This is a genomic window from Paenibacillus jamilae (genome assembly GCF_050482105.1).
In the GTDB taxonomy this organism is placed as follows: Bacteria; Bacillota; Bacilli; order Paenibacillales; family Paenibacillaceae; genus Paenibacillus; species Paenibacillus jamilae_B.
The window spans coordinates 173,014-230,684 of record NZ_JBCNHI010000016.1 but is presented as its reverse complement, the minus strand read 5'-3'; the positions used below and the strand labels follow the sequence as shown (position 1 = coordinate 230,684).

The window sequence follows — 57,671 nt, the reverse complement described above, 5'->3', positions numbered from 1 at the left end:
CAAAGATAATGAGGAGTTGCGTCTGGAGGTCAGCGACTTGATTTATCACCTGCTGGTGCTGTTGCAGGAGCGCAAGCTTCCATTCGATGACGTGCTGGCTGAGCTGAATCGCCGGCATGAACGTCCTCGTCGTGATTAGGACGGATGTGCAGGGTTTGAAAGGAGGGAGGCCGTATGAAAATTGACTATCATACGCATCATTCCCGCTGCGGGCATGCGATAGGAAGCCTGGAGGAGTATGTGCAGCAGGGGATTCGGCTGGGACTGGATCAGCTCGGCTTGTCCGACCATATGCCGTTGCTGCATGTAGAACCGGCCAACTATTATCCAGAAATGGCGATGCCTATGGAGGAACTACCCCGATACGTGGAAGAATGCTTGGAGCTGAAGGAGCGCTACAAAGGGCAAATTGATATTCGTATTGGTTTGGAAGGCGACTATATCGAGGGCTGGGAACGCGAAATTGAAAATATCGTCCGTGCATACCCATGGGATTATGTAATTGGCTCCGTCCACTTTCTCGGTGAATGGGATGTCACCGATTTTCGCCAGGTACACCATTGGGAGGGTAAACATGTGCTGGAGGTGTACCGCACGTATTATGATGCGGTTTCCAAGGCGGCCGCAACGGGTTTGTATGACATCATGGGTCATTTGGATGTCATTAAGCGTTTCGGCTATCATCCGAAGTCGGAGGAAGAGGGGGAGCTGCGTGAATTGGAGCGCTCCACACTTTCAGCCGTAGCCCGCAGCGGTCGGGCCATGGAGCTGAATGCATCGGGGCTTTCCAAGCCATGTGCCGAAATGTTTCCGAGCCGACGCATGCTGGAAGAAGCTTTCACGCTAGGTATCCCATTGACCATCGGCTCGGATGCCCATGATCCGGCAAAGCTAGCTGAGCACTTGGAGAAGGCGCGTGCGCTTTTATATGAGGTGGGCTATCGCGAGCTTGCCGTATTTCAGGATCGCGAACGTTCACGGGTTCCGTTGACGCTATAATTCTATATTTGTTGGGTCCAAATGTTATATCCAGTGACTAGCCGAACGCGCCTTTCATACAGGGAAAATGCGCTCGGCTATTTTGCGTATTTTTGCATATGTATCTATCGGGGGACGAGCACGGATCCGTTTTTTGGAATCAGGTAGGATCGACTGTCAAGTCGTTTTGAAGTTGTGGTATACTGAAGGGTATGAACATGTCAGCTACTTTTAAAGGAGGTGCCTTGGTTATTTATGAAAGGGAAACATCTGCGAGTCTCGAAACCTAGCCCTAAGATTATTGCTTTGCGTTTCGACGCATCTTTCTTCTTTGAGAAAGCTGTGCGCTCGCTTGATCGCAATCATTATGACAAGGCATTGAAATATTTTCGCAAAGCCGTTGAATATGAACCGGATAATCCGGTGAATCATTGCAATATGGCGGGTATATTATCAGAGATGGGGGATTATGCAGGTTCAAATGAGATCCTGTCCTCTGTTTTGAGTGACGTAGACTCGTCGATGACAGAATGTTATTTCTATATGGCGAATAATTACGCTAATATGGAGCAGTTTGAAGAAGCGGAGAAAGCATTGGTCACGTACCTGGAGGAGGACGAAGAAGGCCAGTTTCTTGATGAAGCCGAGGAAATGATGGAGCTGCTCTATTATGAGCTGGACCGCCCGACGAAGCTGAGCCGCATTAAGGCCCGGCAGGGAGTGGTTGAGCATGATCAGGCCCGTGTTCTGCTGGAGGAAGGAAAATTTGCTCAGGCCGCCCAACTGCTTAAGCAAATTTCAGAGGAGCAACCAGACATGTTCGCTGCGCGGAATAATCTGGCGCTAGCGTATTACTACATGGGATTGTTCCAAAATGCTAAGGCTACCATTATTCAAGTGTTGGAGGATGAGCCGGGTAATTTACACGCATTGTGCAATTTGGCGATCTTTTACCAGCATGAAGGCGGCGGTCCGGAGTTGGATCGTCTGGTTCAAACCTTGGCGGTTACTATACCGTTTCAGGAGGAGCAGGTATTTAAGCTGGCGACCACTATGGGCATTCTCGGACGCCATGAGGAGGCCTACAGACATTTCCGCAGGTTGCTTCATGGCAATGGAGAGAACAATGCGGACGCATCTTTGTACCATTACACGGCGGTAGCTGCCAGCAATACAGGGAGATATGCGGAAGCTCGGCGGTTATGGAGTCATTTGCAAAAGCAGGATGCTTCCTCGGAGGTTCCAAGATTTTTCCTGTCCAGATTGGAAGAGCTTCAGCAGGAAGGCACACCGCTGCAAGTGCTCAGCTATCACTATCACCTCCCATTTGAGGAGCAATTCCGCATGTGGGAGAAGTTTGGCGCTGAGCAGGTGCCTGACAGTATGAAGAAGGACCCGCTAATCCGATCATCTTTCTTCTGGGCCTTGCGCCACGGAGACCGAGCGACTCAGCTTCAGGTCATTCAGGCGTTAAGCTTGATCGGTGACGATGAGGTGCGCCAGGCGCTGGAGTCCTTCGTAGAAGATCCGAATCAGGAGAGTGAACTCAAACGCCGTGCTTTGCAAGTATTGCAAGAGCTGGCAGAGCGGGATCTACAGAATACACGCGCGGAAACAGAACATCCTGAGCGGTTGGAGGCTGAGCAAGACCCGCATACAACTGAAGGTGATAGCTCTGCTTCGCCAGTTGATCCACAATGGCAGGCCGTGCTAGACAAGGTACTGACTGTTATGAGCAAATCATCCGATCCGGCCATGCAGCATGATTTGAAATCACTTTGGCAGGAGTATTTGGATCGGCTCGCTCCAGAAGTCCCGATGGTTCAGCATACTGAGGGATGGGCAGCTGCGCTGGAGTATTTGACAGCCAAGATGCATCATCACTCGGTCACTTATCAGGAAGTAGCTGACCGCTATGGTATTTCCGTATCGACCGTAAGCCGCTACGCACGTCAAATTGACAGCGTGTGTGGTATCAAACAGAAGCTGAAGCAGCCGCTCTCCACGTTTAAAAAACAGGTCTAAGATCTGCTCCAAACATCACTTAAAGGAGGCAACAAACGTATGTATAAATCCATAATTATTGGTACAGGTCCTGCAGGGTACACAGCCGCTATTTATTTGGCGCGCGCCAACATGAATCCACTGATCATTGAAGGAATGCAGCCCGGTGGGCAGCTGACCACAACGACTGAAATTGAAAATTTCCCGGGTTTTGAGCAAGGTATCCTTGGACCTGAGCTGATGGATAACATGCGCAAGCAGGCCGAACGTTTTGGCGCTGAGTTCACTTCCGGTTGGGTAGAGGAAGTGGATTTGAGCAAGCGCCCTTTTAAAGTGAAGGTAGAGGGTAAAGGCATCATTGAAGCGGAGTCGGTTATTATTGCTACAGGCGCGTCCGCCAAATACCTCGGCATTCCGGGTGAGCAGGACAATGTAGGTCGCGGAGTTAGCACATGCGCAACTTGCGATGGCTTCTTTTTCCGTGGGAAAAAGATTATCGTGGTTGGCGGTGGCGATTCGGCCATGGAGGAAGCGAGCTTCTTGACCCGCTTTGCTTCTAGCGTAACCTTGGTCCATCGTCGTGACGAGTTGCGGGCATCCAAAATCATGCAAGATCGTGCACGCGAGAATGAAAAGGTACATTGGGCATTAAACCGGACTCCTCTCGAAGTTGTGACGGGAGAAACGGGCTTAAAGGGCTTGAAAGTACACAATAATGAGACCAACCAGGATGAGCTGATTGAGGCAGATGGCGTGTTTGTGGCGATTGGTCACACACCAAACACAGGCTTCCTAAATGGACAAATTCATACCGATGAACACGGCTATATTGAAGTGAAGCCAGGTACGACGGAAACAAATATCCCAGGCGTTTTTGCCTGTGGGGACGTGCAGGATAACCGTTATCGGCAAGCCATTACGGCAGCGGGAACAGGTTGTATGGCGGCTATGGATTGCGAGAAGTATCTCGAAGGCAGCGCTGTCCACGACTGGAGCGAAACACTGGATCAATAAAAAGTGTCTATAGCATACACAAAGTGGCTAGTGTGAGGGGGCGCCGCTCCCTTGTTAAGCCCATTGTTAGTTCAGGAAGAGAAAGCCTGGTGCATTTGCACGGGCTTTCTCCTTTTTTCTGGGGGCATGAGATTAAAAGTTCAGCTAATCGTACTTTTTTCAACAAGTAAGTGTCCTTGACCGTAACGGGGGCTTCAATTATAGTTGGAACGTAGGATGACTATGATGAGGCAGCAATTTTAAGCTATATTTCATACCAGATTTTTAAGTAAACATAAAAGGTGGCTTGGAACATGTCTGAAAGTATCTATGTAGGTGTCGATTTGGGCGGTACCGCGATTAAAGTCGGCATTTGTAATGAAAACGGACAGCTTTTGCACACATATGAGGGACCAACCGAAACCGATAAAGGTGTAGACGTTGTCATTGGTAATATCGAAAAATATGTGCGGCACATTGTTGAGGAATCTCCTTATGAGTGGGATCAACTAAAGGGTGTCGGTGCAGGCGTTGCAGGTTTTACGAATGTTCGTGATGGTATTATTGTCCTCGCTCCTAATATTGGCTTTCGTGACGTACCGATTCGTGCGCTCCTAGAGAACCGGATCGGCAAGCCTGTGAAAATAGACAACGATGCGAATGTTGCTGCGCTGGGTGAAGCTTGGGCTGGTGCAGGCAAAGGCATAGAAAACTGTGTATGCTATACCCTGGGAACAGGTGTAGGTGGCGGCATTATTATAAATGGTAGAATATACCAAGGTTCTTCGGGTATGGCTGGGGAAATTGGACATATCAGCGTTGTGCCTGATCTGGAGGCTATTCAGTGTGGATGCGGCAAAATGGGTTGCCTGGAAACCGTATCCTCCGCAACAGGCATCATTCGTATGGCCAAGGACGCTGTGGAACGTGGCGACCGTACTTCTCTGGCACTGGAAGATCACATTGCCGCCAAAGAAGTATTTGATGCTGCCAAGGCTGGAGATGAAGTCGCACTGCGTATCGTGAACCGGGCTGCCTTTTATTTGGGGAAATCGATGGCAGCGGTTGCCGCTGTGCTTAATCCAGAGTTGTTTATTATAGGCGGTGGTGTCTCTAAAGCAGGCGACTTTTTGTTTGAAGAGATGCGTCGCGTATACGCCAAGCTGGCACCTGAGCCGCTTCAAAATGGGGTATATATCGTACCAGCCGTTTTAGGCAATGACGCGGGTATTGTAGGGGCTGCAGGATTGCTGCTGCGCTCTTAATCTGGGGTTGACGATAGGGGTACTGACATAGAGCAAAGAAGCAAAAGGAGAGGGAAGTCCATATGACAGACAATTTAAAAAATGCTGCACCGTGGGCAACGCTCATTATTATTACAGGGATGTCAGGCGCAGGGAAGACCATTGCGGTGCAAAGCCTTGAAGACTTGGGCTTCTTCTGCGTTGATAATCTGCCCCCTGTGTTGATTCCCAAATTTGCCGAGTTGATTGAGCAATCTAACGGTAAAATAGGCAAGGTGGCTCTCGTTATTGATCTACGCGGACGAGAATTTTTCACCGCCTTGTCGGAATCGCTGAATTATATTAAAGATCATTTTACGATTCATTGTGAAATTTTATTCTTGAATGCGAATGACGGTGTCCTCGTACAGCGGTACAAGGAAAGCCGTCGACGGCATCCGCTTGCTCCAGATGGTATGCCTTTGGATGGGATTCGTTTGGAGCGTAAGATGCTGGAGGAACTCAAAAGCTCCGCTACACAGGTTATTGATACAAGTACGATGAAGCCCGCCACCTTAAAGGCGAGGATTATTTCGAGATTTTCCCATCTGGAGAGCAGTATGCTGTCCGTGAACATTACATCTTTTGGCTTCAAATATGGTATTCCCATTGATGCCGATCTTGTATTCGATGTGCGCTTCTTGCCTAACCCCCACTATGTGGATCAGCTACGTCCGCACACGGGACAGGACAGCGATGTATATGATTATGTTATGAAATGGCCTGAGACTCAGGCGTTCCTGACCAAGTTGCTGGATATGTTACACTTTCTAATTCCGCAGTATCGCAAAGAGGGTAAAAGCCAAGTCATTATCGGTATTGGCTGTACTGGGGGTAAGCATCGTTCAGTTGCAATATCGGAGTATTTAGGAAAAATGCTGGGTGCCAGCGAGACAGAATCCGTTTCTGTTTCGCATAGGGATGCTGATCGGGACCGGCATTAATGAGGTGAAATCATGAAAGAGACCGGATCACAACGGGAGCGCCCACGTATTGTTGTTATGGGCGGCGGAACCGGCTTGTCCGTCATGCTGCGGGGCTTGAAGCAAAAGCCGCTGGATATTACGGCTATTGTTACAGTCGCTGACGATGGCGGAAGCTCCGGGATATTGCGCAGTGAGCTGCAGATGCCCCCTCCAGGGGATATCCGTAATGTGCTGACTGCCTTGGCTGACGTGGAACCAGTAATGTCAGATATGCTAAAATATCGTTTCGGTGCCGGATCAGGACTGTCAGGTCATAGTCTGGGAAATTTGATTTTAGCAGCGATGACTGATATATCAGGGGATTTTGTAACGGCGGTGCGTGAGCTTAGCCGTGTATTTGCTGTCCGGGGGCGTGTGCTACCGGCGGCTGAAGAAGGCGTTGTGCTCAGCGCCGAGATGGAGGACGGCACGGTGATCACCGGGGAGTCCAAAATCCCGGAAGCGGGCGGACGAATCAAACGTGTTTTTCTTGAACCGACTCACGTGGAGCCGTTGCCTGAGGCAGTGGAAGCCATTAATGAAGCCGATGCGATTCTGATTGGTCCCGGCAGTCTATATACTAGCATTTTACCGAATCTGCTTGTGCCAAAGCTTGCTGAGGCTGTGGTGAAATCAGATGCGATCAAAATATTTGTCTGCAACGTGATGACCCAGCCAGGGGAAACCGACGGCTATACAGTGGGAGATCACCTGCAAGCGATCTATGAGCATGTTGGGCATCACCTCTTTGACTATGTCATTGTGAATAACGGGGAAATTCCACCCCAAGTACAGGAGATGTATGCCGAGCAGGGAGCTAAGCCTGTTCAGGTAGACATGGGCGAGCTGGCTGATCGAGGATATAAAGTAGTGGCAGATACGTTAGTTCTGTTCCGTACGTATTTACGGCATGATGCCGACAAACTGAGCCAGCATATTTACCAATTGGTACAAAACTGGATGTTAAGAAGGAGGTGAGTCCCTTGTCCTTTGCGGCACAAACGAAAAAAGAGCTTACGATGATTGAAAGCCAGCCCTGCTGTGAGAAAGCGGAGCTGTCTGCGCTCATACGTATGCTCGGATCCGTACAACTGTCGAATAAAAGGGTGATATTGGACGTGTCCACAGAAAATGCCGCGATTGCAAGGCGGATTTACTCCTTGATCAAAAAGCATTTTCAACTTCACATCGAACTGCTTGTACGGAAAAAAATGCGCTTGAAAAAAAATAATGTGTATATTGTCCGTATCCCCAATGGTGTACAAGAGCTGCTAAAGGAGCTTTATATTGTCTCAGAAGGTTTCTTGTTCACTGACGGGATTAATCGTGATATCATTCGGAAAAACTGTTGTAAGCGGGCTTATCTGCGGGGAGCCTTTATGGCAGGTGGATCTGTAAATAATCCAGAGGGATCGTCTTACCACCTTGAAATTTCCTCGATGTATGAGGAACATTGTCAGGCGCTAGTTGATCTTGCTAATGAGTTTCATCTCAATGCCCGCTGTATTGAGCGAAAAAAAGGCTTTATCCTTTACATTAAGGAAGGCGAGAAAATTATTGAGCTGCTCAGTATCATTGGGGCGCACCAAGCCTTGTTCAAATTTGAAGATGTACGCATTATGCGCGATATGCGCAATTCCGTAAATCGGATCGTTAATTGCGAAACAGCTAATTTGAACAAGACGATCGGAGCTGCTGTCCGGCAAATTGAGAATATTAAGCTGCTGGAGAGGGAAGTGGGTTTGGAGACCTTGCCGGATAAACTACGTGAAGTGGCGGAAATTCGGCTCGCTCATCCTGATTTGAATTTGAAAGAAGTCGGGGAAATGCTCAAAGGGGTCGTGAGTAAATCGGGTGTAAATCACCGACTTCGCAAAATTGATGAGATGGCTGACAAAATCAGAGGGGAAAACGGCCTGATTCCGTAAAAAAGGATCTGTGGGGCTATGAGTCCCGGTTTTTTTAGTTTTTTTTCTAGTGTCTGTCCCGGGTTAATGTTATAATGTGATAAATAAAATGGAGTAAATAGCGTCCAGATTTATTTGATGAGGGGGTAAGCTGACATGTCAAAACATCCAGTAGTCGTACGTTTGAAAACAGGACTGCACGCCAGACCTGCTGCATTGTTCGTACAGGAAGCTAATAAATATTCATCTGAAATTTTTGTGGAAAAAGAAGACAAAAAGGTTAATGCCAAGAGCATCATGGGTATTATGAGCCTCGCCATCAGTACAGGTACTGAAATTAATATTAGTGCCGAAGGTGCGGACGCCGAACAGGCTGTAAACGCTTTAGTGAGTTTGGTTAGTAAGGTAGAGCTGGAAAATCAATAAACGAACATCTGCTTTGTGATATGATGTATGCTCTTAGTGAAAAGCCCCCTTTGGGGCTTTTTTTGTCCAGAAAAGCATTCCAGTCCCTCACACTCAAGCCGCTTATGCATATTTGTTTGAATATAGCGATTGCGTTAAGTCCAAGCTACAATTAATTAAAACCATTGAGATATTTGCTCTGGCTCAGAAAATTTGAATGCTCGCTTGCAACCTTTTCCCGTTTTTTCCGTCTGGAGGGTACAAACATTTTCAAGAAAGAGGTTGAATACGATGAGAGTTTGGACAAAAACAGTAAGCACAGCAATTCTTGCAGGAGCATTATTAGCTGGAGGAGTAGCGGGAGGATTGTGGACAGGGGCTGATCGCGCTTATGCTGCAACGGCGACGACGGCGAATGGTGTAATTAACGTGAGTGGAACTGGTGAAATAATGGCTAAGCCAGATATCGCGTATCTCTCGATCGGTGTGCAATCGGAAGGAAACACGGCTGCTGCTGCTCAAAAAGCCAACGCTGCGAAAATAAACAAGGTCACACAACTGTTGAAGGAAAAATGGAGCATTAGTGCAGATGATATTCAGACAAGCCAGTTCTCTGTACAACCTAACTATACCTATAACGAAAAAGAAGGACAGAAACTTAAAGGCTACATGGCCAACCATACACTTTCAGTGAAATACCGCAATTTAGATAAAATTGGTCAATTACTGGATGAGGCTACAAACTCCGGAGCAAACAACGTAGATAATATACAGTTTTCCGTAGAGAATCCTTCCACCTATGAGGAAGCAGCCATTGCGAAGGCATTAGATAACGCTCAATCCAAAGCCAGTGCCGTAGCAAAATCAGCTAAACGCGGCTTAGGAGCTCTGGTGAATGTGACAGTGGATGGCGGGGAAGCTCAGGTTTATACCCAACGTGAGAATGCTATGTCCAAAGCGCTTATGGATGCGAGTGGTGGAACAGAGATACAGTCGGGGCAGGTAACGGTGAAAGTCCAAGTGTCGGCCCAATATGAGATGAACTAGATAGATCGTTAGACGGAGCCGCGAGCGACTGCAAACATTGCAGGATGACTTGTTGGCTTCTTTTGTCTATTGAAACCGTTTTGTAATGAGTCTGTCATAGCTAATGGCTGTTAGGTGTACAGATTGATATCAGTGAGTGTACAGATTGTAAACTACATATCATAGGGTATAGATATAATAAGAAAAGTGATCAACACACATAGATAATACAGATTTACAATAGGAGGAATACTTACGATGAACAAGCATACGAAAAAATGGGGCTCAGCACTGCTGGTAGCGGGAATTTTAGCAGGGGTTGCGGTCGTTCCCGTTTCCTATATTGAGGCAGCATCGACCAAACAGCAGCAAGCGACAACACAGCAACCAGGGGTCACCATCCAATGGAATGGTAAAACGTTGGCCACTAAAGGTGTTCAAGTGAACGGAAACACGCTCATTCCAGTGGCAGCCCTGCGTGACAGCTTGGGAATTCCAGTGAGCTATGATACCAAAGAAACGACATATACAGTGGGGAGTGGGTACAACAAGCTCTATATCGTAGTTTCCTCTTCGGATGCCTATGTCAATGTGAACGGAATCAGCACGCGCAGCATGGACGCCAAACTGATTGCTGGGAAGCTATATATTCCTATGAGTCTGCTGAAAGACTATCTGGGTATCGATGCTCAATGGAATGCAGCTCAGAAAACAGTAACATTGAATAAAAGCCAGCTAAATCCGATCACAATTGCATCTCAGACGCTTCCAGCTTCGAGTAATGCAAAGGTATCTTATAAGATTAAGTATCCGCAAATCAGTGGCAGCCAGCTGAATCCAGAGGCTCAACAGGCCATTAATAATGTGCTTAAAAAGCATGCAGAGACAGTATTGGTAGCAGGCAAAAAGATGGTGGCAGAGGGAGAGGTTACAGCAGAAAGACCATATGATTTCGAAAATGATTTTGCAATTGCCTATAACAAGGACGGTATTCTAAGTGTGATTATGCAGGACTACTCGTATACAGGTGGCGCACATGGCATGACGGCACGTAAAGGATACACATTCTCGCTTGCTGATGGCAAACTGCTGCAATTATCTGATGTATTGAAGGCGAATCCGAACTACAAAAAGTTCCTTAATGCTGATTTGAAGAAAAAAGTTGATGCGCTCCAAGGTGGCGATGGTTTTGAAAAATTTAAAGAGCTGGCCGCCGATCAGAATTTTTATGTGACCAACAGTGGCGTAACCATCGTGTTTGATTTGTACGAGTATGCACCATACGCGTATGGAATTCCGGAGTTTACCTACTCGTTTGCTCAACTGCTGCCTCAGGGCGGTAAACCTTTTGCAGGACAAAATCAATAATTAGGATTAGCTATACATCGAAAAATATAGTATATAAAAAAGGCTACCTACTGGATACAAAAATCCAAGGCAGCCTTTTTCATATTACCCGCTAATCAGAGATATAGCTTTTCTTATACACCTTCTGGAGAGGAGCTAGTTAACACTTTATCAATAATACCGTATTCTTTGGCATCATCAGCGGACATGAAATAGTCACGGTCTGTGTCTTTTTCGATGCGTTCCAGTGGTTGACCTGTGCGATCTGCGAGAATGCGGTTCAACTTGTCACGCATTTTCAGAATGCGACGGGCGCGAATTTCGATATCTGTTGCTTGTCCTTGTGCGCCGCCCAGTGGTTGGTGAATCATAATTTCGCTGTTTGGAAGGGCAAAACGTTTACCCTTGGCACCTGCATTCAGCAAGAAAGCGCCCATGGAAGCGGCCATACCTACACAAATTGTAGAAACGTCAGGTTTAATGTATTGCATCGTATCAAAAATGGCCATACCAGCTGTGATGGAACCGCCAGGACTGTTAATATACAAGTGAATGTCTTTTTCAGGATCTTCAGCAGCCAAAAACAGCATTTGTGCAATAATTGAGTTGGCTACAACGTCATTGACGTCCGAGCCCAACAAAATAATGCGATCCTTCAACAATCTGGAATAAATGTCATAGGCGCGTTCGCCGCGGTTACTTTGTTCTACTACCATAGGAACATAGCTCACGTCAAAAAACCTCCCTTAAATATCATTAGTGGATTTGGTGGGTATGCCAATTACATACCCCTTTTATAAACTGTTACCGTAATAATCACATGATAAACAATTTCAAACAAAAAGTCAAAGAAAGTCAAACTATTGATTAAAAAAAAGAGCACTTAGCGCTCTTATTGGTTAAAAACATTATATGGAACAATTAGTCAATTGTATAAAATGGCGCGCCCGCGAGGAATCGAACCTCGATCTCAGGCTCCGGAGGCCTACGTCATATCCGTTGGACCACGGGCGCATAGTTAAATCAATACAGGCAACTAACTAATTAATTGGAAACAAAGATGATTATATGATATACAGCATTGAATTGCAAGCTTTTATTACGTGCGCATATTCACATAAAAAGTTGAGAAATATAGGTTCAGATAGACTTGCATGTGAAGCAAATATTGGGTAAGATATACGTGGGACTTAAAAAGTTATCCCGGGACATTTTAAGACCAGTTAGAGATATAGCATAGAGACAGAACTTAGAAGTGTGCGGGAGTGGAAAGCATGCGAAAGATATTAGAAATACAGAAGCAGCTTCTGCCCGACCTCATGGATGTTTTGAAAAAAAGGTACACGATCCTGCATCAGATTATGCTGTCCGAAGTTATTGGACGCAGAACACTGGCAGCTTCACTGGATATGACCGAGCGCGTATTACGCGCTGAGACCGATCTCCTTAAAGCGCAAGGATTAATTGAGATTGAGAGTGTGGGCATGAAGGTGAGCAAAGCAGGACTGGATCTGCTGGAACAGCTGGAGCCGATTGCGAACAACTTGTTCGGCCTGTCCCAATTGGAGGACCAGATTCGTCAAGCCTACGGCTTGAGGAAGGTGGTTGTCGTTCCAGGGGATTCGGATGCTTCACCGTTAGCGAAGCAGGAATTGGGCCGTGCTGGCGCAAAGGCGCTGCTGAGTGTTATGGATGACGAGGACGTGGTCGCTGTAACAGGCGGCACGACGATTGCCGATGTGGCGGAACAACTGACATTACCTGCTAACGGCCCGCTTAAAGGCGGATGGTTTGTACCGGCACGCGGGGGTTTGGGAGAGAGCATGGAAATGCAGGCCAACACAATTGCTTCCACGATGGCTCGCAAAGTCGGCGCTCAATACCGTCTGCTCCATGTACCGGATTTGCTCAGCAATCATGCTTACAACTCCTTGCTTGAGGATACGAACATTCAGGATATATTGAGCCTGATTCGAGAGAGTCGTATTATCATTCACGGGATAGGCAACGCCATAGCAATGGCCCACAGACGCAAGCTTGACCCTGAAACCTTTGCCCAGATCAGCAATGAGGGCGCGGTTGCCGAATCGTTTGGCTATTATTTTAACGAAGACGGCGTCGTTGTTCATAGAATGCTGACGCTTGGACTCCGTTTGGAGGACATCAGGCGTACGGAGACGGTGCTGGGTGTGGCTGGAGGCAAGAGCAAGGCGGCTGCTATTCATGCGGTATTGCGTTTCGGTCAGGAAGACATTCTTGTCACCGACGAAGGCGCTGCTGCCGAGATTGTAAGCCGTTATTTAGAAGATTGATATGATTTTTTAATAGTGTTGTCTTGACGGGCTTTCGGGTCTGTCTTGAATATATAAATTAAACTAAACGAACTTTGGGAGGAACTCACTCATGACAGTTAAAGTTGGTATTAACGGTTTCGGACGTATTGGACGCCTTGCTTTCCGCCGTATTCAAGACGTGGAAGGTATTGAAGTAGTAGCAATCAACGACTTGACAGATTCCAAAATGCTGGCACATCTGCTGAAATATGATACAACACAAGGTACTTTCCAAGGGGAAGTAGAAGTACATGATGGCTTCTTCAAAGTAAACGGTAAAGAAGTTAAAGTTTTGGCTAACCGCAATCCTGAAGAACTGCCTTGGGGAGACCTGGGTGTAGACATCGTTCTGGAGTGCACAGGTTTCTTCACAACTAAAGAAGCTGCTGAGAAACATTTGAAAGGCGGCGCTAAAAAAGTTGTTATCTCCGCTCCAGCTACTGGCGACATGAAAACTGTCGTTTACAATGTAAACCATGAAATTCTGGACGGATCTGAAACTGTAATTTCCGGTGCTTCTTGCACAACTAACTGCTTGGCTCCTATGGCTAAAACACTGCAAGACAAATTCGGTATCGTTGAAGGCTTGATGACTACAATTCACGCTTACACTGGCGACCAAAACACTTTGGATGCTCCACATGCTAAAGGTGACTTCCGTCGTGCTCGCGCAGCAGCTGAAAACATCATCCCTAACACTACTGGTGCTGCTAAAGCAATCGGTCTGGTTATCCCTGAGCTGAAAGGTAAATTGGATGGCGCAGCTCAACGCGTTCCAGTACCAACTGGTTCCCTGACTGAGCTGGTAACAGTTCTGGAGAAAAACGTAACTGCTGAAGAAATCAACGCAGCGATGAAAGAAGCTTCCGATCCTGAAACTTACGGATACACTGAAGATCAAATCGTTTCTTCTGACATCAAAGGTTTGACTTTCGGTTCCCTGTTTGATGCAACTCAAACTAAAGTTCTGACTGTTGGCGACAAACAACTGGTTAAAACTGTAGCTTGGTACGACAATGAAATGTCTTACACTGCACAATTGATCCGTACGTTGGAATACTTCGCTAAATTGGCTAAATAAGAAATTTCTTATCGAGCAACATCATAGAGCGGAAACAGGTGTTATTGTTTCCGCTCTTTATATATCAAAATGTGCCTTAAATTCCTGTTTCGTAAAATTATAAGGGTGCGGAGGAATATGGAGATGAACAAAAAGAGCGTACGTGATATAGAACTGAATGGAAAACGGGTGTTTGTTCGTGTAGATTTTAACGTTCCGGTTGAGGATGGTAAAATTACAGATGACAAGCGTATTCGCGAAACCTTGCCAACCATTAACTACCTGATCGAAAAAGGTGCAAAAGTTATTTTGGCGAGTCACTTTGGACGTCCAAAAGGTCAGGTCGTTGAATCCATGCGTCTGACTGCTGCTGGTGTGCGTTTGTCAGAACTGCTCAATAAGCCTGTTACTAAGGTGGACGAAGCAGTTGGTGAAGCTGTTAAAGCGAAAGTGGCTGAACTGAAAAACGGCGATGTGCTATTGCTTGAAAATGTACGCTTCTACCCAGGAGAAGAGAAAAATGATCCTGAACTGGCGAAGCAATTTGCTGAACTGGCTGACATTTTCGTGAATGATGCATTTGGTGCAGCACACCGTGCTCATGCTTCTACAGAAGGTATCGCGCATTTCCTTCCGGCTGTTTCCGGCTTGCTGATGGAAAAAGAGTTGTCTGTCATTGGTAAAGCTCTGTCCAATCCAGATCGTCCTTTTACAGCCATTATTGGCGGTTCCAAAGTAAAAGACAAAATCGACGTCATCGACAACCTGCTGAACATTGCAGATAACGTAATTATTGGCGGCGGCTTGACTTATACATTCTTCAAAGCTCAAGGTTATGAAGTGGGTCAATCTTTGCTGGATGAATCCAAACTGGACGTAGCTCTTGGATTTATTGAAAAAGCGAAGAAGCTTGGCAAAAACTTCTACCTTCCTGTGGATATCGTTATCTCTGACGATTTCAGTGCTACAGCGAACACAAACATCGTGGATATCGATGGCATTCCTGCGGATTGGGAAGGCGTGGATATCGGACCGAAAACTCGTAAAATCTATGCAGATGTAATCAAAAACTCCAAATTGGTTGTTTGGAATGGACCAATGGGTGTATTTGAAATCGAGCCTTTCGCTGGCGGTACTCGTGAAGTAGCAGAAGCTTGCGCAACAACAGAAGCATACACCATCATTGGTGGCGGTGACTCTGCAGCTGCAGCTGAAAAATTCCACTTGGCTGACAAAATGGATCATATTTCCACTGGCGGCGGCGCATCCCTGGAATTCATGGAAGGCAAAGCACTTCCAGGTGTCGTTGCACTTAACGATAAATAATCAAACGCATTGCGCGTAATAAAGGCTTTAGGGCACCTAATAGTTAGGAGTTGAAACCATTGAGAACACCGATTATCGCGGGTAACTGGAAGATGTTCAAAACCGTACCAGAAGCTAAAACCTTCATCGAAGAGATCAAAGGTAAAGCAGAGGTTGCAGGAGTGGAGAGCGTTATCTGTGCTCCATTTACAAATCTTCCTGCTCTGGTTGAAGCAGTAAAAGGTACATCTATTAAAATTGGCGCACAAAATCTGCATTTTGCAGAAGATGGTGCGTTTACAGGTGAAATCAGCGGCAGAATGTTGCAAGACCTGGGCGTAGATTACGTTGTAATCGGACACTCTGAGCGCCGTGAGTATTTCAATGAAACAGACGAAACAGTGAACAAAAAGGTTCATGCAGCATTCCGTCACAGCCTGACTCCAATCGTATGTGTAGGCGAAAAGCTGGAAGAACGTGAAGCAGGTCAAACCAAAGAAGTTGTAAAAGTGCAAACTGTAGCAGCTTTTGCTGGTCTGGCTAAGGATCAAGCGGCACAAGTCGTGGTTGCTTATGAGCCAATCTGGGCCATCGGAACAGGCAAATCCTCCACTTCGCAGGATGCGAATGAAGTGATTTCCTACATCCGTAGTCTGATTAAAGATCTGTATGATGAAAATACAGCCAATGCTGTACGTATTCAGTACGGTGGTAGTGTAAAACCTGAAAATGTTACTGAGTACCTGGGTCAAAGCGATATCGACGGCGCGCTTGTGGGCGGTGCCAGTCTTCAACCGGCGTCGTACATCGCGCTTGTTGAGGGGGCGAAGTAAGATGACAGCACCAAAACCGGTAGCTTTAATTATTATGGACGGATTCGGACTGCGTGACACTGTGGAAGGCAATGCGGTTGCACAGGCCAACAAACCGAATTACGACCGGTATTTAAAACAGTATCCACATACCACGTTGACGGCTTCTGGTGAAGCGGTGGGTCTGCCGGAAGGACAAATGGGTAACTCCGAAGTAGGTCACTTGAATATCGGCGCAGGTCGAATTGTATATCAAGATTTGACTCGTATTTCGAAGTCCATTCGTGAAGGCGAGTTCTTCGACAATGAGACATTGGTTAAAGCCGTGCAGCATGCGAAGAAGAACAACACTAAACTCCATCTGTACGGACTTCTGTCCGACGGGGGTGTGCATAGTCATATCAGCCATCTGTTTGCTATGCTAGACTTGGCTAAAAAAGAAGGATTAACTGAAGTGTACATTCATGCTTTCATGGATGGACGCGATGTTATGCCTGACAGCGGCGTAGGCTTTATGCAACAACTGGTCGCTAAAATTCAAGAAGTGGGCGTAGGCAAAATTGCGACTGTACAAGGCCGCTATTATGCTATGGACCGCGACAAACGTTGGGAACGTGTAGAGAAATCCTACCGTGCAATCGTATACGGAGAAGGCCCTCAATACACAGATCCAATGGAAGCATTGAAAGAATCGTATGAAAAATCAGTGTTCGATGAATTTGTGGAGCCAACTGTTATTGTGAAGGCTGACGGAAGTCCTGTAGGGCTGGTTGAAAGCAATGACTCTGTTATCTTCCTCAATTTCCGTCCTGACCGTGCGATTCAACTGTCTCAAGTATTTACAAATGCGGACTTCCGTGGTTTTGACCGTGGCCCGAAATGGCCTAAAAATCTGCACTTTGTTTGCCTGACCTTGTTCAGCGAAACGGTTGAAGGCTTTGTTGCCTATGAACCGAAAAACCTGGACAACACGTTTGGTGAAGTGCTGGTACAAAACAACAAAAAGCAATTGCGTATTGCTGAGACAGAAAAGTATCCGCACGTTACTTTCTTTTTCAGTGGCGGACGCGATGTGGAGCTTCCTGGCGAAACTCGTATTTTGATCAACTCGCCTAAAGTGGCTACATATGATCTGCAGCCTGAAATGAGTGCGTATGAAGTAGCGGATGCTGCTGTTAAAGAAATCGAAGCCGACAAGCATGATGCGATTATCCTGAACTTTGCCAATCCAGATATGGTTGGACACTCCGGTATGCTGGAACCAACAATTAAGGCAGTAGAGACGACGGATGAATGTGTTGGACGTGTTGTAGATGCAGTTAAAGCCAAAGGCGGTGTGGTAATTATCATCGCTGACCATGGTAACGCGGATATGGAAATTGATGAGCAGGGACGTCCGTTCACAGCTCATACAACAAATCCGGTTCCGTTCATTTTGACTGACGAGAATATTGTTCTACGGGAGCATGGAATTCTGGCTGACGTAGCTCCAACGCTTCTGGATTTGATGCAACTTCCGCAACCTGCGGAAATGACAGGAAAATCTATGATTGCATCCCGCAAGTAAGCTTGATTTAATAAGTATAGGCTTGACCAATAAATTATGAATTACAAAGGAGATTAAGTACAAATGACTATTATTTCTGACGTGTACGCTCGCGAAGTCCTCGACTCCCGTGGTAACCCTACGGTTGAAGTTGAAGTATATCTGGAATCCGGTGCAATTGGTCGCGCTATCGTTCCTTCTGGTGCCTCCACAGGTGCTCACGAAGCTGTAGAACTTCGCGATAACGACAAATCCCGTTACCTGGGTAAAGGCGTTCTGCAAGCTGTTAAAAACGTGAACGAAATTATTGCTCCTGAAGTAATCGGCTTGGATGCTGTCAACCAAGTAGAAATCGATACACTGATGATCAAATTGGATGGTACTCCAAACAAAGGTAAACTGGGTGCCAATGCAATTCTGGCTGTATCCATGGCTGTAGCTCGCGCTGCTGCTGAAGCTCTGGGCTTGCCACTGTACACTTACCTGGGCGGATTCAACGCTAAACAATTGCCAGTACCAATGATGAACATCGTTAACGGTGGCGCTCATGCCGACAACAACGTTGACGTACAAGAATTCATGGTTCTGCCTGTAGGCGCTCCTACATTCAAAGAAGCTCTGCGTGTTGGTGCAGAAATCTTCCACAACCTGAAATCCGTACTGAATTCCAAAGGCTTGAACACAGCTGTTGGTGATGAAGGTGGTTTTGCTCCTAACTTCAAATCTAACGAAGAAGCTCTGTCCACTATTATCGAAGCAATCGAAAAAGCTGGTTACAAACCAGGCGTTGACGTATTCCTCGGTATGGACGTTGCTTCCACTGAGTTCTTCAAAGATGGAAAATACACATTGGAAGGCGAAGGCAAATCCTTCACTTCTGCTGAATTCGTTGACCTGCTTGCTTCTTGGGTTGATAAATACCCAATCATCACCATCGAAGATGGTTGCTCCGAAGATGACTGGGAAGGTTGGAAATTGCTCACTGAAAAATTGGGTAACAAAATCCAATTGGTTGGTGACGACCTGTTCGTAACTAACACAGAGCGTCTGGCTAAAGGTATCGAAGAAAACATCGGTAACTCTATCCTGATCAAAGTAAACCAAATCGGTACGCTGACTGAAACATTCGATGCTATCGAAATGGCTAAACGTGCAGGATACACAGCTGTAATCTCTCACCGTTCCGGTGAATCCGAAGACAGCACAATCGCTGATATCGCTGTTGCAACAAATGCAGGCCAAATCAAAACTGGTGCTCCTTCCCGTACTGACCGTATTGCGAAGTACAACCAATTGCTCCGCATTGAGGATCAACTGGGCGAACTGGCTCAATACCACGGCCTGAAATCCTTCTACAACCTGAAAAAATAATATTGCGGAAAATTGCTGACAGCGTCTTAGACCTATGGTTTATGATCATGAAGTCTGACGCCCGAAGCCTTTACGCATGAATAAAACAGACCTGCTGGCTTTATGCAAGCAGGTCTGTTTTTTGTTATGAATAATACATCTATTATCTACAAAGGCTTAATAGCTAAGTGTCTTGTTGTAGCTGTTGTTATCTACTGGAAGCTGTGGTAGAATGAAAATAGTGTTTTGCGTTAATTTCCGGCTATTTATAACATGATATGTGCATGTTTTCATAAAAGAGGCTGTGTTGTTTTGCAAAACAGATGTATAAGCTCAGGAGGTGGGATTTTTCATGGAAATCTTTTTGAAAGTGCTGCTCGTTGTGTTCTCGATTGCTGTTATTGCGGTTGTTTTACTGCAAAAGGGGAAAAGTGCAGGTTTGTCCGGTGCCATCTCTGGCGGTGCTGAGCATCTGTTCGGCAAGACAAAAGCTCGCGGTATGGATTTGATTTTACAACGTGTAACTGCTGTTTTGGGTGGATGTTTTATGATCATTGCCGTTTTGGTTGCATTTTTCGCAAAATAAGATAAATATAAACCTTAAGCCTTCGTTTCACGGGAAACGGGGGCTTTTTTGGATTTTGGACAGGCAGGGATGCCGTCGATTAAATTCGTGTATACTAGGGTATGAGTATATGAAGAGCCTTGTATCAGGAACAAGGAACACGCGGATTTATTACTGAAAATTAAAGGTCACCCGAGGTGGACAAAATTATGATAACAGAGCAACAACTACTTGATTTCATGCGCGAGACCGCATACAAGCCTATGACATACCAGGAGCTGGAGCAACATTTTGACATTAAGGATGCAGAGGAGTTTCGTGAATTCCTTAAGCTCTTGAACGCATTGGAGGAAGACGGGAAAATTCTGCTGACCCGCACAAACCGTTATGGTGTTCCAGAGCGGATGGATTTGCAACGCGGGCGTTTGCAGGCCCATGCCAAGGGCTTTGCTTTTTTGATTCCAGAGGACCGGGAGCACCCGGATGTATACATTCATGCCAACGACTTAAAGAGTGCAATGAATGGTGATACGGTTCTGGTAAGAGTGACGTCAAAGGGACCTGCGGGTGGCCGATTAGAAGGCGAAGTTGTGCGGATCGTGAAGCGCGCAGTGCTTCAGGTAGTCGGTGTGTTTCAGAGCCACGAAGCATACGGATTTGTTTTGCCGGATGATAAACGTATTAACCGGGACATTTTCATTCCTAAGGACAGCTTCAACGGAGCTGTGAACGGGCAAAAGGTCGTCGTGCGTATTGTGAGCTACCCGGAAGGACGTGCAGCGGCGGAAGGCGAAGTGCTGGAGGTGCTGGGTCATAAGGATGATCCGGGCGTCGACATCTTGTCCGTTATTCGCAAGCATCAGCTTCCAGAAGCTTTTCCGGATGAAGTGATGGCGGAAGCGGATCAGGCTCCTGATGCGATTACGGAAGAAGAGATTATACGCCAGGGACGGCGTGATTTGCGCGATAAAATCATTGTTACCATTGACGGCGAGGATGCCAAAGACCTCGATGATGCGGTCAATGTAGAGCGCTTGCCGAACGGGAACTATCGTCTGGGCGTTCATATTGCCGATGTAGGGTATTATGTGCGTGAAAACTCCAAACTGGATCAGGAGGCATATAACCGCGGTTGTAGTGTGTATTTGGTTGACCGCGTTATTCCGATGCTCCCACATCGACTTTCGAACGGAATTTGTTCGTTGAATCCTCAGGTGGATCGACTGACTTTGTCCTGTGAGATGGAATTCAATGAGCATATGAAGGTCGTAAAGCATGATATTTTCACCAGCGTGATTAAAACTAAGGAACGAATGACCTATACGAACGTTCGCAAAATCCTCGAAGAGGAAGATGCAGAACTGATGGAACGGTACAAGGACCTGGTTGATGTATTCCGTACGATGAAGGATTTGGCACTGAAACTGCGTGCGAATCGGATGCGCCGCGGTGCGGTTGATTTTGATTTTGATGAGGCCAAAGTGATTGTAGATGAGGAAGGCAAAGCTGTCGATATTGTGAAAAGGGATCGTACGATAGCCGAACAAATTATCGAAGAGTTTATGCTCGCGGCCAATGAAACGGTAGCCGAACATTTCCACTGGCTTAAGGTACCGTTCTTGTACCGGATTCATGAGGACCCCGATCCAGAGAAGCTGCAAAACTTTATGGCTTTCGCAGCTAATTTTGGGCATCACATTAAAGGTCGAGGAAATTCTATTCATCCGCGTGCACTCCAAACGTTACTAGAAGACATCCAAGGTACGAAGGAGCAAACGGTGCTTAGCACGATGATGCTGCGTTCGATGAAGCAGGCCAAATATGATGCGGAGTCTACAGGACATTTTGGACTGGCTGCGGAGTATTACTCTCATTTTACATCGCCAATTCGTCGTTACCCAGACTTGGTGATTCATCGTGTTATTCGTGAGGTATTGGAGAATGGCGGGGCTTTAACTGCTGAGAGACAGGAATATTTGACTGCACGTATGCCTGATATTGCACAGCAGTCTTCCGAGCGTGAACGTGTTGCTGTGGATGCAGAACGTGATACGGAGCAAATGAAAAAGGCTGAATATATGCTGGATAAGGTCGGCGAGGAATTCGAAGGAATTATCAGCAGTGTAACCAGCTTTGGGATGTTCATTGAGTTGGACAACACAGTCGAGGGCCTGACCCGTCTAAGTGCGCTTACGGACGACTTTTATCACTTTGATGAGCAGCATATGGCCTTAATTGGCGAACGCACCTCCAAGGTATTCCGCATTGGGGATGAGGTTAAGGTTCGTGTTGGGCGCGTAAATATGGAGGACTATACGATTGACTTTGAGCTCGTCGATATGAAGCAACGGCAACGCCGTGAACGGACGGGGGGGCCGGGACAGCGCGGAGATTTTGCACGTGGCGAAGGTCATGGTAAAGGCAGAGGCCGAGAAGGACGTGACCGCAAGGGCGGTAAGGACAAGGCTGGAAGAGAGCGTAAAAGCGGCCGTGAGGCGGCTGGGAAGCCCAAAGAGGGCGGCAGCAACGGAGGTATCAGCATAGCAGGCCGTGCAGGCCGTGGTGGTGGAAACGGTGCCGGAACGGACTCGACTGGCAACTTCAGCTTTGGTAGTGGCAAGGGCGGATACAATTCGCCAGCAGCCGGTACAAGTAAGCGACGGAAAAAGACGTCTGCCAGCGGGATATTCATTGGAGATGCAGCTACCCCAGGTAGTGAGGCCAGACCAGCCAATGAAGGTGCAGCACGTCGTAAGCGGAAAAAAAAGGGCGGTAACGGCGGGAATAGCACCGCTGCATTTGTACGGAAAAAGAAGAAATAGGCTGAGATAACTTTCTTTTTAGGAGACTGGAGCTTCTCAAGAGCAGTGGATGATGCTTATGGAGGCTTAGGTATATGAGCGGTTTCTGTCTGCAGTAATGGATAGAAGCCGCTTGATTTTAGTGTGCTGTTTGTGTGAGTAAAAATGTAGAAGGCTTGGCCTTTCTTGCTTTTACCATCTGAAATTTGTTACAATATATTTCTAGGATAGCTCTTTGTAGCTGGGTTTCTAGATTGAATTAAGTTATTTAGAAGGAGTGGTATTCATGGGTAAGAAGGCAGACGGGAAAGTGCTCGCCCAGAACAAAAAAGCTTCCCATGACTATTTTATTGAGGACACCTACGAGGCGGGCATGGTGTTAACGGGAACGGAAATTAAGTCTCTGCGGAATGGTCGCTCTAATATAAGCGATGCTTTTGCTACGATCCGTAATGGTGAAATTCATATTCACAATATGCATATTAGCCCTTTTGAACAAGGTAATCGTAACAATCCGACCGATCCGACACGCACGCGTAAGTTGCTGCTGCATAAAGAGCAGATCCGCAAGCTTATTGGTCTGTCCAAACAGGAAGGCTACACCATCGTGCCGCTCAAGATTTATGTTCGCAACGGCTATGCCAAGCTGCTGCTTGGACTGGGTAGAGGTAAAAAGCAGTATGACAAGCGAGAGACAGCTGCCAAACGTGATGCACAGCGTGATATCCAACGTGCTCTGCGAGAGAAGCAAAAAATTGCGAGATAAACTGTCTGCTGATTAGAATGGTACAAATTACGTGGATAAGTTACTTGTTCCTGTAATGGTGCTATTTTATCGAGCTATAATGGCTTCAATCCGTTTCGTTATGACATGTAATATGTTATACTAACGAAGTAGTAAGTTTTCAATGCATCTTGATTTAACTTGGTTTGAATGTTGAATCTTAGGATTCAGCTTTTGATATTATGCACTTATGCTCCGGTATTTCCGGATTTATCCGTGGAGCCCTTTTATAATAAGGGGGCGTTTATGGATTCGACGGGGATAGTTCGAGCATGGGTAGCGGGTAGTGGGGACGCGTCCACTTCATCAACGCTAAAGCCTATTAAACGGCAAACAACAAAACAACTACGCTTTCGCAGCTTAATAACCTGTGAGCGTGCTCCTCTCCAGCATCGCCCATGTGCCGGATGTAGGGGCTAACCTATAGTGGGATACGCTGCCACATCTCCGCCTGGGGTGTGCTGAAGAAGACAATCAGGCTGACCCAACGTATAGCCGGTTACGGGGCGATACTCGGGTGACATCAAAACTGTGACTACACCCGTAGAAGCTTATGTGTCGTTATCTTCGGACAGGGGTTCGACTCCCCTCGCCTCCATACTGAAAACCCGCTCAATGAGCGGGTTTTTTGCTTATCTCGTCTAAAATTGTAGCCATTTAGTATCCACTGTAATATCTATATTGAATTTTTAAAAACCCAGTAGCCAGATGGCTACTGGGTTTTTATTGTTACAATATCTTTCTTTATGTTAATTTGTAATTGGATTCAGGACTCCTGTACGGTCAAGTGTTTACCGTGGTTCTAACGTGGTTCGACACTTTTACTATTTACGAACGCACGTTTTTGTTCTAAATTGTTTATCAATAAGACAAAAAGGGTGGGTTAAAAAATGATGAAAGGTATTATTAAAACGGAAAAAGGCAATTATAGAGCAACATTTGATCATGGAACTATTAATGGTCATAGGAATAGACACTACAAAACTTACAAGACACTTGAGGAGGCTGAAAAAGCTCTAACAGAGTTTAATTATAACAAGCAGCGAAATTTGTTAGTTACTCCGAATAGGATGACCTTGGTTGAGTTTATTAAACATTGGATGGAAAACTATGTGAAATACAACTGTGAAGAAACTACGAAGTACGGATATACAAACATCATTAATAAGCACATTGTTCCTTACTTCAAAGAGCTTGAATTGCAGAAACTTCAATCATTTCATATACAGCAGTATTATAAATTCTTGATGGATGTAAAAGGATTATCCCCGAACACAGTTATCAAGCACCATGCTTGTTTGCGAAAATGCCTCAAATTCGGTTCTGTACATCAATTTGTGCATCGAAATGTTGCTGACGCGGTTGAGCTTCCTAAGAAGAAAAACTTTGAGGCGAAATATTATACTATAAAACAACTGAAAGTATTGTTTGAAAAAGTGCGTGATCAAAAGTTAGAAGTTGCGGTATATTTGGCGGGCTACTTAGGACTTAGGAGAGAAGAGGTTATCGGGCTGAAATGGAAAAATATTGATTTAGATGATCGAATCATAAGTATTGTTGAAGTACGGACATCCGCAGGTAAGCAGGAAATTATTAAGCAACCTAAGACTGAAGAAAGTAAAAGAAGATTGTTTATTCCTGATGAGTTGCTTGAAGTGCTAATCAGACATAAAGAAAAACAAAAATATTATAAAAGCATTTTGAAAAATGAATACGTAGATTTAGATTATGTTTACACGAAAGACAATGGTGAGCTCTATAGAGTTAATACTGTTACTGAACAATTCAAGATGTTTTTGGAAAAGAATGATTTACCTCCCCTAAGGTTTCATGATTTGAGACATTCTGTGGCAAGTATATTGTACGATCAAAAAGTTGATATTAAGGCGATTTCAGAACTCCTTGGCCATTCCGATATAGCGACTACGGAAAAAATATATACACATCGGTTCGATAAAACGCACAAGAAAACTGTCAATGCTATGAGTATTGCATTAAATGCATAAAAATAAGCTCTCCATTCTTCTGAAGGGCTTTTGTTCGATCAATACTTCTTGTTAATAGCCTGATAGTTTATTCTATTTAGTGTTGATGATACAAGAAGGTTTCATTCCTAATATTGATCTGCAAAAATTCTTTTTTTATAAGTCTTTATTTATAAAGTTATCTGAATTGTCAAAGAACTTTTCAGCTCTTTCTTTTGAGATTCGAGCACTGCTTTTTCCAAACAAAATATTCTTCAAACTGGGGATTAGTAATTCGTATCCCCGCTTATCATACTTTTTAGCATATCGAATCAAAGCCATATCAATTCTATCCAAACGCTGGGTTATGCTTGATCCGACATGTTTTGGTCTATCTTCCGGCACCAAATTCAGGTCTGCAAATACACCTCGAATGCCATCATAGACAAACTCGGCATGGTAATTTTTTTGAGGTATCTTGATATTACGGGATTTTTCGTACACATCCTGTATTTCACTTTCTGGTATTTTCCCCTTCAATACATCTTTTTCGTAAGCCCAGAAAAACCAATCCGGATCAATAAATAACACTTGCGGCAAGGTTTTTCCTTTATGTCTTCCGAACCCTAACACAGACCAATTCACCTGCATCACTCTCTTCCCTAATTAATGGGCTTTGTATATTTTAATCACCATAATAACATATTCTTTGTTGTTTAAGTGTCTTACCAGGAGGTAATACTCCTACGGCTACAATTCCGGTAGTACCCCGTCTTAATAATTTCTCTTTTAATATCCGTCCGTTACTACAGTAAAAATCATTGTCACCGTCTAACAGAGCCGGATAAAAAAGAAATAAGAATTTTTGTATAGCAAAACATAATTTTCACATATCATTCCAAAGTCGTGAAGGTTAGTATTAGACAGTCTGTCATGTGGTAAAATAACATGTAAGTAAATAGCCATTTTGTGAAACGAAAGGGGTAACATTTTGCTTGAATTGATAGACAAAAAACGGAGTGGGTCTTATTATACAAAGCCTGAAATCGTATCCCTCATTCTTGATTTAGTGGGCTACACAATTGATAAGCCTTTATTTAACCAATCCTTGCTTGAACCTTCAACTGGAGCGGGTGCGTTTTTAGTAGAGGCTGTTGATCGTCTATTAGATTCTACAGAACATCATCATGGGAAAGAAGTATTCAGTAATGATAAAAAGATCTTTAGTATACTTTCTAAAGCAATAACATCGATCGAAATCGATTCCAATAAATATTCTACATTATGTGATAATTTCAAAAAACTTTTATGTAATAGAGGCTTGTCGGATAATGTTAGCGAGAAATTAGTAAAAGAGTGGGTTATTAATGAAAATTTTTTGCTTTGGAACAAGCCAGTAGTTCAAAGATATAACTACATTGTTGGAAATCCACCATATATAAGAATTGAAAACGTAGAAGATGGATTAGAGAAGAAGTATCGAAATCTGTACAAGACACTCTTTGATCGAGCAGACATATATGTAGCCTTCATAGAGCATAGCCTTGAGTTGTTAGATAGCGGTGGTAAATTAAATTTTATATGCACTGATCGATTTACGAAAAACCAATATGGTAAAAAGATTCGTAATTTCATAAATGATAATTTTCGGGTATTACATTTCATGGATATTCATAATTCGCAACCATTCGTGGAGGAAGTATCAGCCTACCCATGTATTTTTACAATAGAAAATGCCCAACGAGGGGCAGGTAGAACATTAAGGATGGATTGTGTAACGAACTCTTATTTAGATACAGCAAAAAATTATTTGCTATATGGAAAACAACCAACCACTGGAGATGTGGAGACACATAAAATAGATGAATGGTTTAAAGGAACAGATCCATGGATTGTTAATGGGAAAAATGCACAGTTAATTTTAAATAAATTGGAAAAAGAGCACCCAGTAATAACGGATGCACCACATTTTATCCACGTAGGTATTGGAGTAGCTACTGGTGCTAAAGATGTCTACGTTATTAATCCAAATAAAATTGATATCGAGCCAGATATCCTTCTTCCAGTAGTTACAAAAGATGACATTGCCAAGGGGATTATTGAATGGCGAGGGTATTATGTGATAAACCCATATCTTGAGGATGGCTCGTTGGTTAGTCTTGATGATTATCCCAAATTAAAAAAACATCTTATTAAGCATGAGGAACTTCTAAAATCAAGAAGTACAGCTAAAAGTAATCCTACCAAATGGTACAAGACAATTGATCGAATCTTTCCTGAAAGGTTAGAACAACAAAAGTTACTTATACCAGACATTAAATCCAAGAATTTGATTGTTAAAGATAAAGGCGAATATTATCCAGAACATAGTCTTTACTATGTTACAGCGGGTTCGTGGGATATCGATGCATTACAAGCAATTTTGGTCAGTTCGGTAGTGAAGTTTTTTATTTGGTCCTATGCCACAAAAATGCGTGGAGATTATTTGAGATATCAAGCACAGTATCTAAAAAAAATTCGACTTCCTTCCGATGTATCTGAAAATGATGTGTATAATCTAAAGAGACTTCATCAAGAAAAAGATTTTGTAGGGATTGATCATATTGCACAACGCTTGTTTAATTTGAGTGACGAGGAATTGCTAATCATACAAGATCTCGTCCAATAAAATGAGGTGGCTTTGATTTGTGGATGCCAGAAGCAAATGAGATTCAAATTATGACTCAGGAAGCCTTAAAAGCATTTTGGGGCGTAAGAACTAATGGAGTTCTTAATGGTCAGACAATGGATGGATTTTCAGATATGTTAAGGTATATTTTAGATTTGAACGGCATTACAGAGAGTGAGATTGTAATGGGGAGATCAGCTAAACTTCCTGGTTACTTTAGAATGTCAAAAGATTGGGATATGGTTGTCCTTAAAAGGTACTCAGACGGATCTCAAAAACTCCTCGCAGTTATTGAATTCAAGTCAATGCATGGTTCAGTAGGAAATAATCTTAATAACAGAACAGAGGAAGCTGTTGGTAGCAGTTATGATTTATTAAAAGCATTTGAGCATGGTGCTTTTGGTGTATCTCGTCCATTTTTGGGATATATATATGTGATGAGTGACCATGTTAAAAATAAAGGTGGATTAGATCGAAAAGGAATGCTATTTAAGCCACTTGAGGAGTATATGGAGTTTCCAAGGACTAAGAAACCTGCTAATTACGAAGAACGGGCTGAGCTTTTTATGGTAAAGATGGTTCAAGAACAATTATATGATAAATGTGCTCTTATAATTTCAGATATTGATAATCATGGGGAATATCGCACGCCTAATCAAGATTTATCAATAGAACTACTTGTCCGATCATTGGTAGGTCATATTGTTGCAAATCAGTAAAATGAGCACAGCGGATCGACAAATGCATATGAGAACTGTCAATGCAATCAGAGTGGCATTGACATGTGAAAAAAACCCACGTATGGAGGGTTTTTTTTATGAAGTGATAATTTGTTGTTCGATCCATAGTTCGAGTTCAGCTCTCGGTATCCTGTTTTGTTTACCTATCTTAACGTGTGGTACGCCACCGTTATTGATCAGATCATACATAACATTTCTCCCGACCCGTAGGATGCTTCTCGCCTCGTCAACTGTCAGCAATTCATAATTTTTCTCCACTTTATATCACTCCCGTTTATTATTCCTTGGTGGTAAGCCTTATGTCATTACTATAAATGATAAGCAAGTTGTTTTGGCCAAAAAGTGGTTCGATAGTGTTCGACTGTTTTGATTGTTACAGATAACTCAGATTGAAACTTATGAGTTATCTTTTTTTGTTGAACAGCATTAGTCACCGTTAATTGATTAATATTGGCATCGGACTGACTATTATATAATTTGACCTCAAAATGGTCTGTCTGAGGGACAAAAAATGATGTTCGGATCGCTAAAAAAATAGCAATTGAAATGCTGAAAATTCCTTGCGGCAATTGGCTTTAAGCTGTTTTTGAAATTGAATTTAATTATTATAAAGAAGGAGTTGGTATCCACATGATTCATACGGCAAGACTTTTTGTGCAGTTATCTGATGAAGAGGTAGTTGGTGTAAAGCGAAGATTTAAAGAGGACATAGCGTTGGTGCATGAAATTATTGATGGTCAATTTGAAGAAGTATTCGATACTGATATTACAAATAAGTTCGGTACATGGTACTTATTTACGACAATTGATGTAGTTCAATTGTTAAGGAGAGGCATCGTCTTGGAGAACGATTTGTCTACTATTCAAAAAGCACTGGATGCATATCTTTATTTTGTTCTTGGTGAAAACGATAAGGAATTTACGCTTTGCCGAATTGACTATCGATTCGATGCCGTAATTGCTGATGCTGCGGAGCGGCAGGTTGTGTTAGATCTTTTGAAGAAGTCGATTGATCGATTTGGATATAAGGTGAAGAGAAATATATACGGCACGACTTTGTATTACAATTCAAAATCGATTGTTATCTGTGTCTATGATAAAGAAGCCGAGCGTCAGGATAAATGTAAAGTCATAAAGAAATATGAAAAAGATGTCTTACGGGTAGAAGTACGTCTATTAAATCGGCATATGAATTACATGAAAAGACATTATAGGTTAGACAAAAAAATGGGCAATTACTTCAATCACGATTTTTGGATTAAGTACATGGCGAATAATATTATGCCGATATTTCATTCTGGTAATTTTTATACGAAGGCTGAAGCTTTCAAAATAATAAAACGAAGCGGATTGAAAGAGCAGGAAAAAACAAAGGTAAGAAAATTCCTTACAGATGTAATGAAGCTTGGTTTCGATGGGATCAAGTCATTAAAGAGGAAAAAACCAGGATGCAAATTGAAACCTGCCTACAGCTCATATGTAATCAAAGAGAATATAAAAAGATTAGAAGCATTGGGAATCAATCCGCTTCTCGTGGAGAAAAACGATGAGGTAATTTTAAGTCGAGATATGTGTATTCGGAATCCATTTTATTTTGGTTAACGTAGTGGACTCTAATGAATAATTCAATGATTCGTATCTATAATGCAATATGCAAAAAGAGGGACGTGGTACAGTATCGTAAACATGGAGCGATCGTCAAAATCAATAAGATTTTCCTACATCTCATAGAATTGTAGCAATGGGACGAGGGAATAGCGGGAAGAGGGACTTCGTTCACGGGGAGTCTTCCGTCTCACCTTCACCCGTTGGGTTTGGTTCAACTGGAAGCTCCATTCACTCCGTTACAATCGCCTGTGGCGACCGTTCGGGCTTTGCCGCTCACTTTGGAACGGAGTGCCGTTCACTTCGTCCCTAAAGGCATTTGGACAGCTCTCCGCTGTCCAATGTCTCTTGCAGAGACAGAGGCATGTTGTCCAGTCCTTGACTGTCCAAGTATCAGGTAATATGCATGTCCTGTTACCAGCCCATCCAAATTACCTGATACCAAAATAAAGTGAAAAAGAGGAGGTGCATCAAATGGCAAGACGTTCAAAACCGTATATCACACAATTCTTCAATCGTGACAGATTAGCATTTACAGCATTGTCCAGAGTGGGGCATGCGAATAGAGAACAGCTAAACGGCGTTGGAATTGCGGACTCAAGACTTAAAAACTATGTTCGTGATGGCTTAGTTGAAAAGGTGTGTTATAAGCAGGGGAATCAAGTAGAAGAGTGTTATAAGCTTGCCAAAGGCGGAAGAGAACTTGCAAAACAGCAATGGGCTTTGAATAACCATTATCACGCTCAAAGTCCGAGGCATGATTTAGCATTAGCCAGAAAGTATTTTAGCTTACCTGAAGAACAGCAACGTACATGGAAGACGGAATCCGAATTGAGGGAACAATTCATAAGCAAGATAGAGCAATTAAAAATAAACAGAGTAGAAGAGGCTAATCGATATGAACAGATGCTTGATAGGGGTTTACTGTCGTTTCCTGATGGTTCTTATATTAACGACCAGAATGCAGAGGTTGTTTATGAATCGATTACGAACAACTACGGAGTAACAGAGTTGCTGTCGAAAGAAGTATATGTAGAGATTATGAAATGTGAATATGAAACAATACGGGTTTAGAAGGAGGCGGGAGAATGACTAATAACGAAAAAGAAGCGATATGTCAGCAACATAGGATTTACTTGAGTATCATTTATAGTTTAGGAAATAAGGTCATTGTAATGAAACAGCTCTTTGCATATGCGAAGGCTTTAGGAATAACAAATACGTACTCAGTCTTCTTAGACCATATTCATGAGCTGGTTTCAGCGGAAATAATAAGACAAGAGGCTTTTACAGCATATAACAAAACTACTTCACTACACATGCTTACGCTTAGAAAATTTGGTATTCGCTATATTAGTGGAATCGGATGGTAGGATTTTGAATAGAGAGAAAGAAGAAGTAGGGAAGCAGGAAAATCCAAGTGCATTTAAGACGGGACTTGATAAAGTTTACTACACGCCCTTTTATGAGATTCTTTCTCGTTTTAGTCATTGCAATTTTGGGACAATTGACTGTTATATTGAGGACAACACTTTCACCATCGATAAGAACAACAATCCATTGTTAATTCGCTTATTTGTTGTCTTTGTTTTCAGTAAGTTATTTGAGCTTGTCGTGACGGTGGAAGGTGAGGATTTCCTTGATGCAAGAACAGAAAAAAGATGCTATAAGTTAGTTATTGAGTCATGTGAGATCCAATTGAAAATCATGGATTACCTAATTTCTATCTATCAATCTGATATGCATGACACATTTATGTATAGAAATAAGAGAATGAAAAAACTTCTTAAAGGTATGAAGCGTTCGCTACAAGAGGAATTAGGGAGCGTACGGAAAAATATAAAGTAGTATGTTTTAATATTAAATGCAAGGAAGGGTAAGGAGAACAAGATGAGGACTGGATTTTACGAGTACAAAGAAATCATCACCCAAAATTTGATTGTGTTTATACGTTTAAGGGGATACTCGAAACTGTCATTATCTAAACAAACAGGTTTATCTCGCCTCACTATTGACCATATTTTGAATGGAGAAATAACTAATCCATCTGTTTACAATTCAAATATCGAAAAAATCATTCAGACCTTTGATTTGCCTAATGACTACTTCCTAATAAATCAAAATGATCAAATATCTTTTGCCCCTAAAACTTATTCTCAGCAAAGTTTAACTGTTCAGGAGTTATTTGATGGTTTAGACAATGTGATGGATATTTTTTCGATGTATTTAAAGTGAAGAAATTAAGATACAGATTAGACTCAAATAATTTTTAACGTGCTTTGCTTTGGAATCCCCTCGATTTTATGTAGCCAAGGTGTAGCCAAGAGGGGTAAATCACTTTGATTCCAAATAAAATTAATAAACACCAACTAACAAATCAACACCGTTAAAACCTTTCTGAAAAAGGCTTCTTGGTACCATTTAGTACAAGTTAAAACCAATTAATAAGTTAAGGACAACAGTTCGACTCCCCTCGCCTCCATTTGAGTAAGACAAGAAAGCCATCAGCCAGTGTTTCTGGTTGGTGGCTTTTTATTATCATTTATTGTTTAGAAATCAGTCATTAATCAAGCGATTCCACGCTACAATATCCACTCTTTTTACATGCGGATACGCCTCATATTTTCTAAGAAATCTTATTGAAAATTTCCCATGCACAAAGCACTTCTTGATAGTCCAACGTCCTCTTTAGCGATATGCTTTGAAGCAAAGGAAATAATAGTTGGCTTCAATAAGTTCACTCTTTTGGGACTAGGTAGAACCAATGTGAATGTGATTCGCTATTTTAATATTTCTTTTCTTTTAGGGGCAAGACGGTTTTGGGGAGCTTCATGCATTCATTTGTTAGCCATGTTAATTCAAAATAACAGAATGGATGGGGCTTTCTGTAAACAAAATCTTTATTCTATCCGATACATACATAAGAATGGTTTGCTGTTAAAAATAACCTATTAACCTCATGTTTGAATGGTGTGATAGCTACGAACACATGTAAACACAAGGTGGCCCGCGAACGTGCCTTGTGCCGCAGGAAAGGAGATATGAAAGCATTTGGACGTACTGCAAAACGGAATAGGGTATGAAAGTCTACGCTTATACGGTCCTTTTCAACCTCAGCATATGGAACAATTGCGAATTACCAGGGCCGTTAACGATCATGCATACCTGTATGTGAGCGGGATGCTGTCGGAAGAACAGGGGGCCGCGTGTGTTGGACAGGACATGGAGCAGGAACCGATTGTTATACGTCAGTTAGATGAGCAAGGGCAGTCGCTTAGATGTTTATTTCATGGGTTAATTACACGCATGTCTGTGCACTGCATACGGGGAGTATACACTTTTGAACTGGAGGCGGCCTCGCATTCCTATCAAATGGATATCAAGAAGAAAAGGCGCTCCTATCAGGATATTCACCGTACTTATGATGATCTGGTCACTACAATGGTTCGGAAGTATATGTATGGGGATGCCATTGATACGGTGACTAATTATGCTAAATTAGGTACTTTTGTTTTACAATATGAAGAAACCGATTGGACCTTTTTAAAGCGTCTTGTCTCTCGCTTTGGTTCGGTACTTGTACCGGAGATCACGGCTGCATCACCTAAGATTTTCTTTGGGATGCCAGAAGGCAAGCAGTATAAGGTGGAGCGAGATGTATTTTATAGGGTACGGAAAACATTTCATGAGTTAGATACAGGAAAATCAGGGGAACGTGCTGGCGCGTATGTCACCTACACGATTGAAAGTCTGCAATACTATGCACTGGGTGACTTGATCACGTTACCGATCGGACAAGATAAAGAACTGGTTGTTGTTCGGGCAGTGACAGAGTTAAAGGACGGTTTACTCCAAACTCGTTATGATCTCCAAGCCGAACAGAATATTCATTATGCTCGGTATGAAAACGATCAAGCTATCGGGATTTCACTCACGGGAACGGTGCTGAAGGTACAACAGGATTTCGTACAACTTCAACTGGAAATAGATCCGAAGCAAGACCCAGCTAAAGCTTGTTGGTTTCCCGTAGCTACCCGTTATGTCGCGGAAGAACATAGTGGCTGGTACGACATGCCTGAAGTTGGGGAACAAGTGGAGCTGTATCTGCCTACACACCGTGAACAGGAAGCGTATGTGGCAGATTCCTTGCGACAACATCGCCACGCTAATGGACAGCCAGATGTGAAGGCATGGGAACACGTACAAGGTAGTGGCATCAAAATGCCTGAGCAGGAACTGATCCTGTCCACTTCCGATGGGTTTTCGATTACACTGCATGATGATACGGGCATCACCGTCAACAGTCCGGGGAATGTACGGATTCAAGGCGGTCATGTAAAGCTGGATGCAGGTCAGGAACTATCACTGGAAGCTGGAACCGCACTATACTTAAAAGGCGGATCCAGCAGTATGGTGCTAGATGGTGAGATGGACACCAAAGCGCCAGTGATTAATCAGGAAGGTACGGTGAAAGCTCCGGTTTTCGTAGCTGACCTCCCTCCTGTACCCGAGCCGCCGTTGATGAATATTAAGGCGTATGAGGCAGCGCAATCGGCAGCAGCTAACGCTGCTTCTAGAAGTACAACTTCTACTCCTACGGCAAGGGTTACAAGTCCAGCGGCGCTTCAACAGGCTAACGCATTGCTGGGTACAGTATCTAAGCTATTAGGCTCCATTCCAGTAGTAGGGAAAGTGGCCAATGTGATGTTGAATACGTCGGGTGGACTAGCAGGTAAAGTGGTGGCAACGGTTTCACAAGTAACCGCAGCGATTCCTGTTCGCAGCAAAGGAACGCCTACCCTGGGAGCGTCTAAAGAAGTAGGGGTACATCCGTTAAAACATTTGGCAGGTCTGGCGCTTCAAGGATTGATTAGTCAGTATGAGCATGAGCAAGCGAAACAAGCCTATTATAGCAAGTGGATTTTAGGCAAAGTATATACGAGCGCACGTCATGTGGCCCATTCCGGTGGTCCTCTGGAGCTCGTTCAAAACTTACTGAAAGAATCGAACACTATAGTTCATGCTTATCAGCAAATTCCCACCGAGCTGAGACAACGCTGGAGGGCGAACTACGACAGTTACATGGCTCAACAGCCGCAGCCGAAGCAAGAGGAAGAATCGCAGTCCTGGTGGGATCTTATGGCGGCAGTCCAGCTCCAGAATGCGGAAAATGAAGCAATTATGGCGAAGCAGATGGCGAACGAGTTGGAGTATGCCGCAGATGTGGGTGGAGAAGTTGTACTAGGAGCAGCAGCAGCGGTTGTAGAAGATTATTCGTTCGGATTAATGAATAAGGAATATACCTCAGATCATCCGATGGCGCGTAAAACAGGTGAAGTGATCGGACATTCTTTGACAACTGTAGCCGGAGCTGTAGAAACGGTTGGTGCTGTGACGGAAGGATTCTTAGGTGGTTTGGTAACAGCTTCAGGAGTAGGGGCACCTGTAGGCGTCCTGGCTATGGCACAATCTGCCCTTTTGGGAGCACATGGGACAGCGGTAACGTATACCGGAGCATCCAATAGTGTGGAAAGTGCTAAGGATCTTTATCGAATGTCTAAAAGCGAGGGCCCAAATAGTTCAACGCCGTCTAAACCTTCTGGCGGAAAGTCAAGCAAGAACGAAGGAACACCTGGCTCACAGAAGCCGAGCAAACCAAACGAGAAGCTTCCTGAAACTAAGGGGACAGATAAACCTAGATGGGATAGTAAACCAGAGGGTATGGATCAAAAAGATTATATTTCAAATAACGGAAACAAGTATAGTAAGGAAAAAAGAACCGAAGCTTATAATAATAAAGAAGGGAATTGGGCATCCGCTTCTAATTCAGCTAACTCTAAGGCTTCGATTGGAGAAAAAGCACTGAAAGACGTGAGCAAAAAATGGGGCCAAAAGGGTGTAGATGCATTTAATAAAGCTGCTAACAAAGGTATTGTAAGAGCACAGAAGGAGAATGGAATCAAGATATTAAAAGGAAAGGGTATTAAGATAGGAAGTAAAACATATACACATGAAATCAAAGTAACCAATACTGAGTACGGGGATTATAGAATCTATGGATACAAAGGAGAAAATGGTGAATTAATTTTTGATTTATTCGGTAAAGGTAGGCATTAAATATAGACTAAAGGGGCAGTTGTATAATGGAGTTAGAAAAATGGTTATTAAAACATGACATAAAAAATATGGCGATAAGCTGCTATGAAGACTATATGAGTGTTTATAGATTAGAAGAAAAAGAGGATTATGAAGAGGTGTTTGGTGACAAAGAAACCTCGAAGATTAAAATCGTTTTTCACAGTGTCTCATATGTAATAAATTATTGGTATGTTATTGATGAGCACAAGTATATATCAGCTAAACTTAGATTAGAGTATGAAGATACAAGCTTTGCGGAGTACGAAGTCATTTATGATCTTGATGGTGAGATAGAGGATGATTACTTTAGAAGAATCTAATTGTATTACTTTTAAACATGTGTTTTTAAAGCTTGACAGATTGTAATGAAATGCGACATCTACTGGAAACATCAAAAAAACAACGATACTGACTCTGGCGTAGTTTGACGCTTTCGTCGGTATCGTTGCAAAAGAATTATTGATAGGGTTTGAGTAGGTACATATAATGGACAATTAAACGTAAGGGATTGGACTAGTATGGCGAAAAATACTGAAATGACTACAGAAAAGGAGCAGTAAAAGATAGATCTCAAACTTACAGTCTTAAAAATGACATGTGGGTTAAAAGGGATGCAAGTAGCAGAAGATTCTTAGAAGCTAAAACGTCTGACTCCTTTTAAGTGAGTTGGGAAGGGAAAGTAACCTTTTGATAGAGGGTTAGTAAATTTTATATGTGTCAATTGATGGGGGCAGAACTCAAAAAGTCACAATAAAAAAATCAAAATGGAGATTGAGAAAGCTATGGAGAAACAAATGGATCAGTTATATCCCCAAATTGCAGAGCATATTTTAGATATGATACCTGAAGACAAATGGCATGAGATTTATTTGTATGCTGAAATACTAGGTGACTCTAGTAACGTATACTTTTATTTTAATACGTCTGAGAACGGAGATTTTATATACTCTCATGATATTCCTGAAAGATATGGTGTAAGTGAGAAGATTTATGATGACTTGCTATTAGGCTTACAATCCAAATTTGAAGAGCTAAGAAGAATACTTATTGATAATGATCAAGAGGCGTGGACGAATTTAACCTTAGTACTGAAGTATCCCGGTAAATTAAAAATTCAATATAATTATGAAGATATAATAGCCTCAAAAGTAACATCAACTCAACGACAAATGATTTTTGAATATCAACATTTAGGATTGTTACCTATAAGCGAGAGAAACAGACAGTTTTTAGAGGAATACTTAAATAATCAAGATAAGTATCAGTAGAACCAAACCCACTTTGACATAATTCGTCATTGTGGGTTTTTATAATGCATTCAACTTTATTGCGGCAATCCACAAACATTGGGCCGACGAGCAAGCCAGGGAAGCAGGCATATCATCGGATTCCTGAAGATTTGAGACAACGCTGGAGGGCGAACTACGACAGTTACATGGCTCAACAGCCGCAGCCGAAGCAAGAGGAAGAATCTCAGTCCTGGTGGGATCTTATGGCGGCAGTCCAGCTCCAGAATGCGGAAAATGAAGCCATTATGGCAAAGCAGATGGCGAACGAGTTGGAGTATGCCGCAGATGTGGGTGGAGAAGCTGTACTAGAGCAGCAGCAGCGGTTGTAGAAGATTATTCGTTCGGATTAATGAATAAGGAATATACCTCAGATCATTCGATGGCGCGTAAAACAGGTGAAGTGATCGGACATTCTTTGACAACTGTAGCCGGAGCTGTAGAAACGGTTGGTGCTGTGACGGAACAGCGGTAACGTATACCGGAGCATCCAATAGTGTGGAAAGTGCTAAGGACCTTTATCGAATGTCTGAAAGCGAGGGCCCAAATAGTTCAACGCCGTCTAAACCTTCTGGCGGAAAGTCAAGCAAGAACGAAGGAACACCTGGCTCACAGAAGCCGAGCAAACCAAACGAGAAGCCGCCCGGAACTAAGGAAACGGGTGACGTTGTTAGTAATATTAAACTGACAGAACCTTCATTGCCAAAGGGGAGTTAACCTAAAGGTAATTATGGGGCAGGAGATTCGCGTGGAATAAAGAAACAAAATAAAACAGCCGATTTCTTGGCTGACAAAGGTTATGACATTAAGATGTTGGATGAAATTGATGGTGGAAATGGCTATGGAATTAAAGAAGGATCGAATCCAGATTTTTTAATCGAAGGTAAAGTATTCGATTGTTATGCGCCTAAGCCAGATGGTAAGGTACAAAGTATAATAAAAGAAATAGCTGGAGAGACAAAGAACCAATCTGGAAGGATTGTTCTCAACTTAGACAACTTTCCAGATGAAAAAATTGCAGAAATTACTGGAACAATTTTAAGAAAAGCAAATCCGAATGGTGACCTAAAAAGACTTGAAGAATTAATTAGTGTTAAAGATGGCACAATTACAAAAGTATTTGGAGGAGAGAAGTAAGATGGACTGTGAATTATTTTTAGTTTCAAATTTAGGACCTGAAGCATTAAAGAGAACGATTTATAACATAGTAAGCAAGACAGTTAAAGATAAAGTAACTAATTACGAAAACTTTTCTCGTCTTAGCTGTAGATATTTCACAATTGATATTGAAACAGAAGATATTACTAGCATTGATTTTTTAAGAGAAGAATACGACATGGAAATAAATACGGAAATTAGTGTTCAATTGTTTGGGAAAACATTTTATGAAGGACTGGAGGTCTTATTTCAAACTATTGGGAAGATTTTAAAGAGCTTCAATCCTGATATGGTGTTTTTGGAAAATGGTACAGATCAACTATTTAGAAAAGAAAATGATACTATAATTGTAAACACAAATTTAGACCAGTATCAAAAGAACTATCTATCTAATAGAATAATTGATTCGCTAAAATATCCATATATTGAAAAATATTTATCTAACTAAAATAGATTTAACAATGTCAGTTCAGGAAATTATCAATGAGTCTAATGAGGGTATAGCTAATTATGGATTTTCATTCTCACGAAGAGTTTGAAAGGTAGTATAATGCTAAATAAAAGTATCCAAGTGATAATGTATTTTGTGTGACATTAAAAGATATAGATTATAAAGCATTGATTATTCCACAGGGAACAAGCAAGTTTTTTGATTTAAAACATGGTTTATATATGCTTGATAGAGAGTATGATATCTTCATTTATAGAGACAGAATTAAGATACAAGACGAAGATTTTATTAAATTCAAATCTGAGCGTTCTGAACATAATCGTAGTAATCTAAAAAAGATGGATTTATTCTAAGCCACCTTCCCCAATACTCTCAACATTACAACACGCCGAATTTTAGATTTACCGTTCACGGTTCGCCTCCATTTTAAAAAAACGCTCAATGAGTGGGTTTTTGCTCTTTAATAAGTTCGATTGCGGACTAAGTATATTCCAACTCTACAAACTCCGATTATCCAAACCGCTTAATAAAATTACTTGTATTACGGAAACTGCCCTTCAAATTAATAATAACTGCTTTCACTCTGAGCAAGGATGGATTCAATTCGATCCATAATCCGTTCCGATCAATCCCCTTCTCCATATTAATTTCAGAAATATACATTGAAAATAACGCATGGGATGGTTCTTTCTGTAAACAAAATCTCGATTCTGGCCGATACATACATAAGATGGGTTATTGTTAAATATGCCCTTTTGCTTTTATATTTTGAATTGAATACTTATCTTTTTTACGAAGAAGGGACTAGCCCTATGAGCTATATGGACGAGCATATTTTAAGTCTAAAAAATAGGCTTAATTATGGTGTTGCATCTAATAACGTAAATACGAGTCTTTCTCAAACTATTATATCTGATCGGGATCAATCCGTGTCTGGAAAAAATATGGCGTTGCGGTTAGGTGATGAGTTCACCACGTTGGAATGGAAGATGATTTTGGACGGACAATTGGAGGTAAGCTTGCCGAAATCTTTTAGTTTGATGCCACTGGAGCAGGCCAAATTTAAGTATCCTTCGGAGTATCGCCCAGAGGTCATTTATACCTCGGAGGATGGAACGGTGAATATCACCTTTAATCGGACAGAATCCACTTTGGCAGACGAGGAGCTTTCTGATTTTGTGGAACAGATGGCGGATGTTTTGCGTTCTGTACAACCAATCCGTAACTGGATGGGCACTCAAGTGATCGTAAATCATTCCGGTCTGTCCATTGGCATGATCCGTTTTATAGCTGCAGGCGTGGATACGAATTTGTACAACGAAATTCTGCTGTTCACCCATGAAGGACAGGTGATGATGGGGACGTTTAACTGTATGGAATCGGACATGGAGGTATGGCTGCCTGTAGCGGAAAATACAGCGCAATCGCTTCATGCAGTCTCTTTGCTTTTACAACCTACGCTTGAGAAAGGAGCGGATTCGCTATGAGTCTGGGCTACGATAATATCCAAATTCACCCCTACGAACTGGTTGAGCTGGAGCAGCTTACCCTCACAAAGAAAATCAATGAGCATACCCGGCTCTATTTTACAGGGATCATCCCGGAAGAGATGCAGGACAGCTATGTGGAAACAACGGAAAAGAACACTGTGATTGAGGTGAGCCAGCGCAATGAATCGGGTGAAAGTAAGCCGCTATTCAGCGGGATTGCGTTATCGGTCGAAGTGAAGGTTGTACGGGATGTGTACTATCTGGAGGTAGAGGCTATTTCCCATACTTATCGGATGGATATTCAGCAACGTACCCGTTCTTTTCAATATACCAAAATGACGATTCCTCAGATGCTGGAGCAGATTGGTAAGGATTATGAAGGGTTGGATGTGATTGATGGAGCGACCGGTGGAGAGCCTATCGGACGGATTGCCATCCAGTATCAGGAGACGGATTGGGCTTTTTTAAGACGCATGGCTTCCCGTTATCATACGAGCCTGATGCCGGTGTCGCGTTTTGATAGTCCCAAATTTTATTTTGGCATTGAAGACAGCCCTGCACAGGTCGTGCTGGATCATACCCGTTATACGGTACGCAAGCAGATGCTGCCTTTTCGCTATTTTCAGGAGAATGAGCAGGCGAAGGTGAACGAAAATGATTTTATTTTTTATGAGGTGGAGACAGACGAGGTGCTGGATTTGGGCGCTCAGTTGACCTTTCAGGGACACAGTTTGTATGTCATTGAGGCTTATACGGAGATGAGGCAAGGGCTATTGCGGCATCAATATGTGCTTGCCTCGTACAAAGGCTTACGGCAGAAAGGCTACTTTCAGGAAAAGCTGGCAGGTGCTTCGTTAGGCGGAGTGGTCGTGGACGTGCGTCAGGATCAGGTACGTATCCATCTGGATTGCGACGAGAAGCAGGCGGTCGATCAGGCGCATTGGTTCAACTATTCGACGGTGTATAGCGGTGGGGGACATACAGGATGGTATGTGATGCCGGAAAAAGGGGACCCGGTTTCACTCTATTTTCCGGGCAGCCGTGAAGAGGATGGGGTAGCGGGTAGTGCAGTCCGACGTGCAGACAGAGGAAGCGGGCATAACAAGCTTTCCAATCCGCAGATGAAAATATGGCGAACACCTCATGGAAAAGAAATCCGTTTGGGTCCGGATGAACTGGTCGTGACGGGTAAGGATGGTGCTATTTTCATCAAGCTGGACGACAAGGAAGGCATTCATATTGTGAGCAATAAACAGGTGAGTATCTCGGCGGGGGGGAACCTGAGCCTGTCAGCAGGGAAAACGATGAATTTGTCCGCAGGCAGTGAGCTACGTATGGATTGTAGTGGCAGTCATATTCAATTGAGTGGATCAGCGGATATGAAGGGCAGTGAAGTGAAGTCGAATTAGGCTGTAGGGCAGCGGATGAATGGCATCAGCCTGAAGATATGAATTTATGAGAGCTTTAGGTGGTGGTTGAGTACAAATGGAGAAGCCTATCGATGAGTTCGAATCGCAATGGCAGGTCATTTTGAATCAGGCGTGGTTTCTCATCCGCAGAGACTGGGCACTGAAGTTCAAGGTGACGCAGGAGCAACGGATTCAGGCCTGTGTCGAAGAGTTTCGGGGATATTGCCAGCACATTCGGCAAGAGCAGCTTCAAGGAAGAAAAGGAAGGATCGGTTATATTACGTACTCTATGCTACGTACCACGTGGCTGGAAGAACGGCCTAGTTATCTCGTAGAGGCTTCCGATGCTTTATGGATGTTTGATCCGCAGCCGATCAGATTGGACTGGGATACAAGCTGGGCATATTCCTACTGGACTGATTTGCAGCAACAATTGCGAAGGGAGGTAGAGAAGCAGCATGTTTCTCTATCAGAGCTTGAATGGGAGCAGGCTATGCTGGAAGCAGCGATACACATTCATGCGCTTGTTGTGGATGCGTTGCGTTTGGCAATGAAACAGGCGGTGTGCTTGCCGGAGTTTCAAGAACTGGAGCGAAATGAGACGTTCGAGATTCGTGTGGGGGAATATATGGATCATAGTGTGTCGGTATATCGAGAAGATCGCAGAGCTATGGAGGCCAATGAAATCCAGTCGTGGTTGGAGGAAAAAGAAGAACATGCGTACAGCTATCAAGCGTTGACCCAAGTTGAACTATCGGATGGGGATTACAGCCTGTTGGATTTCCGTTATACAGCCTTTCGCCAAATCAGAATGGAGCATAGCCGACTGCATGGTTGTATCCTGGTAGGAACGGTGTGGCAGGAAAGTCAGCTAAATGGAATCGATTTGACATACAGCTTGCTTCATGGGGCCAATTTTAGCGGATGCTCGATGAAAGGGGCCATATTGGATGTCGTTATGGGTAACGCCGGATATGGATCAGATGCTTCATTGGATTGGGAGCCATTGGGTTTTGCCAGCGTAGATTTCACAGGGGCGAGCTTGCAGGGAGCCCGTTTTCATGATGCACAGTTGCGAGGAGCCATATTTCAAGAGGCGTTACTACAAAAAGCGTCCTTGGACGGGGCAGACCTCACGAATGCCTGCTTTGTTGGAGCAGATGTGACAGGTGCATCCTTTAAAGAGGCTTGCTTGATCGGGGCTGATTTTACGGGTGCAAACGTACAAGGAGTTATTTTTACCGATGAACAGCGTAGAGGAGCCATTGGTTTAGAATGGTCTATACAGGTAAGGGATGTTACTAGCAAAAGGGGGTGGCTGCACTGAGATATTTTCGACTAATGGTAGACGAGCGGGTAAAGCATCGGGTGGAGCCTGCTTCGCTGTCTCCTTTACAAGTAGAAGATATCCTGACGGAGGCTGAGGGACAGCAACAGCAGGACGAACCACTTTTTTTGGCTGTACATACCGATCCACGAACAGTGTACCCGGATTTTTTGGGATTTCCCCTACCACTGGTGTCCGATCGGATGAAAGTATTATTAGAGAAATATATGCCGGAACTGAAGTGGAAAGCAGCCATCCTTACCGACTTCCAGCAGGCCAGACAGGAGGTATACTGGGTGCTTCGTCCGCCGATGGTGGACTGTTTGTCCGCACAAACGGAATGGTACCCCAATGGTACGTTGAAGCGTTTGATACTGAGACAGGGGGAGATAGAGCCCCCTGTTTTTCGAATTGAGGGACTGATCGAACCTCATATCTATATTCATTTGGCCGTGGCAGAAAGTCTGCTGCGCCGATCTTTTACAGGTATTCGAGTGCAAAGAGTTGAGATAGAAGCATTAAGGAGGATGGGATAAGTGGGAGAAGCCCAGGTAAGGCCGGGAACGGGTGCAAAAAAAAGCTATGTCGTGGCAGGAGCGATCTTAAGTTGTAGTTATGGCACACAACCTACCCGTTTGAAGAGACCTTTTAGCCATGGCGTCTACGTAAAAAACAAAGCACAAATGAACATTGGAGATTACGTTCCAGGGGTGAACATTCAGTCTTTTGGAAATTGCTCCAGTCCCTTAAATCCAGCTGTGCAAGCAAGTGAGATGGTGGACATCTATGGCGTGAAGAAGGCTCCGTGTGTTCCAATCCTGACCATGCCGTGGCTAAATGGCAAAAGTGATGTGAAGATCGAAGGACAGCCTGCTTTGACACAAAACTGTACCCATCAGTGTCTGTATTGTGGTCATATTCAGATTGAAAATGATGGACAGGAGCTGGACTAAGAGTCTGTTTCGAAGCCGTTAGGTTTCGGAATTGTATTCAGGACGTGTATACATTTGAGCTGAAGGTTGCTTCGCATTCGTACCCGATGGATATCCAGATAAAGAAACGATCTTATTAGGATATCCATCGTACCTACGATGGTCTGGTTACGGCAATAGTACGTTTAACATACAAGTAATATCAGTACGGAGATGGCCTTAATATTATGGGGGTTAAAAGCAACTCAAGGGTTTATCTTCTTCTCTTTTTAATAAAGTGTTGACAAGAATAAAAAAATATTATATCTTTATATCAAGATAAATAAATTAAAGATAAAACAACGACAAATTCTAAATAGGAGGTATACACATGATTGCGATTTTAGAAAGAATTAATCAGTTGGCAAACAAAGCAAAAGAAGTTGGGTTAACTGAAATTGAAAAAACGGAGCAAATGGATCTTCGCAAGGAATACCTTCAAATCTTCCGGGGCTCTGTACAAAGCATTCTCTTGAACGCTACGATTTATGATCCAAATGGAGATGATGTTACCCCTGAAAAACTTAGAAGAGAGCAGGCTAAAATCGTTAAACCATGAATTTAGCTTTATCTAATATCTCTAATTTAAAAATCTTTAAATGATAAATATAATATGGAGCGTGATTTTATGTTGGCGAGTGGACTGTTGTTGATACGTTTGGTAGTAGGATTGCTATTTGTGGGGCACGGGGCTCAGAAGCTTTTTGGCTGGTTTGGTGGCTATGGTCCCAAAGGTACTGGTGGTTGGATGGAATCAATCGGGATCAAGCCCGGAGTATTGATGGCCGTGGTCGCTGGATTGATGGAATTGCTAGGAGGAGCTCTATTTGCTGTAGGACTGCTTACTCCACTGGCTGCACTGTTGATTACAATGACGATGCTTGGAGCGATTGTCAAAGTACATGGTCAAAACGGGATCTGGGCCACAGCTAATGGCTATGAATATCCGCTGGTTCTTATTGCTGTCGTAGTCGGTATTGCGTTGACAGGTGCAGGTTCATATTCCATTGATGCAATGCTTCATTAATACATGAACCTAAGTCATTAAAAATGACCAATGGTAAAAATAAGGATTTCTACGATTAAAGGAGGATTCTATATGTCACTTCAAACTACAGGTATTCATCATATTACAGCTTTTGCTGGTAATCCGCAGGCAAATGTCGATTTCTATGCAGGTATTCTTGGACTTCGGTTAGTGAAGAAAACGATCAACTTCGATGCTCCTGAGGTTTACCACTTGTATTTTGGTAACGAGGTAGGAAGTCCCGGAACGATTATTACTTTTTTCCCGGCACCAGGAACTCCCAAAGGGCGAATCGGAGGCGGTCAGGTAGGCATAACCTCGTATGTGGTACCGCCAGGTTCACTTGATTTTTGGCAGCATCGTTTGCAAAGCTTTGGGATTGAAGTTACGAAAACAAGCCGTTTTAATGAACAATATCTTCAATTCGAGGATAATGAGGGTCTACGTCTTGAGCTTGTTGAACGTGCAGAAGGAGCGAACAGTACTTGGTCTTATGATGGTATTTCGGCTGATAACGCCATTAAAGGGTTCGGAGGTGCCGTGCTATTTAGCGTCAATCCACAGAAAACGATGGATGCATTGCAGAGCATACTCGGATTTACGAAAATCGACGAAGACGCCGAATATGCTCGTTATCAATCTGTAGGAGAAATCGGTAATATCGTGGATGTTCCGCTTGCGAAAATGGGTTTAGGCTTTGGTGGAGCAGGCACGGTACACCACATTGCATGGCGCGCAAAAGATTTCGAGCAACATGAAGACTGGAGAAGCACCGTCCAGCATTATGGCTATCAGCCGACCCCAATCATCGACCGCCAATATTTTAATGCGATATATTTCAGAGAAGCGGGCGGCATACTATTTGAAATTGCTACAGATCCACCGGGATTTGCTAACGATGAACCTGCGGAATCTTTGGGGCAGAAATTAATGCTACCAGAGTGGTATGAACCGCAGCGGGCTCAGATCGAGGCAAACCTGCATCCTATTGAAGTGAGAACATTAACAGATAAACAAAAGTAAATGAAATGACTGCTGTTTTGCATCCAGATGAAGTCACGTAAATCCACAATCTTTTTCGATTGTGGATTTTTCATCTAATGGATTACCACCTGAAAATGGAATCTCCCGCAACGACTTATGTGTCTCGTGACCTCCGGTCTCTTTTTATTCCACCAGCCTTTCGGACTTTTTCAGCATTTCTCTTAGCACGTGAGCGACTCGGCTTTTCCGGTTCTCAGCTTTCCTTTGTATCGCTCGTAATGATTGCTGGTATGCTGGGGTGCTGTTGTGATAATAAAACTGCTTGGCAGCAATGCGTAGTGTCCTTCTCAACAACATGGCTGATGAACGTGTTAACCTGGAACGGAGTCCCCTGCGTAATACTCGCAGTGTATTTTTGTAGGTTTCAAAATCCTCGGATGGAGGAATCAGAGCGAATAAATTTAACGAGGAGTCATTGAATCCGTAAGTTTCATACATGATTCTTAAATTTTCCGTATTTAAAACGTTACCTCTAAGATGGGTTGGATGCTCCTGATGATACCCGACCACCTCTTTGATGCAATAAAAAGGGATTTTTAAGCGATGCAGTCTATAGCCAAGATCCCAGTCTTCGAGTCCGTACAGCACAAACCGTTCATTAAAACCTCCAATACGAATCAAGTGGTTGCGTCTGATGGCTACACAACGAGTTACTAGCATCATCCAGGGAGCTACGTCCGTTGAGGCAAATTGTTTTTGAGTACTGGGCGGAACCCTAGTGGGGCTGACGACTTTAGACAGTGTACCTGTTTGATGCAGGACATCATCAGGGGTGATGATCGGAACAATTTCATTCGCTGTTTCAAAGTCGGGGTTCCACAAGCCTGAGTGTGTAAGTATACTCCGACAATGTTCTTTTTCTTCTACAGAAAAGTCAGGGTGATAGTGGGTAAATGCATCGTCCCACGAGTGAGGAATGCCTGAAAGCACGGATTTGGGATACTTGCGGTGATAACGGCTCACGGTTTTAATGAAATGAGGCAGCACCAAAAAGTCAGCGTCACAGAAAATGATGTATAGCCCTTTTGCTCGGCGCAGTCCCAAATTTCGAACGGCAGATCGACCGCGTTGTTCCGGGTGTGACACATAGATAAGAGGATAGGATGCTTTGAAGCCTTCGACCATTTCTTTCGTCCCATCTGTAGAGCCGTCATCAGCTACAATGACCTCGAATAGTTGCTTCGGATAGGTTTGTGTTTCAAAGGAAGCGAGTGTGAGCAACAACTGTTGGGCGCGATTATAGGTTGGAATGATGACGCTGTAGCGGATAGCCAATGTGATCTCCCCCCACCATTCTGATTAGAGAACCCTTGAACGAGATAAATAATAACAATGTATTCAAGGATTTTAGCCTGGTCTAGTCAAACAACCCACAAAGTTCGAAACAGGCTTGGTCCTATGCGGATGTTAATGTGGGTGTGATGTATATGTCATGGCAGCATTATGCATAAGGATGTAAAGTAAAAGGGACACAAACAAACATGAGATGAAATGGGCATGTTTATGGTAAACTATATGGAGTTATAGAAGACCTGAAAGAGGAGTACTATATGACACAATTTGTCTATAAGCAAATTATTGACGATCTTAAAATGAAAATTTTCGCTGGAAAGTTTGCAGATATGAGATTGCCAGATGAACGTAGTCTTAGTGAGACTTACCAGGTTAGTCGTAGTTCCATTAAACGTGCTCTGACTAAAATGGAGAGTGTCGGAATTATTTTCAAAAAACAAGGTTCCGGGACATTTATTAATCCCTTATACATAAGAAATGAATCTATCTTTAACTACGAGGGCTCTAATCTAGGAGTTACTGATAATTTTCAAATGCATGGCAAAAAGCCAAAAATCAAAGTATTGAGTTTTGAGGTCATTCCACCGACAGAAGAACTACAGCGCGATTTGTTCTTGGACACTCATGATTTTGTGTATAAAATCGTTCGCTTGCGTCTGTTTGATGATGATCCATTTATGATCGAAACGGGCTATATCCCCATTAAAATTGTCCAGGACTTAAATCAGACCATTATTGAGGGTTCCATTTTTAATTATTTGGAGGACTCGCGGAACCTGGCTGTCACCAAATCCTTTTTATCTATTTTTGCAGAACCGTCTGAAGAGAATGATCAAAAGCTACTGCAATTAAAAGAAAATGAACCCGTAGGCATTATGGAGGGTGTTTTCTTTTTGGATAACGGTACCCCATTTGAATTTTCGCATATGCGATTTCACTACAAATATTTGAAATTTAATACCTTTGTATCGGTACACTAATGAACAGACTGGAGAATTCTCCGGTCTTTTTTTTATGGTTTTGAAAAAGGATTAGAGTCTGCAAACTCTTCATTTATCACAAATTTTATTGGTTTATCCTGCTATATATTTTAATGTAAGAGCTTTTTTACTGTCTTTTTAATTTATATTTCATAGTATGTTCAAAAATTCACAAAATTGGACCGTATCACTTGTGAAAAAGATTGAATTAATTCAGCGTAGCGTTATGATGTACATGTAGATGAAATTTCCGGAAATAAATTACAAACAAAATTACTAGGGAGTGGACACCATGGCTTTATCACCCGTGTTAGAAGATTACTCGTCTAAAACATATTTGGAAAAACTTGATGCATACTGGCGTGCAACGAACTACATTTCAGTAGGTCAGCTTTATTTAAAAGACAATCCTTTGTTGAGAGAACCTTTGAAAGATTCGGATGTAAAGGTTAAGCCTATTGGACACTGGGGCACGATTCCAGGCCAAAACTTTATTTATGCTCATCTTAATCGTGTTATTAATAAATATGATTTGAACATGCTTTACATTGAAGGTCCTGGTCACGGCGGCCAAGTGATGGTTTCAAATTCATATCTTGATGGAAGCTACACCGAAATTTATCCGCAAATCACGCAGGATATCCCAGGTATGAAAAAACTGTTCAAACAATTTTCATTCCCTGGCGGTATTGCGTCACATGCTGCGCCTGAAACACCTGGATCTATCCATGAAGGTGGGGAGCTGGGCTATTCTCTGTCTCATGGTGTGGGTGCTATTTTAGATAATCCGAATCTGATTTCGGCTGTTGTTATTGGGGATGGTGAAGCTGAAACGGGTCCATTGGCCGCTTCGTGGTTCTCTAACCGATTTATCAATCCAATCACGGATGGCGCAGTGCTGCCGATCTTACACTTAAATGGCTTCAAAATTAGTAACCCAACGATTATGTCTCGCCAATCAAAAGAAGAGCTAACCTCGTTCTTTAAAGGTTTGGGTTGGGAACCATTCTTTGTTGAAGGTGAAGATCCTGATCACATGCACCCAGAAATGGCGAAAGTATTGGATACTGCCATCGAGAAGATTGAAGCTATTCAAAAGAATGCGCGTGAAAATAATGACCTTACTCGTCCGGCGTGGCCAGTGCTTATCTTCCGTTCCCCTAAAGGCTGGACAGGTCCAAAGGAATGGGATGGCGTGCCGAATACAAATTCGTTCCGTGCCCACCAGGTTCCAATTCCAGTCGATCAAAAAAATATGCAGCACGCACCTGCTTTATTAGAATGGCTGAATAGCTATAGACCAGAGGAATTGTTCGATGAAAATGGTCGTTTAAAACCTGAGATTGCTGAAATTTTGCCTACAGGCGATAAACGAATGGGAATGAACCCTGTTGCGAATGCGGGTAACCTTATTAAAGACTTGAAATTGCCAGATTTCCGCAACTATGCACTGGATAACTCCACGCCTGGTAAAGTGATTGCGCAAGATATGTCGGTATTGGGCAAATACGTTAAAGATGTGGTTGTTTTAAATGAAGAGAATCGCAATTTCAGAATCTTCGGACCTGATGAAACGATGTCTAATCGCTTGGCACCTGTTTTTGAAGTAACCAAACGCCAATGGATGGATCAAATCATTGAGCCTAATGATGAATTCTTGTCATCGTATGGTCGTGTTATTGATTCACAATTATCCGAGCACCAAGCTGAAGGATTGCTGGAAGGGTATGTGTTAACAGGTCGTCATGGTTTCTTTGCAAGTTACGAAGCCTTCCTGCGCGTGGTTGACTCGATGATCACTCAACACTTCAAATGGCTGCGTAAAGCAACGGATCAAGGATGGCGTGCAGATATCCCATCATTGAATGTTGTAGCTACTTCAACGGTCTTCCAACAGGATCATAATGGTTATACACACCAAGATCCAGGCTTGTTGGGACATTTGGCTGATAAGAAACCAGAATTTATTCGTGAGTATTTGCCAGCTGACGCCAACTCTCTGCTAGCTGTTTTTGATACCATTTTAAATGACCGTCAAAAGATCAATTTAATTGTTTCGTCCAAACACCCACGTCCACAATGGTTCTCTGCTGATGAAGCGAAGGAATTGGTGGACAAGGGCTTGAAGATTATTGACTGGGCAAGTACAGATCAAGGTGGAGAGCCTGATATTGTCATCGCTTCTGCCGGTACAGAGCCAACGATTGAAAGCTTAGCTGCAATCTCGATCTTGCATAAAAAACTGCCTGACTTGAAGATTCGCTACATCAATGTAGTAGACTTACTGAAGCTGAGAAGCCAGAAGTTAGATCCTCGTGGATTATCTGACGCTGAGTTTGATCGATTTTTCACAAAGGACAAACCAGTTGTGTTCGCTTTCCATGGCTACGAAGGTCTGATCAAAGATCTGTTCTTTGATCGTCATAACCATAACCTGCATGTACATGGTTACCGTGAAAACGGCGATATTACAACACCATTTGATATGCGTGTATTGAATCAAATGGACCGTTTTGACTTGGTGAAGGAAGCTGTTCTAAGCTTGCCTAACGCTGGAAAGTACACAAATATTGCGGATGAAATGGATGCAGTGGTTAAGAAACATCATCAGTTTATTCGTGAAGAAGGCATTGACTTGCCAGAGGTAGAGAACTGGGTATGGGAAGGCCTGAAATAAAAAAGTATAGTACATTTCAGCTTTGTGTTGGACAACCAAGCAGTCAAGCATGAGCTGGAATATATGATTTGGTAGTAGTATAGAAGTGCCTGACCTCTTGAATTCAAGTATGATTTCAATGGGGATCAGGCACTTTTTGATATGGCATAGAGAGAGTTTAAATAGGGAAGTCACGAGCTGGTGGGTAATAAGTATATGGGGAACGAATTGATTCACTGTATCCACTGTATTTTGTCTGAGTATTGAAGAGGTGTTATGGTAGAAGAGAATCGTAAAGGAGGCTGCTAATATGAACCATCTAATTCCGGATAAGGTATTGAATGACGGCACTAAGGTGCCTGTCATTGGATTTGGAACTGCTGGATTGAAGGGTGCAGATGGAGTAAAAGTGATAGCCGGCGCGATTGATGCGGGTTACCGCCTGATTGACACAGCTTTTAACTATGAAAATGAGGGCGCTGTCGGGAAAGCTGTCCAGCAGAGTTCAGTACCGAGAGAAGAATTGTTGATTTGCTCCAAACTTCCAGGTCGTCGACATGCGTATCAGGAAGCCATTGTCACGATCGAAGAGTCATTATATAGAGGCGGTTTGGACTATTATGATCTGTACTTGATCCATTGGCCGAATCCCAAAATCGATCGTTATGTTGAAGCCTGGCAGGCATTGATTGAGGCGAAGAAGCGGGGCTATATTCGTTCGATCGGAGTCTGCAATTTCCTGCCTGAGCATAATGAACGATTGATTAGGGAAACAGGTATCGCGCCGAGCATCAATCAGGTTGAACTGCATCCATTATTTAATCAGGAGCATCAGCGTACCAAAGATGCTGAACAGGGCATTGTGACGGAATCATGGAGCCCCTTGGGGCGCGGTCACAGCATGATGGAGAACGAGGAGATTGGGAAAATTGCCGCTGCTCATGGCAAAACCGCGACCCAAGCGATTTTACGTTGGCACATTCAACTGGGAGCGATCCCAATTCCCAAGGCTTCTTCTGTAAAACATCAGACGGAAAATCTGGACATTTTTGATTTTGAGTTGTCACCAGAGGAAATGAACGTGATTTCAGCGCTTAACAGGGAAGATGGACGGCTATGGGATCAGGACCCCAATTCCTATGAAGAACTGTAATCTACAAGAATGAATTCGAAGGGTTCAAAAATCTGTAGAGGGTTTTTGAACCCTTTGCTTTTAGTAATAGTGGAAAGGATGCGATAAGTCTGGATATAGCTATGATGAATGATGAACATTTTTAACCGGATATGATGTATGATATGGGGGAATGCAGTCTTTTTGAAGGAGGGCATCATGGGGATTTTATCAAGGTTTAAGGATATTATGAAGGTGAATATCAGCGCCTTATTGGATAAGGCGAGCGATCCGGAGAAGACCATTGATGATTATATGCGGAACTTGAACAGTGATCTGGGCAAGGTGAAGGCGGAAACGACCTCGGTACTAGCTGATGAGAAAAGAGCGAAAAGAGCACTGGATGAATGTAGAGCTGAGATCAAAAAGCTCCAGCATTATGCAAGTAAGTCTGTGGAAGCTGGCAATGAAGATGAGGCTCGAAAGTTTCTGGAACGTAAAATCTTGCAGGCAGAGAAACTGGAATCGTTACAGACCTCTTATGAATTAGCTTCGGCAAACGCCGTACATATGAAACAAATGCAGGAGAAATTGGTGTCCGATATAGGGCGGCTGGAAGCGCGGCGTGCCGAACTTAAAGGGAAGCTGGCAGTCGCCAAAGCACAGCAAGCCTTGAATTCTATGGGCGACCATGATTCTGTCTTCGAGGCCTTGGAAGAGAAGGCAAACAAGGCTTATGATGAAGCGATGGCGATAGCCGAGCTCCGGGGAGAGACGAAGGACGACCTAGATGCGTTATTTGCACAATATGAGAAGAGTACCAATGCAGAAGATGAGCTGGCTGCAATCAAGCAGAAAATCAATTCCAAAGAATCATAATAGTTTCTACATGGAGAGGTGAGCAGATGCCGGTTATCGAATACAAATGCCCCAACTGCGGCAGCGGCATGGTCTTTGACAGTGAGACAGGAATGTTGTCTTGCCATAGCTGCGGAAGAGAGGACAACATCGATACGATTCCTGATCCTCTGACCAATCGTGTTTTTTCAGAAGATGAGGCCCATGAGTATCATTGCAATAACTGTGGAGCAGTGATTATGACCGAAGTGGAGACGAGTGCAACGGTGTGCAGCTTTTGTGGTTCTGCCGTGGTACTGGGTGATCGACTGACCGGGAAGCTGGCTCCGGCGCAGGTTATTCCTTTTTCGATCAGCAAGGAAGAAGCCATAGCTGCGTTCAAAAAATGGTGCAAGAAAGGCCGTCTGACACCGAACCAATTCAAGATAGCCGACCGAATCAAGGGAATAACCGGTATGTATGTCCCCTTCTGGTTATATGAATTACATAATCAAATTGAGGTTCAAGGTGAAGGTACCCAAGTGAGAACCTATACGAGCGGAGATTACGAATATACAGAAACGAAGCATTTTGATGTATATCGGAAAATCCGTTTGAATTACGTGAAGGTTCCGATTGATGCTGCGGAGAAAATGAATGACGAGCTGATGGATAAATTGGAACCTTTTCCTTATGATCAGCTCAAACCTTTTAAAACGCCATATCTAGCGGGCTATATTGCGGAAAAGTATAGTTATAACGAAGAGGAGCTTTTCCCGCGCGTGAAAGACAAAGTGAAGGAATATATTGATGCTTATATTCAGTCTACGGTGTCAGAGTATACGTCCGTGAGTTACACGGAAAAGCAAATTGATACTACATTAAAGCAAGCGGATTATGTCTTGCTCCCGGTATGGGTCATCCACTATGACTACAATCAATTGGAGCATACGTTTGCGATGAACGGTCAGACGGGCAAGGTAGTTGGTAAGCCTCCGATTAGCAAGTTCAAAGTGACGGCTTGGTTTGCAGGCATTTTCGGCATAACTCTCTTTTCATTAAGGTTAACCACTTGGTTGATCATGGGGGGAGAATTCTATTGAAAAAATATAGAGCGATTGTGGCCGTTTTGTTGTTCTTTGCTGTTTTTCTAGCGGTTCCTATGGAAATGAAGGGCGAAGCAGCAACGACAGAGATGAAGCCATTGATTTTTGACGAGGCGGGTCTACTTAATCAGGAAGAGTATGATGTGTTGAACTCTATGGCTAATCAATACGGTGCCGCGAGAGAGACAGACATTATTATTTATACGACTAACAATCCCGACAATATGGATGTTATGAAGATGACACAGGATTTTTATGATGATCATGGTCCGGGATATGACAGGGCTCATGGAAATGCAGTTATTTTAACGATGGATATGAGGAATAGAGAGGTGTACTTGGCCGGGTTTTATAAGGCAGAACGGTATCTGGATGACGACAGGCTTACGAAAATCCGCCATGAAATTACCCCGGATCTGACGAATGGCAACTATGGACTTGCATTCCAAAAGTATATTCTCGGTGCGCACAAATATTTGGCCATCCGCCCAGGGGTGAATCCAGACAGTATATTTTTCAAAGGCTGGCTTCACTTGGCGATTGCGCTGGGATTGGCGTCTATTATTGTAGGTAAGATGGTTTCGAGTTCCGGCGGTCGGGTTACGGTAAATCGACAGACCTACGAGGATGCAAGCACGTCAGGGGTTCTGGCACATCAAGATCTGTACACCCACACCACGACAACGAAGCGGAAGATTGAAAAGAGCAGTAGCAGCAGCTCATCAGGCGGAGGGGGCGGAACCACCAGCGGCGGCCATTCGCATAGCGGCAGCAGAGGATCATTTTAACGGAAGGGATGGATACAGCACATGGGATTCTTCAGAAATCAATTTGCAAATGTAGTAGAATGGGAAGAATTTAGGGATGACATGATCTTTTGGAAGTGGAGCAATCGTGAAATTAAAAAAGGCAGTAAATTAATCATCCGCTCCGGTCAGGATGCGATTTTTGTCAATAATGGCAAGATCGAGGGTATCTTTGAGAATGAAGGGTCATATAACATGGACTCGGATATTATTCCATTTCTATCGACATTAAAAGGGTTCAAGTTCGGTTTTAATAGCGGCATGCGGGTGGAGGTCTTGTTCGTTAATACGAAGGAGTTTACGGTAAAATGGGGAACACAAAACCCGGTTTTGATCCCGACTCCCCAATTGCCAGGCGGAATGCCGATTCGCGCCAATGGTACATTTAATTTTAAAGTAAACGATTATGTTACGCTTATTGACAAGATTGCCGGGGTAAAGGACAGTTATCTTGTTGAGGATGTGAAAATACGGATTACTTCGGTGTTGGATCAGTTATTGATGAAGTGGATCAGCAGAGAAGGCAAGGATATGTTTAATCTACAGGCGAATGCTTATGATATTTCGAAGGGCATTCAAGAAGACCTGGATATGCAAGTGATGGACAACGGTATGACGATTACAGGCTTTCATGTGATGAGCTTCAATTATCCTCAAGAAATTCAGGATATGATTACGAAGACGGCTTCTCATGAAATGATCGGCAATCTGCAAAAGTACCAACAAGTGACGATGACCGACGGTATTGCATCGGGGAATGTAAAAGGCGGCGGTGCTGCTTCGGATATGGCCAGTATGATGATGGGCATGAATATAGCCAATGAAATGATGAAAAATCTGAACCCAAGCCAGCAGCCTCCGGCTGGGAATCAGCCAGCTTCCGATGTCTCCACTTCTTCCGGTGATGGCAAAAGGCCCAATTTTTGTCCGAATTGTGGTACAAAAAACGAGGGAGCTAACTTTTGTCCGAATTGTGGACAGAAATTGAACGGATAGCTTTGTAAACCAAACAGCAGTTGTTGCAGAGTATTCTCTGTGATGACTGCTTTTTTATTGTAGTTTGTTCAAGCATTTTCTTTATAAATCTGATTTATTGGATTGAAAAAGGTACACAGGATAAGGTACTATAGTTATATAGTATGTATTTATATTAATTAATTAGGTATTACATTAATAAATTATAGGTATAGGAGCCACAAAGATGACCAAATTCCAAGATCAAATCATTGCGCGGTACAAGTTTGATGATGCAGAGAACGTCGGCAAAGATAGCTCCGGACAAGGTAATAACGGGATTGCTTCAGGCACAGCAGCACCTACGATCTCCCATGCTACCGGAAGAGCGGCTTTGGCACTTGAGGGAGGCCCCAACGGAACATCTTATATACAGCTTCCTTCCGATCTGTTTAAAGATGTAAGCGATAACACCGGTGTTACAGTGACGGCTTGGGTAAACTTCGGCAGATTCACGGATATGTGGGAACGTGTTTTTGACTTTGGTAAATCCCATACGGGTCCTTATATGTTTATGACACGAAATCTGCGCGGGACTCTCTTCACTGAGGCTGATTTATCCGTTGACCCGGGAAGAGGTTTTGTCAGGGATGAGTGGATGCACATAGCGCTGTCTGTCATCGGCACGGAAGGCGGTACATTAAGCAGTGCAGGCCCGGTGGTATATGTTAATGGTGAAGTGGCAGCGGACGGTTCCATCAGTCAAACCTCCAGTGGCAACTACGCCAAGCTACGCAAATGGTTTGAAACGTTTGCAGATACGACCAACTATAGTAACAATTTTATCGGTCGTTCCCAACATGCAGCCGATGTAGACTTCGCTGGCTCGGTTGCGGACTTCCGGGTTTATAAAGCAGGCTTGACGGCGGATGAAGTCATTGAGGTCATGTGCGATTCATTGACAGATGAGGAGATCGTGAAGCTTGCCCGAGATAAGTATTTATCATTTCCGACGACAATTATAACCAAAGACATAGCTCTGCCAACGGTTCTGATGGGTGGAAGAGTAGAAGTGACCTGGAAATCCAGCCAGCCTAGCATACTCTCTGACAATGGACAGGTTCAGGCGATTACTTCCGCACAGGGAGTCACTGTTACGGCTCTGTTGACCAGAGGTTCAAGCCGG

The 57,671-nt window shown here is 43.4% G+C and carries 56 protein-coding genes, 1 tRNA gene and 1 other RNA gene (2 of these 58 only partly in view); 52 read left to right on the top strand and 6 right to left on the bottom strand.

Features of this window, described 5'->3' with window-relative positions; translation table 11 throughout:
* From hisIE to ABEW32_RS14715, 11 genes are all read left to right on the top strand, one after another.
* Window positions 1–139, top strand: the end of a protein-coding gene (hisIE, locus tag ABEW32_RS14765; RefSeq protein WP_430188756.1) for a bifunctional phosphoribosyl-AMP cyclohydrolase/phosphoribosyl-ATP diphosphatase HisIE. 602 nt of this gene lie to the left of the window's left edge; the window shows 139 of its 741 coding nt (coding positions 603–741); its start codon lies beyond the left edge, outside the window; the stop codon is at window positions 137–139.
* Between the two features lie 35 nt (window positions 140–174).
* Complete coding sequence (gene hisJ / locus ABEW32_RS14760; RefSeq protein WP_430188754.1) at window positions 175–999, top strand: histidinol-phosphatase HisJ; 825 nt, start codon at window positions 175–177, stop codon at window positions 997–999.
* A 234-nt stretch (window positions 1,000–1,233) separates the two neighbouring features.
* Window positions 1,234–3,003, top strand: a complete 1,770-nt coding sequence (locus tag ABEW32_RS14755) for a tetratricopeptide repeat protein (protein ID WP_430188753.1) — start codon at window positions 1,234–1,236, stop codon at window positions 3,001–3,003.
* 39 nt (window positions 3,004–3,042) lie between these two features.
* Complete coding sequence (gene trxB / locus ABEW32_RS14750; protein WP_430188751.1) at window positions 3,043–3,996, top strand: thioredoxin-disulfide reductase; 954 nt, start codon at window positions 3,043–3,045, stop codon at window positions 3,994–3,996.
* Window positions 3,997–4,289: 293 nt separating this feature from the next.
* A complete protein-coding gene (locus ABEW32_RS14745) occupies window positions 4,290–5,240 on the top strand; it encodes an ROK family glucokinase (protein ID WP_430188749.1) in 951 nt (316 codons plus the stop codon).
* 62 nt (window positions 5,241–5,302) lie between these two features.
* Window positions 5,303–6,202, top strand: coding sequence for an RNase adapter RapZ (gene rapZ / locus ABEW32_RS14740; RefSeq protein ID WP_013368808.1), 900 nt, complete (start codon window positions 5,303–5,305; stop codon window positions 6,200–6,202).
* A 12-nt stretch (window positions 6,203–6,214) separates the two neighbouring features.
* Window positions 6,215–7,201 carry a gluconeogenesis factor YvcK family protein gene (locus ABEW32_RS14735; protein ID WP_013368809.1) on the top strand — a complete coding sequence of 329 codons (987 nt, stop codon included), beginning with the start codon at window positions 6,215–6,217 and terminating at the stop codon, window positions 7,199–7,201.
* A gap of 5 nt (window positions 7,202–7,206) precedes the next feature.
* The gene (gene whiA, locus ABEW32_RS14730) at window positions 7,207–8,151 is read left to right on the top strand and encodes a DNA-binding protein WhiA (RefSeq protein WP_013368810.1); all 945 of its coding nucleotides are present in this window, start codon (window positions 7,207–7,209) and stop codon (window positions 8,149–8,151) included.
* A 135-nt stretch (window positions 8,152–8,286) separates the two neighbouring features.
* The gene (locus ABEW32_RS14725; protein ID WP_013368811.1) at window positions 8,287–8,556 is read left to right on the top strand and encodes an HPr family phosphocarrier protein; all 270 of its coding nucleotides are present in this window, start codon (window positions 8,287–8,289) and stop codon (window positions 8,554–8,556) included.
* A gap of 270 nt (window positions 8,557–8,826) precedes the next feature.
* On the top strand, window positions 8,827–9,582 hold the full coding sequence (locus ABEW32_RS14720; protein ID WP_430188748.1) for an SIMPL domain-containing protein: 756 nt from the start codon (window positions 8,827–8,829) through the stop codon (window positions 9,580–9,582).
* A gap of 237 nt (window positions 9,583–9,819) precedes the next feature.
* Window positions 9,820–10,929 (top strand): PdaC/SigV domain-containing protein, encoded by a 1,110-nt coding sequence (locus ABEW32_RS14715; protein WP_430188746.1) that lies wholly within the window; start codon window positions 9,820–9,822, stop codon window positions 10,927–10,929.
* Window positions 10,930–11,042: 113 nt separating this feature from the next.
* Here the strand turns inward: ABEW32_RS14715 and clpP are convergent, their stop codons facing one another.
* Window positions 11,043–11,639: an ATP-dependent Clp endopeptidase proteolytic subunit ClpP gene (gene clpP / locus ABEW32_RS14710; RefSeq protein ID WP_013368815.1), complete on the bottom strand. Its 597-nt coding sequence runs from the start codon at window positions 11,637–11,639 to the stop codon at window positions 11,043–11,045.
* Window positions 11,640–11,847: 208 nt separating this feature from the next.
* Window positions 11,848–11,922 (bottom strand) — tRNA-Arg (locus ABEW32_RS14705).
* A gap of 260 nt (window positions 11,923–12,182) precedes the next feature.
* Between ABEW32_RS14705 and ABEW32_RS14700 the strand changes: the two genes are divergently transcribed.
* The 11 genes from ABEW32_RS14700 (at window position 12,183) to ABEW32_RS14650 (ending at window position 25,470) form a co-directional block, all read left to right on the top strand.
* On the top strand, window positions 12,183–13,220 hold the full coding sequence (locus tag ABEW32_RS14700) for a sugar-binding transcriptional regulator (protein ID WP_430188744.1): 1,038 nt from the start codon (window positions 12,183–12,185) through the stop codon (window positions 13,218–13,220).
* Window positions 13,221–13,311: 91 nt separating this feature from the next.
* Window positions 13,312–14,322 (top strand): type I glyceraldehyde-3-phosphate dehydrogenase, encoded by a 1,011-nt coding sequence (gene gap / locus ABEW32_RS14695; RefSeq protein WP_013368817.1) that lies wholly within the window; start codon window positions 13,312–13,314, stop codon window positions 14,320–14,322.
* Between the two features lie 123 nt (window positions 14,323–14,445).
* Entirely contained in the window at window positions 14,446–15,627 is a 1,182-nt protein-coding gene (locus ABEW32_RS14690; protein ID WP_430188742.1) for a phosphoglycerate kinase, read from the top strand.
* 59 nt (window positions 15,628–15,686) lie between these two features.
* Window positions 15,687–16,439: a triose-phosphate isomerase gene (gene tpiA / locus ABEW32_RS14685; protein ID WP_430188741.1), complete on the top strand. Its 753-nt coding sequence runs from the start codon at window positions 15,687–15,689 to the stop codon at window positions 16,437–16,439.
* Window position 16,440: 1 nt separating this feature from the next.
* Window positions 16,441–17,985 (top strand): 2,3-bisphosphoglycerate-independent phosphoglycerate mutase, encoded by a 1,545-nt coding sequence (gpmI, locus tag ABEW32_RS14680; RefSeq protein WP_430188739.1) that lies wholly within the window; start codon window positions 16,441–16,443, stop codon window positions 17,983–17,985.
* Window positions 17,986–18,048: 63 nt separating this feature from the next.
* Window positions 18,049–19,335, top strand: coding sequence for a phosphopyruvate hydratase (gene eno, locus ABEW32_RS14675; protein ID WP_142614130.1), 1,287 nt, complete (start codon window positions 18,049–18,051; stop codon window positions 19,333–19,335).
* A gap of 331 nt (window positions 19,336–19,666) precedes the next feature.
* A complete protein-coding gene (gene secG, locus ABEW32_RS14670) occupies window positions 19,667–19,900 on the top strand; it encodes a preprotein translocase subunit SecG (protein ID WP_430188738.1) in 234 nt (77 codons plus the stop codon).
* Between the two features lie 188 nt (window positions 19,901–20,088).
* Window positions 20,089–22,701 carry a ribonuclease R gene (gene rnr / locus ABEW32_RS14665; protein WP_430188737.1) on the top strand — a complete coding sequence of 871 codons (2,613 nt, stop codon included), beginning with the start codon at window positions 20,089–20,091 and terminating at the stop codon, window positions 22,699–22,701.
* 265 nt (window positions 22,702–22,966) lie between these two features.
* The gene (smpB, locus tag ABEW32_RS14660; RefSeq protein ID WP_007428162.1) at window positions 22,967–23,446 is read left to right on the top strand and encodes an SsrA-binding protein SmpB; all 480 of its coding nucleotides are present in this window, start codon (window positions 22,967–22,969) and stop codon (window positions 23,444–23,446) included.
* A 254-nt stretch (window positions 23,447–23,700) separates the two neighbouring features.
* Window positions 23,701–24,065, top strand: a transfer-messenger RNA (tmRNA) gene (ssrA, locus tag ABEW32_RS14655).
* Between the two features lie 289 nt (window positions 24,066–24,354).
* Window positions 24,355–25,470 (top strand): site-specific integrase, encoded by a 1,116-nt coding sequence (locus ABEW32_RS14650; protein ID WP_430188736.1) that lies wholly within the window; start codon window positions 24,355–24,357, stop codon window positions 25,468–25,470.
* Window positions 25,471–25,605: 135 nt separating this feature from the next.
* On the opposite strand, the gene ABEW32_RS14645 is transcribed toward ABEW32_RS14650, so the two are convergent.
* On the bottom strand, window positions 25,606–26,079 hold the full coding sequence (locus ABEW32_RS14645) for a hypothetical protein (RefSeq protein WP_430188735.1): 474 nt from the start codon (window positions 26,077–26,079) through the stop codon (window positions 25,606–25,608).
* A 340-nt stretch (window positions 26,080–26,419) separates the two neighbouring features.
* Here ABEW32_RS14645 and ABEW32_RS14640 point away from each other — a divergent pair, with 340 nt between their 5' ends.
* Window positions 26,420–28,096 (top strand): Eco57I restriction-modification methylase domain-containing protein, encoded by a 1,677-nt coding sequence (locus tag ABEW32_RS14640; RefSeq protein ID WP_430188734.1) that lies wholly within the window; start codon window positions 26,420–26,422, stop codon window positions 28,094–28,096.
* A gap of 23 nt (window positions 28,097–28,119) precedes the next feature.
* Window positions 28,120–28,815, top strand: a complete 696-nt coding sequence (locus ABEW32_RS14635; protein ID WP_430188733.1) for a PaeR7I family type II restriction endonuclease — start codon at window positions 28,120–28,122, stop codon at window positions 28,813–28,815.
* Window positions 28,816–28,911: 96 nt separating this feature from the next.
* Here the strand turns inward: ABEW32_RS14635 and ABEW32_RS14630 are convergent, their stop codons facing one another.
* Entirely contained in the window at window positions 28,912–29,094 is a 183-nt protein-coding gene (locus ABEW32_RS14630) for a helix-turn-helix domain-containing protein (protein WP_400349268.1), read from the bottom strand.
* Window positions 29,095–29,466: 372 nt separating this feature from the next.
* Here ABEW32_RS14630 and ABEW32_RS14625 point away from each other — a divergent pair, with 372 nt between their 5' ends.
* The 12 genes from ABEW32_RS14625 to ABEW32_RS14570 all read left to right on the top strand — a co-directional run bounded on the left by ABEW32_RS14625 (window position 29,467) and on the right by ABEW32_RS14570 (window position 39,471).
* Complete coding sequence (locus tag ABEW32_RS14625; RefSeq protein WP_430188731.1) at window positions 29,467–30,438, top strand: phage/plasmid replication domain-containing protein; 972 nt, start codon at window positions 29,467–29,469, stop codon at window positions 30,436–30,438.
* A 477-nt stretch (window positions 30,439–30,915) separates the two neighbouring features.
* Entirely contained in the window at window positions 30,916–31,515 is a 600-nt protein-coding gene (locus ABEW32_RS14620; RefSeq protein ID WP_430188730.1) for a hypothetical protein, read from the top strand.
* A gap of 14 nt (window positions 31,516–31,529) precedes the next feature.
* Window positions 31,530–31,814 carry a hypothetical protein gene (locus ABEW32_RS14615; protein ID WP_430188729.1) on the top strand — a complete coding sequence of 95 codons (285 nt, stop codon included), beginning with the start codon at window positions 31,530–31,532 and terminating at the stop codon, window positions 31,812–31,814.
* 4 nt (window positions 31,815–31,818) lie between these two features.
* Window positions 31,819–32,289 carry a hypothetical protein gene (locus tag ABEW32_RS14610; RefSeq protein WP_430188727.1) on the top strand — a complete coding sequence of 157 codons (471 nt, stop codon included), beginning with the start codon at window positions 31,819–31,821 and terminating at the stop codon, window positions 32,287–32,289.
* Window positions 32,290–32,331: 42 nt separating this feature from the next.
* Window positions 32,332–32,676 (top strand): helix-turn-helix domain-containing protein, encoded by a 345-nt coding sequence (locus ABEW32_RS14605; protein WP_430188725.1) that lies wholly within the window; start codon window positions 32,332–32,334, stop codon window positions 32,674–32,676.
* Between the two features lie 816 nt (window positions 32,677–33,492).
* The gene (locus ABEW32_RS14600) at window positions 33,493–36,558 is read left to right on the top strand and encodes a contractile injection system protein, VgrG/Pvc8 family (RefSeq protein ID WP_430188724.1); all 3,066 of its coding nucleotides are present in this window, start codon (window positions 33,493–33,495) and stop codon (window positions 36,556–36,558) included.
* Window positions 36,559–36,584: 26 nt separating this feature from the next.
* On the top strand, window positions 36,585–36,899 hold the full coding sequence (locus tag ABEW32_RS14595) for a hypothetical protein (protein WP_420539643.1): 315 nt from the start codon (window positions 36,585–36,587) through the stop codon (window positions 36,897–36,899).
* 462 nt (window positions 36,900–37,361) lie between these two features.
* Window positions 37,362–37,847, top strand: coding sequence for an antitoxin YezG family protein (locus tag ABEW32_RS14590; RefSeq protein WP_430188791.1), 486 nt, complete (start codon window positions 37,362–37,364; stop codon window positions 37,845–37,847).
* Window positions 37,848–37,891: 44 nt separating this feature from the next.
* Complete coding sequence (locus tag ABEW32_RS14585) at window positions 37,892–38,197, top strand: hypothetical protein (protein ID WP_430188723.1); 306 nt, start codon at window positions 37,892–37,894, stop codon at window positions 38,195–38,197.
* A gap of 20 nt (window positions 38,198–38,217) precedes the next feature.
* Window positions 38,218–38,340 (top strand): hypothetical protein, encoded by a 123-nt coding sequence (locus ABEW32_RS14580; protein ID WP_430188722.1) that lies wholly within the window; start codon window positions 38,218–38,220, stop codon window positions 38,338–38,340.
* A gap of 308 nt (window positions 38,341–38,648) precedes the next feature.
* Window positions 38,649–39,002: a CdiA C-terminal domain-containing protein gene (locus ABEW32_RS14575; RefSeq protein ID WP_430188721.1), complete on the top strand. Its 354-nt coding sequence runs from the start codon at window positions 38,649–38,651 to the stop codon at window positions 39,000–39,002.
* Between the two features lies 1 nt (window position 39,003).
* A complete protein-coding gene (locus tag ABEW32_RS14570; protein ID WP_430188719.1) occupies window positions 39,004–39,471 on the top strand; it encodes a hypothetical protein in 468 nt (155 codons plus the stop codon).
* A 513-nt stretch (window positions 39,472–39,984) separates the two neighbouring features.
* Here the strand turns inward: ABEW32_RS14570 and ABEW32_RS14565 are convergent.
* On the bottom strand, window positions 39,985–40,137 hold the full coding sequence (locus ABEW32_RS14565) for a hypothetical protein (RefSeq protein ID WP_430188717.1): 153 nt from the start codon (window positions 40,135–40,137) through the stop codon (window positions 39,985–39,987).
* A 149-nt stretch (window positions 40,138–40,286) separates the two neighbouring features.
* Here ABEW32_RS14565 and ABEW32_RS14560 point away from each other — a divergent pair, with 149 nt between their 5' ends.
* From ABEW32_RS14560 to ABEW32_RS14525, 8 genes are all read left to right on the top strand, one after another.
* Window positions 40,287–40,961 carry a hypothetical protein gene (locus tag ABEW32_RS14560; protein ID WP_430188716.1) on the top strand — a complete coding sequence of 225 codons (675 nt, stop codon included), beginning with the start codon at window positions 40,287–40,289 and terminating at the stop codon, window positions 40,959–40,961.
* Complete coding sequence (locus tag ABEW32_RS14555) at window positions 40,958–42,373, top strand: hypothetical protein (protein ID WP_430188715.1); 1,416 nt, start codon at window positions 40,958–40,960, stop codon at window positions 42,371–42,373. The genes ABEW32_RS14560 and ABEW32_RS14555 overlap by 4 nt, the downstream gene beginning before the upstream one ends.
* Before the next feature lie 76 nt (window positions 42,374–42,449).
* The gene (locus ABEW32_RS14550) at window positions 42,450–43,700 is read left to right on the top strand and encodes a pentapeptide repeat-containing protein (protein ID WP_430188714.1); all 1,251 of its coding nucleotides are present in this window, start codon (window positions 42,450–42,452) and stop codon (window positions 43,698–43,700) included.
* Window positions 43,701–43,714: 14 nt separating this feature from the next.
* Entirely contained in the window at window positions 43,715–44,236 is a 522-nt protein-coding gene (locus tag ABEW32_RS14545; RefSeq protein ID WP_430188712.1) for a hypothetical protein, read from the top strand.
* On the top strand, window positions 44,237–44,653 hold the full coding sequence (locus ABEW32_RS14540) for a DUF4280 domain-containing protein (protein WP_430188711.1): 417 nt from the start codon (window positions 44,237–44,239) through the stop codon (window positions 44,651–44,653).
* A 349-nt stretch (window positions 44,654–45,002) separates the two neighbouring features.
* A complete protein-coding gene (locus ABEW32_RS14535; protein WP_016820137.1) occupies window positions 45,003–45,230 on the top strand; it encodes a DUF896 domain-containing protein in 228 nt (75 codons plus the stop codon).
* Window positions 45,231–45,299: 69 nt separating this feature from the next.
* Window positions 45,300–45,698, top strand: a complete 399-nt coding sequence (locus tag ABEW32_RS14530) for a DoxX family protein (protein WP_430188710.1) — start codon at window positions 45,300–45,302, stop codon at window positions 45,696–45,698.
* 72 nt (window positions 45,699–45,770) lie between these two features.
* Window positions 45,771–46,721 (top strand): ring-cleaving dioxygenase, encoded by a 951-nt coding sequence (locus ABEW32_RS14525; RefSeq protein ID WP_430188708.1) that lies wholly within the window; start codon window positions 45,771–45,773, stop codon window positions 46,719–46,721.
* 144 nt (window positions 46,722–46,865) lie between these two features.
* On the opposite strand, the gene ABEW32_RS14520 is transcribed toward ABEW32_RS14525, so the two are convergent.
* Window positions 46,866–48,017 carry a glycosyltransferase gene (locus ABEW32_RS14520; protein WP_430188707.1) on the bottom strand — a complete coding sequence of 384 codons (1,152 nt, stop codon included), beginning with the start codon at window positions 48,015–48,017 and terminating at the stop codon, window positions 46,866–46,868.
* Window positions 48,018–48,292: 275 nt separating this feature from the next.
* On the opposite strand from ABEW32_RS14520, the gene ABEW32_RS14515 reads away from it, so the two are divergent.
* From ABEW32_RS14515 to ABEW32_RS14480, 8 genes are all read left to right on the top strand, one after another.
* Window positions 48,293–49,015, top strand: a complete 723-nt coding sequence (locus ABEW32_RS14515) for a GntR family transcriptional regulator (protein ID WP_016820141.1) — start codon at window positions 48,293–48,295, stop codon at window positions 49,013–49,015.
* A gap of 292 nt (window positions 49,016–49,307) precedes the next feature.
* Window positions 49,308–51,692, top strand: a complete 2,385-nt coding sequence (locus ABEW32_RS14510) for a phosphoketolase family protein (RefSeq protein WP_430188705.1) — start codon at window positions 49,308–49,310, stop codon at window positions 51,690–51,692.
* A gap of 289 nt (window positions 51,693–51,981) precedes the next feature.
* Complete coding sequence (locus ABEW32_RS14505; protein ID WP_430188703.1) at window positions 51,982–52,824, top strand: aldo/keto reductase; 843 nt, start codon at window positions 51,982–51,984, stop codon at window positions 52,822–52,824.
* A gap of 177 nt (window positions 52,825–53,001) precedes the next feature.
* Entirely contained in the window at window positions 53,002–53,661 is a 660-nt protein-coding gene (locus ABEW32_RS14500) for a PspA/IM30 family protein (RefSeq protein ID WP_430188701.1), read from the top strand.
* 26 nt (window positions 53,662–53,687) lie between these two features.
* Window positions 53,688–54,722 (top strand): TFIIB-type zinc ribbon-containing protein, encoded by a 1,035-nt coding sequence (locus tag ABEW32_RS14495; RefSeq protein ID WP_430188700.1) that lies wholly within the window; start codon window positions 53,688–53,690, stop codon window positions 54,720–54,722.
* Window positions 54,719–55,513: a TPM domain-containing protein gene (locus ABEW32_RS14490; RefSeq protein WP_430188698.1), complete on the top strand. Its 795-nt coding sequence runs from the start codon at window positions 54,719–54,721 to the stop codon at window positions 55,511–55,513. The genes ABEW32_RS14495 and ABEW32_RS14490 overlap by 4 nt, the downstream gene beginning before the upstream one ends.
* A gap of 21 nt (window positions 55,514–55,534) precedes the next feature.
* Window positions 55,535–56,527, top strand: coding sequence for an SPFH domain-containing protein (locus ABEW32_RS14485; protein WP_430188697.1), 993 nt, complete (start codon window positions 55,535–55,537; stop codon window positions 56,525–56,527).
* Between the two features lie 205 nt (window positions 56,528–56,732).
* Window positions 56,733–57,671 carry the 5' portion of an alpha-L-arabinofuranosidase C-terminal domain-containing protein gene (locus ABEW32_RS14480; protein ID WP_430188696.1) on the top strand. It continues 2,802 nt past the right edge of the window, so 939 of the gene's 3,741 nt are visible here — the first part of the coding sequence; it begins with the start codon at window positions 56,733–56,735; its stop codon lies beyond the right edge, outside the window.

Coding starts and splice junctions, on each gene's coding strand:
- gap (WP_013368817.1), top strand. CDS start 13,312: ATGACAGTTAAAGTTGGTATTAACGGTTTCGGACGTATTGGACGCCTT.
- ABEW32_RS14545 (WP_430188712.1), top strand. CDS start 43,715: ATGGTAGACGAGCGGGTAAAGCATCGGGTGGAGCCTGCTTCGCTGTCT.
- ABEW32_RS14615 (WP_430188729.1), top strand. CDS start 31,530: ATGACTAATAACGAAAAAGAAGCGATATGTCAGCAACATAGGATTTAC.
- ABEW32_RS14565 (WP_430188717.1), bottom strand. CDS start 40,137: ATGTATATTTCTGAAATTAATATGGAGAAGGGGATTGATCGGAACGGA.
- hisJ (WP_430188754.1), top strand. CDS start 175: ATGAAAATTGACTATCATACGCATCATTCCCGCTGCGGGCATGCGATA.
- ABEW32_RS14570 (WP_430188719.1), top strand. CDS start 39,004: ATGGACTGTGAATTATTTTTAGTTTCAAATTTAGGACCTGAAGCATTA.
- ABEW32_RS14720 (WP_430188748.1), top strand. CDS start 8,827: ATGAGAGTTTGGACAAAAACAGTAAGCACAGCAATTCTTGCAGGAGCA.
- ABEW32_RS14550 (WP_430188714.1), top strand. CDS start 42,450: ATGGAGAAGCCTATCGATGAGTTCGAATCGCAATGGCAGGTCATTTTG.
- ABEW32_RS14755 (WP_430188753.1), top strand. CDS start 1,234: ATGAAAGGGAAACATCTGCGAGTCTCGAAACCTAGCCCTAAGATTATT.
- ABEW32_RS14555 (WP_430188715.1), top strand. CDS start 40,958: ATGAGTCTGGGCTACGATAATATCCAAATTCACCCCTACGAACTGGTT.
- ABEW32_RS14495 (WP_430188700.1), top strand. CDS start 53,688: ATGCCGGTTATCGAATACAAATGCCCCAACTGCGGCAGCGGCATGGTC.
- ABEW32_RS14580 (WP_430188722.1), top strand. CDS start 38,218: ATGAATAAGGAATATACCTCAGATCATTCGATGGCGCGTAAAACAGGT.
- ABEW32_RS14525 (WP_430188708.1), top strand. CDS start 45,771: ATGTCACTTCAAACTACAGGTATTCATCATATTACAGCTTTTGCTGGT.
- ABEW32_RS14725 (WP_013368811.1), top strand. CDS start 8,287: ATGTCAAAACATCCAGTAGTCGTACGTTTGAAAACAGGACTGCACGCC.
- ABEW32_RS14595 (WP_420539643.1), top strand. CDS start 36,585: ATGGAGTTAGAAAAATGGTTATTAAAACATGACATAAAAAATATGGCG.
- ABEW32_RS14690 (WP_430188742.1), top strand. CDS start 14,446: ATGAACAAAAAGAGCGTACGTGATATAGAACTGAATGGAAAACGGGTG.
- ABEW32_RS14515 (WP_016820141.1), top strand. CDS start 48,293: ATGACACAATTTGTCTATAAGCAAATTATTGACGATCTTAAAATGAAA.
- ABEW32_RS14505 (WP_430188703.1), top strand. CDS start 51,982: ATGAACCATCTAATTCCGGATAAGGTATTGAATGACGGCACTAAGGTG.
- ABEW32_RS14715 (WP_430188746.1), top strand. CDS start 9,820: ATGAACAAGCATACGAAAAAATGGGGCTCAGCACTGCTGGTAGCGGGA.
- smpB (WP_007428162.1), top strand. CDS start 22,967: ATGGGTAAGAAGGCAGACGGGAAAGTGCTCGCCCAGAACAAAAAAGCT.
- ABEW32_RS14620 (WP_430188730.1), top strand. CDS start 30,916: ATGGCAAGACGTTCAAAACCGTATATCACACAATTCTTCAATCGTGAC.
- trxB (WP_430188751.1), top strand. CDS start 3,043: ATGTATAAATCCATAATTATTGGTACAGGTCCTGCAGGGTACACAGCC.
- rapZ (WP_013368808.1), top strand. CDS start 5,303: ATGACAGACAATTTAAAAAATGCTGCACCGTGGGCAACGCTCATTATT.
- ABEW32_RS14590 (WP_430188791.1), top strand. CDS start 37,362: ATGGAGAAACAAATGGATCAGTTATATCCCCAAATTGCAGAGCATATT.
- ABEW32_RS14605 (WP_430188725.1), top strand. CDS start 32,332: ATGAGGACTGGATTTTACGAGTACAAAGAAATCATCACCCAAAATTTG.
- ABEW32_RS14650 (WP_430188736.1), top strand. CDS start 24,355: ATGATGAAAGGTATTATTAAAACGGAAAAAGGCAATTATAGAGCAACA.
- ABEW32_RS14700 (WP_430188744.1), top strand. CDS start 12,183: ATGCGAAAGATATTAGAAATACAGAAGCAGCTTCTGCCCGACCTCATG.
- ABEW32_RS14645 (WP_430188735.1), bottom strand. CDS start 26,079: ATGCAGGTGAATTGGTCTGTGTTAGGGTTCGGAAGACATAAAGGAAAA.
- eno (WP_142614130.1), top strand. CDS start 18,049: ATGACTATTATTTCTGACGTGTACGCTCGCGAAGTCCTCGACTCCCGT.
- ABEW32_RS14500 (WP_430188701.1), top strand. CDS start 53,002: ATGGGGATTTTATCAAGGTTTAAGGATATTATGAAGGTGAATATCAGC.
- ABEW32_RS14585 (WP_430188723.1), top strand. CDS start 37,892: ATGCATTCAACTTTATTGCGGCAATCCACAAACATTGGGCCGACGAGC.
- ABEW32_RS14530 (WP_430188710.1), top strand. CDS start 45,300: ATGTTGGCGAGTGGACTGTTGTTGATACGTTTGGTAGTAGGATTGCTA.
- rnr (WP_430188737.1), top strand. CDS start 20,089: ATGATAACAGAGCAACAACTACTTGATTTCATGCGCGAGACCGCATAC.
- ABEW32_RS14535 (WP_016820137.1), top strand. CDS start 45,003: ATGATTGCGATTTTAGAAAGAATTAATCAGTTGGCAAACAAAGCAAAA.
- ABEW32_RS14745 (WP_430188749.1), top strand. CDS start 4,290: ATGTCTGAAAGTATCTATGTAGGTGTCGATTTGGGCGGTACCGCGATT.
- ABEW32_RS14485 (WP_430188697.1), top strand. CDS start 55,535: ATGGGATTCTTCAGAAATCAATTTGCAAATGTAGTAGAATGGGAAGAA.
- secG (WP_430188738.1), top strand. CDS start 19,667: ATGGAAATCTTTTTGAAAGTGCTGCTCGTTGTGTTCTCGATTGCTGTT.
- gpmI (WP_430188739.1), top strand. CDS start 16,441: ATGACAGCACCAAAACCGGTAGCTTTAATTATTATGGACGGATTCGGA.
- ABEW32_RS14625 (WP_430188731.1), top strand. CDS start 29,467: ATGATTCATACGGCAAGACTTTTTGTGCAGTTATCTGATGAAGAGGTA.
- ABEW32_RS14735 (WP_013368809.1), top strand. CDS start 6,215: ATGAAAGAGACCGGATCACAACGGGAGCGCCCACGTATTGTTGTTATG.
- ABEW32_RS14635 (WP_430188733.1), top strand. CDS start 28,120: ATGCCAGAAGCAAATGAGATTCAAATTATGACTCAGGAAGCCTTAAAA.
- ABEW32_RS14510 (WP_430188705.1), top strand. CDS start 49,308: ATGGCTTTATCACCCGTGTTAGAAGATTACTCGTCTAAAACATATTTG.
- ABEW32_RS14560 (WP_430188716.1), top strand. CDS start 40,287: ATGAGCTATATGGACGAGCATATTTTAAGTCTAAAAAATAGGCTTAAT.